The following is a 56,407-nucleotide window of genomic DNA, read 5'->3' as shown; positions in this document are numbered from 1 at the left end:
TCATTCCTTAATGATCATTCCTTAATGATCAAAAGCTCATGGGATTTTTTCACATATCCCTCATCGCCCCGCTCTAAGCGGTTTTTACCCATCCTCGTCTCCCCCTGCCCCATCGTGTATTGCCAAGCAAGTTCTACAATCTTAAAATCTTTGTAGGTTTCACGCACAAAAGCGCAATCATTGTAACTCAAAATAAAAGGTCCCGGACGCTCTTTAAGCATTTGGGCTAATGTGTTGTGGGCAAAGCCATTATGGTGGATGGGGAAGTTGCGCATGGGATAAATCCCCCTAAACATCTTAGAATCCCCCTCTAAGAAGTAGGGCGGGTCTAAATAGGCAAAGTCATCGGGGTAAGCCAACAACACCTGGGCAAAGTCCGCACATTGCACACTCAAAGTGGGGGCACTGAAGTTCTTTAACTTGGTTAGGGCGTTGTGGTAGCGTTTGGACTCTGTGTAAATCTTGCTCATCCAGCCTAAAAATCCGGGACCATAACTTAAGTTGAAGTTAAAATAATAATCCCTTGCTAAAGTGAGCGGGTCGAGCACGCACTCTTTTTTATAATGTGCCTTGAGTTCGACTTTAATGGTGTTGTAGGTTTCTTGGGTGGGTTTTAGGGCAAGCAGGGCGGTATAAAGGTGCTCTCTATCTGCCAAAAGTACTTGCCAAAAATTCACCAAAATATCAAAAATGTCAAACGCCAACACCTCTAAGCCTAATTCAGTGGCGCAAGCGATCTCCACACTCCCCCCACCCATGAAGGGGCTGATGACTCTTTTGACATTTGTTGGCATGTGCTCTAAGATCAAGCCCACCGCCAAAGACTTCCCCCCACCATAGCGCAAGGGGCTTTTGGTGTAGCGTTTGTAGCGTAATTTTTGAGATTTGAGATTTTCTAAGAAATGCGATTTTTTAAGTTGGTGCAAAGCGTGCCACCTAAGTGAATTGCCCCCCTCCAGCCCCCTTCTAAAAAGGCAAAAAGCAAAGGCAAGGGCTACATCATGCCGCCCATGCCTCCCATGCCGCCCATGCCTCCCATATCAGGCATGGCAGGAGAAGCAGGTTTGTCTTCTTTGACTTCGTGCACGGTGGCTTCGGTGGTTAAGAGCAAGCTAGAGACAGACACGGCGTTTTGCAAGGCAATGCGCGCCACTTTAAGGGGGTCAATGATCCCCGCTTTAAACATATCCACATACTCTCCATTGCTGGCATTAAAGCCAAAATGCGCCTCTTTGTGTTTTTCCACTTCATTGACCACCACGCCACGATCATAGCCCGCATTGGCCGCAATTTGGGCTAAGGGGGCTTTGATGGCACGCATGATGATTTCATAGCCCACTTTTTCATCGCCCTCTAGGTGTAAATGCACTTTTTGCGCCGCACGAATCAGGGCCGCACCCCCACCGATCACGATGCCCTCTTCTACGGCCGCTTTAGTGGCAGAGAGTGCGTCATCTACGCGATCTTTCTTCTCTTTCATTTCCACTTCAGAAGCCGCGCCGACTTTAATCACCGCCACGCCACCGCTGAGTTTTGCCAAGCGTTCTTGGAGTTTTTCTTTATCGTAGTCGCTGGTGGTGGATTCGATTTGGGTTTTGATTTGAGCGATGCGATCTTTGACATCGTGGGCTTTGCCCTTGCCATCTACAATCGTGGTGTTGTCTTTGTCGATCACAATGCGTGCTGCTACACCTAGATCGCTTGCATCGGCGTTTTCTAGGGTTTTGCCAAGTTCCTCAGAGATCACTTGCCCGCCGGTCAAAACTGCAATGTCTTTGAGCATTTCTTTGCGGCGATCGCCAAAGCCGGGGGCTTTCACAGCGGCGACATTGAGCACGCCCCTTAGTTTATTCACCACCAAAGTTGTGAGCGCTTCGCCCTCAATGTCCTCAGCGATGATCAAAAGGGGTTTGCCCTCTTTCATGGTGCGTTCAAGCAGAGGCAAAATGTCTTTCATGCTAGAGATTTTTTTATCCGTCAAAAGAATGTAGGCATTTTCTAGCTGGGTGGTCATTTTTTCGGCATTTGTAACAAAATAGGGGGAGAGATAGCCGCGGTCAAATTGCATGCCCTCAACCACATCTAATTCGTCTTCGATCCCTTTGGCTTCTTCTACGGTGATCACACCATCTTTGCCGACTTTTTCCATCGCATCGGCGATGAGCTTGCCGATTTTTTCATCGGAGTTGGCGGAGATGGTCGCCACTTGGGTGATTTCCTCCTTGCCACCCACTTTCTTGCTCGCTTTTTTAAGTTCAGCAATGATCGCCTCGCTGGCTTTGTCCATGCCCCTTTTGATTTCAATGGGATTAGCCCCTGCAGTGATGTTGCGTAAGCCCTCTTTGAAAATGCTGTAAGCGAGCACGGTGGCCGTGGTTGTGCCATCGCCAGCGGCATCGGCGGTTTTGCTCGCCACTTCTTTAACCAGTTGTGCGCCCATATTGGCTACAGGGCAAGCTAGTTCAATTTCCTTAGCCACGCTCACGCCATCTTTAGTGATGCTAGGCGCGCCATAGCTTTTTTGGATCAATACATTGCGCCCACGGGGCCCCATCGTGACTTTCACGGCATCGTGGAGTTGTTTCACGCCTTCAAAAAGTTTGTTGCGTGCAGTGTCTGCAAATTTAATTTCTTTGGTTGCCATTTCTTGTTTTCCTTTATCAAATTTTTAAATGCTTGGGTGTTCCACTCTTTTAGTGGTTGTGGCAGCAATTGCCCTCGTGTTTGTGATCGCCCTTGTGATCTTTATGGTCGTGTCCGTGGCAGCAAGAATCGACCACGCCCAGTACATCTTCTAACTCTAAGACCATGAACTCTTTCCCGCCTAAAACGATTTCAGTGCCTTTGTATTTGCCAAAAGCCACGACATCGCCCTCTTTGAGACACTTACAATCTTCGCTGATTTTGTGGCTCACGGCTTTCACCACGCCCATTTGGGGTTTTTCTTTAGCGTTGTCGGGGATGATGATCCCTGAAGCGGTTTTCTTTTCTTCCTCTAGTCTTTCAACTAGAACTCTTTCACCTAACGGTTTAAACATTGTGATCTCCTCAAGTTACGAAAATTAGCACTTAAAAAATTTAAGTGCCACGATTTTAGCTAAAAATTATGAGTAAGTCAAGGCTTAGGGCAATATTAAAATATTTAACTTAAGAAAATTGATAGTAAAAGGCTAAAGTTATCTACTATTAAGTTTGTAAAGTTTTGGGCTAAGTTGCCCTGTGCGCACCTTTAGGCAAAATCAAAGTTTCATATGCTAAATTTTTAAACATGATCACGCAGGAGTCTTTAGAACAACTCAAGCAAGTCGCCGACATCGTGGAAGTGGTGCAAGGCTATATTGCGCTTAAAAAAATCGGGAGCAACTACCAAGCGATTTGCCCCTTTCACGATGAAAAGACCCCTAGTTTTGTTGTCAACCCCCAGCGCAATTCTTTTAGATGTTATGGTTGCTCCAAATCGGGCAACGCTTTTACCTTTATCATGGAGTATGAAAAAGTAGACTTCCCCACAGCGGCGCAGAAATTAGCGGGTATATTCAATGTCCCCTTGCACTTCACCCACAGCAAAGAACCCGCGACAAATATGGACACCCTAGAACAAATCGCCCAGTGTTACCAAGCCCAGCTAACCAAAACTCCAAATGCCCTTGAGTATTTGCGCCAAAGGGGGGTTAGCCCCCAAAGCCTCAAGGATTTTTCTTTGGGCTTTTGTGCGCCCCCGAGCGTGATGGACTATATCCAAGCCCATAGGCTAGACACCAAAGCCCTTTTAGATTTGGGGGTTCTGGGACAAGACGATTCTAAAAAAGTCTTTGTGCGCTTTGCTAAGCGCCTTATGTTTGCCATCCATAACCCCAATGGTAAGGTTGTGGGCTTTGGGGGACGAGTGTTGCAAGAAAATGCACAGATGGCTAAATACATCAACTCCCCCCAAACCCCTCTTTTCAATAAATCTAAACTGCTCTATGGCTACTTCCAAGCCCGTCAAAATATTTTAAAAACCAGACAACTGATTTTGACCGAAGGCTATTTGGATGTGATCTTGCTACACCAAGCGGGCTTTAACACGGCGGTGGCCACTTTAGGCACAGCCCTAACCCCCGAGCATTTACCCATATTAAGTCGGGGCAACCCCTCCATCATCTTGCTTTATGATGGCGATAAGGCGGGGCGAGCGGCGGCGTTTAAGGCCAGCCAGCTTTTAGCCAAAGAGCTCAAAAGTGGGGGCGTGGTGCTTTTAACCCCTCCCCTTGACCCCGCAGATATGATTTTGCAAGGGCAGGCAGATGACCTAAAAGCTCTCTTAGCCCGCCCCATCCCCTTCATTGAGTTTGTCTTGCAGGGGATTGTCAAAGAGTTTAACCTAAACGACCCCTTGCAAAAGAAACAAGCCTTCGAGCAAATCCAAGCCTTTTTGCGCGATCTGCCCCCCATCGTGCAAGAAGACTACAAACCAATGGCGGCAAGTTTGTTGCAAACTTCTTTGCGCTTTTTTAACCCCCAAAAACCCAAACCACAACCCCTACAACCTTTAGCCCAACGCCCCATCAGCGACCCCCTAGAAGAGTTGTTGATTAAATACATGGCATTGTACCCCGAGTTGCTAGAGCGGGCAAAGGTCTACATCAAGCCCGAAGTCTTTAGACATTGCGCCCACGCCTTTGAGCTTTTATGCGCTTCTGAGCCCGAAGATGCGCAAATCGTTGCCATTAAATTAGACGAGAGATTGCCCATAGCAACCCCCCCCCACAAGGATTTTGACGCACAGCTTGTGCTCTTGACTAGACGCTACTTCGCCACACAATTAGAACAAACCAACTACCTTCACGCCGACCTAGAATTGAGTCAAAGGCTAGAAATGCTATCTTTGTGGCGGGCAAAGTTGCACCAATCCAATCAAGGAGAACTAGTCAAAGTATGAGAGCCTTAGCGTTATTTAGTGGGGGTTTGGATAGCTTGTTGTCCATGCACCTTGTCGCCTCACAAGGGATTGAAGTCCTTGCCCTGCATTTTAACATCGGGTTTGGGAGCAATAAGGACAAGAGAGAGTATTTGGAAAGAGCCAGCGCACAAGTGGGCGCAAAGTTGCTTTTATGCGACATTCAAGAGCAATTTTTTAACGATGTGTTGTTTAGCCCTAAATATGGCTATGGCAAGTATTTTAACCCCTGCATCGATTGCCACGCCAATATGTTTAGACAAGCTTTTTACAAACTTTTAGAACTTGAGGCGGATTTTGTCATTAGTGGAGAGGTGCTAGGCCAGCGCCCCAAGAGCCAAAGAAGGGAAGCGATGGATCAAGTCAAAAAGTTAGTGCGCGCCTTTGGACAAGAAAGTTGTTTTGATGGTTTGTTAGACCGCAGGGGCGATGACCCTAGCAAGCCCAAAACTTTAGATGAATTGTTGTTGCGTCCCATGAGTGCACGGCTTTTAGAGCCTAGCTTTGCAGAAAAGCAGGGGTGGGTGGATCGCTCTAAACTCTTAGGCGTGCAAGGGCGGGGGCGCACCGCCCAGCTAGGAAAGGTCAAAGAACTAGGCTTAGAACATTATGAAAACCCCGGTGGGGGGTGCTTGCTGACAGATTTGGGCGTGAGCCGCAAGCTCAAAGACTTGCAAGCGCACCGCCAAAGAACACAGCAAACAATGGTGGTGCAAGACAATGTGCTTGTCAAAGTGGGGCGCTACATGGTGGTCGGCAACACCCGTTTAATCGTGGCGCGCAATGAGTTAGAAAACGCCAAACTGGAATCCCCGCACCCATTGATGGATAAAATCACCTTACTAGATTGCAAAGGGCCTTTGGGGCTTGTGGAGAAATGCGCTAGTGCTGAAGAGAAAAAGTTGGCCGCCCAAATTGTGCTCAGTTATGCTAAAAGTGAGAGTGGTCGTTCTTATGGTGTGCAGGTGGGCGAAAAGGCCTTTAGCCTTAGCCCCCTTGAGAGAGAAAAGGCACAGGGCTATTTGTTTTTGACCTAATTTAAGGAGAGTAGATGCAAGACTTTATCGGCTTAGGGGTTGTGGGTAACTTTGCAAAGCATTTAGAGCAGGCGGGCGAAGCGCACAGTTTCATCAACATGAAACACATTGAAAAAGACGCACCCAAAGGACTTTTTCCTTTTTATTTGCCCAATGATCCAAGCTATTTGGGGCGTTATTGCATGGATAATGAAGTCATGGTCTTGCCCGATGATTTGAGTTTGCGGGCGCAGGCTGAGCCAGAGATCGCCCTAGAATGCGAAATCACCTACAACGACAAACACTTGGTAGAGAGCATCATACCCCGCTATTTCATGGCGTTTAACGATGGCTCGATCCGTAACTTTCCCGCCAAAAGACTATCCGCTAAGAAGAATTTTTCTAGGGCTTCTAAGGGCATGGGGGCGAAGTTGCCCATCGATCGCTTTGTCTATGGAGGGGTGTGTAACGACTATTCGATCGCCTCGTTTTTAACTAGAGAAGGGCAAACCCATGTTTATGGCGAGAATTCCAAACTCGTCAAATACGAATACTTTTACGACAAGCTTTTAAGCTGGATGGTGGAAATGCTAAACACCCAACAAGACACGGGGACTTTGGAGAACCTTCAAGAAATTTTAAGGACTTACAATTACCCCTCCAAATTTTTAATCGCCATCGGTGCCACGCCCTACATGCCCTTTGCCCAAGAGCATTTTCTACAACAGGACGACACCATCACCATCATCGCCTACAACCACCGCCGCTACAGTTTTGACAAGATTTTAGACATGGTGTCTTCTAACACTTTATTGCAAGCCTCTTTAGCCGACACCTCCATTATCCAACAAAAGGTACTTTTGGAAAGCATTGACTGAATTGACCTGTCTTTTTTGTGAATAAAATACACAAGCTAGAGTTTTTAAAAAATTATTAAGCAATTTGAGCTTAAAATTATTTCCAAATTTATTAATAAAGGGTAAACATGAAACAAAAACAGACCATCCTCGATCCGAACCACGAATTTAATCAACTCAAACAAGAATACATGCGCCGAGAGGTGGCTTACGCCACCTATTTGAGAGAAAGCAAAAAGCAACTCTACGGGTGCAAAGATGTTTTAGAGCGGCACGCCTTCTTTGTGAATCGTTGTAAGGCTTATAAACCCTTGAGCGACATTTACATGCGCTTGCGCTCTGTGTCTAAACAATGTAAAATCGGTATGCAATCCATCCGCGAATCTTTTGAAAAGTTTAGGCGCACCCACAACAACACTCTAACCTCTATCAAACGCTACGAAAGCAAATTACAACGCATCAAAGAAGGCAAGCTCCCCACAGACTGGGAGTAGTTTAAAGTAGGGTGATTTTGCGCCCGCCGGGCACACACCGCCCGACAATCTCCGCTTTGATCCCCTCGTCTTTCAGTTTCTCCACACACTCTAGCCCCTCTTTGGCCCCCAAAGCCACGAGTAAACCCCCAGAAGTCTGTGCATCATAGAAAAGAATATCGGGTAAATTTGTGTAACTTTGTACTTGCTCTTGCAAGGCTTTTTTATTCGCCACACTGCCCCCCGGATACACCCCCTCTTTGGCTAAGTCTAAAGCCCCTTTTAAAAGGGGGACTTGCTCCGAGTTGATCTCAAAAGAGATTTCAGGGCTTAGCATTTCTGCCAAATGCCCCACAAGTCCAAAACCCGTAATGTCCGTGCAAGCATGTACACTAAAATTTTGCAAAATTTGCATAGCTTTGAAATTTAAGCTTGCCATGCTCTCTAGGGCGTGGGGAGCTTCTTTTAAAACCTTGCGCTTTAGGGCGGTGGTGAGTATCCCACTGCCTATTGGTTTGGTGAGGATCAGCACATCGCCCGCGTCTGCCCCCTTGTTGCGCCACAAGGACTTTTCTATAAGCCCCGTAACGCTCAGGCCAAATTTTTGCTCCACATCGCTGAGACTATGTCCGCCTAAGAGCGCACAAGAGCATTCATTTAACTTGTCTAACGCCCCTTGCATGACCTCTTGCACGCTAGTGGCACTGACATGTTCTTGATCCCACGCTAGGATACTGAGCGCACTGATCGCGCGTGCCCCCTTAGCAAACACATCACTTAGGGCGTTGGCGGCGGCGATTTGCCCGTAAAGATAGGGGTCATCAACTACAGGAGGGATCACATCCACACTTTGCACAAGCACAGCCCCCCCCACCTCTATCGCTCCGCAATCATCCCCATCGCTAAAATCTAAGAGTACGCCTTTTAAGCGGGGTTGTTTGAGCTTGGCCGTGATTTGTTTGAGGTCATCCAGACCCACTTTAGCCGCTCAACCCGCACAGCGCACAAACTGCGTCAATTCTTCAGCCATGACCTTCCCTAGAAATGGTTTTAGCCTTTGTGCCCACCGCTGTAGAGCCACTAGGCAAGTCGCCCACAACCACGGCATTTGCGCCGATTTTGACATCATCGCCGATTGTGATCGCTCCCAAGACCTTAGCCCCAGCCCCCACGACCACCCGATCGCCTAGCGTGGGGTGGCGTTTGCCTTTAAGTTTGCCCGTACCGCCTAATGTAACGCCGTGATAAATCGTAACATCATCCCCAATTTGTGTGGTTTCTCCGATCACCACACCCATGCCATGGTCAATGAATAAGCCCCTGCCAATCTGTGCCCCCGGGTGAATCTCAATCCCGGTTAAAAAGCGGCTAAATTGCGAGAGCGCGCGGGCGAGAAAATAAAAGTGTTTTTTATACAGGGCGTGGGCAAGGCGGTGAAAGATCAGGGCATGCACACCCGGATAGAGCAACAACACCTCTAATTTATTGCGTGCAGCTGGGTCTTGCTCTAAAGCCCGCTCTAGGCTATAGGCAAGATCAATCATCATAAAGCCCGGTGGACATGTATTTTTCTCCGCCATCTGCCGCCAAAGCCACCACGGATTTACCCTGACCAAGTTTGCGCGCCACTTGCATGCCAGCAAAGATCGCCGCCCCTGAGGAAATCCCCACTAAAATCCCCTCTTTTTGCCCAAAGAGCCGTGCTGTGTGGATCGCATCCTTTTCATCGACCGCGATCACCTCATCCACCACACTTGCATCGTAATTGCCCGGGATAAAACCCACGCCAATTCCCTGGATTTTATGGGGGCTGTGCTGTCCTCCTCCTAAAATGGGCGATTGTGCCGGCTCTACAGCGATGATCTTTGCCTTATGTCCGTTCTCTTTAAACTTGCGCCCCACGCCCGCGATTGTCCCCCCTGTACCCACGCCCAAAACCACGGCATCCACCTCAGGCAAGTCCCATAAAATCTCTTCGGCGGTGGTGCTGTAGTGCTTGTTGGGGTTAGCCGGGTTCTCAAATTGCTGGGGGATGAAATGCCCGGGATTTGCGCCGATCTCCAAAGCTTTATCGATCGCTCCCTTTGTGCCTAAAGACCCCGGGGTCAACACCAACTCGGCTCCATACGCCTTAATGAGCGCACGCCGCTCAATGCTCATGGTGTCAGGCATAACGATGATGACTTTGTAGCCTTTAAGTAAGCCAATCAAGGCTAGGGCGATCCCCGTGTTGCCGCTTGTAGGCTCAACGATGGTCATGCCCTCTGTAAGCCAGCCGTTTTTCTCGGCTTGCTCGATCATGCCCCATGCTGCCCGATCTTTCACACTCCCCCCGGGGTTAAACTTCTCTAATTTGACATACAAATCCCCTGCCCCCTCTTCTAAAAGTTTGCTGGTCTTTAAAACAGGGGTGTTGCCGATCAAGTCTAAAGTGTTTTTGTAAATCATGATAGCCTTTCTTAAGCGTTGAAGGGAATGGTCCTCAAATATTCTAGCCCTTGGGGCGTTCTGTGGTCTAAAAACACGCTCTGTCTTGTGTCCATTGTGGCGATTTGGGCGAAATCCTCTGTATCTAAATGGAAGTCAAAGATTTGGGCGTTCTCTGTGATCCGCTCGATCTTAGCCGACTTAAACAAAGCCACAACGCCCTTTTGTGTGATCCAGCGCAAGATCACTTGGGCGGGGCTTTTGTGGTGTTTATGGGCGATCTTTTGCAACACGGGGTGGTTAAAAATGTCCTTTTGCCCCTCAGCAAAGGGCGACCACGCTTGGGGTTGCACTTTATGCTCTTGCATGAACTCTAAATCGTGCTGCCTTTGGAAAAAGGGGTGCATTTCAATTTGATTGACAACGGGGGGGATTTGATGGAAGGCGAGCATGTCGGCTAGGCGATCGGGGTAGAAGTTACTCACCCCGATTGTGCGGATTTTGCCCTCTTGATGCATGGCCTCTAGGGCGCGGTAAGTGCCGTAGTAGTCGTTGAAGGGCTGATGCACCAACACCAAATCTAAATAATCTAAGCCCATTTTTTGCAAGGATTTTTCCACAGATGCCCTAGCCCTCTGCTCACCGGCGTTGCTAAACCAAACCTTCGTGGTGATGAATAACTCTTCACGGGGGACACTGGTTTTATTGACCGCTCGCCCCACGCCCGCCTCATTGCCATACATTTGGGCGGTGTCGATCAAGCGGTAACCCTTAGCAATCGCCTCTAAAACGACTTTTTCACACTCTGTATCGGGGATTTGAAACACCCCCAAACCCAACAGGGGCATTTTCACTTGGTGATTCAAGGCAACAAATTCCATGACTTCTCCTTATCAAATGAGTCTCCACCTTAACACAAAAACGCTAACTCCGCTCTAAAAATAAATCTTTTTCGCTGATTTGTGCCCCCTCACTCAAAATCGCCGCCCGCTCTACTACAGAGAGTAATTCTCTAATATTGCCATGCCATGTGTAACTCAGCAGGCACTCTTTGGCTTGTGCGCTAAAGCTTTTTGTGCCCAAATCATAGGCGCACAACACTTCTTGCAACTTCCACTCGGCTAAGGGCAAAATCTCTTCCTTGCGTTCTTTTAGGGGGGGGATTTTAAGGGGGATGGTGTGTAGCCTAAAAAATAAATCCTCTCTAAATTCTTTGGCCTGGATTTTCTCTTGAATTTGCGTGTTTGTGGCAGAGATGAAGCGCACATCGATTTTAATGGGCTTGTGGCTGCCTAGGCGCACAATCTCTTTTTCTTGGATCGCCCTTAAGAGCTTGCTTTGTAACTTTAGGGGCATTTCGCTGATTTCATCTAAAAACACGCTCCCCTTGTGTGCACTCTCAAATAAGCCCGCTTTCGCACTCGTGGCATCTGTGAAAGCCCCCTTTTCATAGCCAAAGAGCTCGGATTCTAGTAAATGCTCGGGGATCGCTGCCATGTTGATCGCCACAAAGGGCGCGCCCTTGCGTTTGGAGTTCTCGTGGATAAAGTGGGCAAAAACCTCTTTGCCCACCCCGCTAGGGCCTTGTAAAAACACGCTCGCATCGGTGATGGCTGCTTTCAGGGCTTGCTTTTTGACCACCTCTAGAGCCTGCGAAGTGGCGATGAAAAATTCTTTTTTGCAAGCTTTATTCACGGGGTGGATTTTATGAAACTCTAGGACTTTCTTGCTGCGGTAAATGGACTCTAAAAGCAATTCGGGCTTGAAGGGCTTTTGGAAAAAGTCTTTCACTCCTAAGCGGATCGACTCGATGGCCTTATTCAGCGTGGCGTTGCCCGTGATCACAATCGCCTCAAAACGCCCCTCTAGTTTGCGTAAAAATTCTAGTCCGTCCATTTGGGGCATGTTGATGTCCGTGATGATGAGCTCAAAGCTTTCATCAATGGATTTGAGCGCATCTTTAGGGCTTTTAAAGGCGATGACTTCCAAGTCCTCGTGGTCGCTAAAAAAGAGCTCCAAACTCTTGCGCATGTTGATGTCGTCTTCCACAATGGCGATTTTCATTTTTCTCCCTTCTCATAAATTTCTAGCACCAACAGCCCCCCCTCTAAATGCACGCGCGCCGGGGTGTGTATGTCTAGGCTGGCTTGGTTTTGGTTTTGTAGTCGGCTGTTAAAACCGCTGGCTTGCACCCAAACACCACTTTTATACAGACAATCCACGACCGCATTTTGGTAGCTCTTGAGTAAAATGTCTAGCAAATAAGGCTTTTGGGGGGGGCTTAATTTGGGCTCACTCACGGGGATATCGCAAGTGTAGCTGGCGTTGTGGGGGTGTTTTTTGAGCGCATGGCTTAGCCCAAATGCCTCGTTTGTGGCGATGCCGTTGTGTGTTTGTATGCGGTAAGAGAGGATAAACTCTTCCCCCACACACAGCCTAGTCAAAACAAATAGACAGAAAAAAACTCTATTCCACTTCATTTTCTTTCGGGCAAGTGTTCGTATAAACCACACCATCGCCCTCCACGCTCACAAGTTTCACACCGCTGGCGTTGCGCCCCGTTTCTCTAATGCTGTCCATGGGCATGCGAATCATCTTACCGCTCTTGGTTAAAAGCATTAAATCTTGGCTCTCATCCACGCTCACAATGCCGACCAAGTCGCCTGTTTTTTGGGTGATTTTCATGGCAATCACACCCATACCGCCCCGCCCTTGCAAGCGGTAAGCCCCCGCCAAAGTTTGCTTGCCCATGCCCTTAGAGCTCACACTGAGTAATTTTTCTTGCTCGCTAGAGATCACGCCCCCCCCGATCACCTCATCGCCGGCTCTTAGGCGCATGCCAATGACCCCTCTAGCCACCCGTCCGATCTCCCTAACCCCCTCTACGCCAAAGCGGATACAAAACCCCTTAGAGCTTGCCATGAACAACTCTTGCGTGTTGGAGTTTAAAATTTGTGCCGTAACGAGCGCATCGTCCTCATCAAGCACAATCGCCCGCACCCCGCCCCTAACACGCCCAAAGGCGCTTAAATTTGTGCGTTTAATCAAGCCCTTTTTGGTGAAAAAGACGAGGGATTTATCGGGGCTAAAGTCGGCGGTAGAGAGAGTCGCTTTGATGCTCTCCCCGGGCTGTAGGTCTATAAGATTGACTAAAGCCTTGCCGATGGCACCGCGCCCCATTTCAGGGATGCGATAGACTTTAAGCCAATAAAGTTGCCCCATGTTTGTTACAAATAAAATCGTGTCGTGGGTGTTGGCGCTGAAGAAAAACTCAATGAAGTCGTCCTCATGCGTGTTGCCCGAGATTTTGCCCTTACCGCCTCTTTTTTGTTGCTCATAGACTTTTAAGGGCATGCGTTTGACATAGCCTCTGTGGCTCACTGTAACGACCATGTCCTCATGGGCGATCAAATCCTCAGCACTTAAGCCCTCGTAATCTTCTTCAATTTGGGTTTTTCGTGGGGTGCTAAATTTCTCTTTGACCTCTAAAAGTTCCTCTTTAATCAAGGCGTTTAATTTGTCGGCGTGTTCTAAAATGCCTTGCAAATAGGCGATTTGGGCTTGCAATTCTGTATGTTCTCGCTGGATTTTCTCTTGCTCCAGCCCTGTGAGTCGTTGCAAACGCATTTCTAAAATCGCTTTGCTCTGTTCCTCGCTAAGGTTGTGTGCTTTGGCCAACGCCTCTTTAGCCCCCAACGCATCGGTACTGCCTTTAATGAGGGCGATCACTGCCTCGCTGTTTTGTAAGGCAACTAATAAGCCTTCTAAAATATGCATCCTTGCCCTTGCCTTTTCTAGCTCAAAAATGGTGCGCCGAATGACAATGGTCTTTCTGTGGAGTAAAAAGAGTTTTAAGAGTTCTAAAAGCGTAAAAATACGGGGTTCTTTGTTGTAAATGGCGAGCATGATCATGCTAAAGGTGCTTTCCATGTTGCTTGACTTGTAAAGGTGGTTGAGCACAATTTGCGCCACTGCGTCCTTTTTAAGGTCGATCACCACCCTAACCCCCTCACGATCGGATTCATCCCGCACCTCGGCGATCCCCTCCACGATCTTATCCTTGGCCAATTCGCTGATTTGCTCCACCAATTTAGCCTTGTTGGTTTGGTAGGGGATTTCCTCGATAATGATACTTTCCCTACTACCCGTCTTTTCAAAGCGGGTTTTGGCGCGCACTTTAATGCGCCCCCTGCCCGTGCTGTAGGCCTCTAAGATTCCTTGCTTACCATAGATCACGCCCCCTGTGGGGAAGTCAGGACCTTGCACGGTGTCCAAAATCTCTAAGAGCTCGGCTTGGGGGTTTTCAAGCACACAGATCAACGCGTCTATGATTTCATCGGGGCGGTGGGGGGGGATGGAGGTTGCCATCCCTACAGCAATCCCACTAGAGCCATTGATCAAGAGATTAGGCAGTCTGCTAGGTAAAATGTCGGGCTCGCTTAGCGTGCTGTCGTAGTTGTCGCTAAAATCCACGGTCTGTTTTTCAATGTCTCTCAGCAATTCTTCGCTCGCACCTGCCATGCGCGCCTCTGTGTAACGCATGGCGGCGGCGTTGTCGCCATCGATCGAGCCAAAATTACCCTGCCCATCAACTAAGGGCAAACGCATCGAAAAGTCTTGCGCCATACGCACTAGAGCCTCATAAACCGCACTATCGCCATGCGGGTGGTATTTACCGATCACATCGCCCACAATGCGCGCGCTCTTTTTATAAGGCACTTTCGCCCCCAAGCCTAGCTCGTGCATGGCATAGAGTATGCGTCTGTGCACGGGTTTTAGCCCATCTCTGGCATCGGGCAAGGCACGCCCGACAATCACGCTCATCGAGTAGTCTAAATAACTCTCTTGTAAAGACTCCTCAATTTTGACATCCCTAATTTCCATTCACTCTCCTAAAAGACAAAATAACCCCCCCACACAAGGATAAAAAACACCAACGCCACAAACTGCGCCGCACTGCCCATATCTTTAGCCTTTTTGGCCAAGGGGTGTTTATGTGTGCCTGTAAAATCCACGGCATTTTCAATCGCGCTGTTGAGCAATTCCACGATTAGGCACAATGTCCCGGGCAAAATTAAAAGCACGAATTGTATAAACGAGTGTGCTAAAAAACACGCCCCAATAAAACCCCCTAAGGCTAAAAGCACCACCTGCCTAAAGGCAGGTTCATCCGCAAACGCCGCTTTTAGCCCCGCTTTTGAGTAAAGCCACGCTTGTAAAAGGCGTTTCATGGCAAAACTTTTAGGCTAAAGTGGGGCAAGTACGCCCAAATCTCTTTAAAGTTTCTCAAATCCGTCCAACGCTTGAAGGGGGCGTTTTTATTGACAAGTTCAAAGCCCACATGGTCGCTCTTGTTGTTGGCAAAATCTAAAAACTTTTGCGACAAGTCCTGTGCCTTTGCCACTTCATTTTGCAAGCCTGCCACCAAGAGTCCGACTAAAATCGTGCCTTTAAACGAGCGGGCAATGTCTTTTAGGGCTTTATCGTAAGCCTGCAGGTTAAAATGGGGGTTTTTAATGTCCCCGCTTTTTTGCAAAAGTGGGTAGAGCAAAGAGCGCATGTCTTTAGACGACACCTTAAAACCCACTTGCTCGATCAAGACCTCTAAATCTTTGGTGGGCGAGTCCTTGCCTAAGAGATTTTTGAGGCTCACGGGTTTGTTGCCCTCTTTAAAGCGGGCATTGAGCGAAAACTCATAGGCGGCTTTGGGGTTTTTGAGCTCACAAGCATTTTGCCCAATTAAGGTGTCCTTTAAACTCAAATCTAAAAGACAATGCGCGCTCGTGGGTTGCCACGCCTCTTTGGTGTAGATGGTGGGGACATCGAGCTTGAAGCGCAAAGCGTTTGCCTTAACCTCCTCTAGGGCGACTTTAATCTCCTCCGTTTGTTTGGCGATGCCCGCACTTTGGCAGACAATGTTTTTAAACCCATGGCATTTAAAGGGTTTGGCGTGGATATTTGTGGCGAGGCGGTTTAAACTCTGCTCTAGCTTGTGTTTGACATCAGCACTTAACTTCAAGCCCACACCCAAAAGCACCACACACAAAAGCCCACCCATACCTAAGACAATGAACATGAATTTTTTACGCATTAAAAGGCGATGTCCAATTCTATACTGCCGATGTTGTGGTTTTGGCGTTGGTCTTTAAAGGTCTTGCTTAAATCAATGGCACTAAAAGCAAAGCGCCACCCTTTGTAAAGAATCGCGACTCCCACTTGGGCATCGTAGAGAAAATAAGGCAACTGTGTGATGTTGTGAGTCTGTGGGTCGTTGCCTTGCACAAAAATGTCTAAAGGCTGAAACGAGCCCATCGCCCCCGCAAAGAGGTAGAAAGAAAAGCGGTTGCTGTAAGGCTCGCCCCCGGCAAAGTTGCTGTGGATTTGGTTAGGTCCAAAGTCGGCATCTAAATTATAGCCCACCCGCAAAGTTGTGCCTAGATTAAAGTTAGTCAAGGCGTTGCCTAAACTAAAGCTAGCGGCGGGCAGCATGTCTATGCTAAAAAAACGGCTTTTATAAAAGTCGAGTTTTTGTATCCAAGTGTAGTTCAGCTCAAAAATGAATTCGTTCTTAATTTGGCTATTCCAGCCTAGAAACTTGGGGTCATGCCCCCATGTGTGGATGAGATTTTGCGTCTGCGCAGCCAAAGATGCGGGGCCAACCATGCCAAAGGACACGCTCGTGTGTTCTAAAGAGTGGGCACTCCGTTGGAAAATCCCAAAGTTTAAACGCAACCACCCCCCATAAAGGTGCTCACCTTTAAGCGGCATGGGCAGTTTGCGGTTGGCTAGAGTGGGGGTGTACATGTCTTGGGTGAGGTAGATGTTAAAGCGGGTTTCTCGCTCTTTTTTGCCTTGCAAACTCACAAAGCGCGCCCAAGACATGGGCGATTTTTTCTTAAAGGCGTATTCTTTGCTCACCCAGCCGATTCGCGTACCCGCTGTGTAGTAGCGGTCAATGTAGGGGTTGATGTAGCCATCGTCTTCGGTGATCAACTGTACATACCCCTTGTGGTAGGGTGTGAGTGCCTTGAGCGAGCAAAAAAGGACACAAAAAAGGGGCAAACGCGGTCTCATTTGTCTAGTATAGCCAAAAAACCCCTAGCGGGGGCTTATAGGGTGATGTAGTCCATCTCCATCGGGCGTTGGTGTTGTAAAATAAAAGATTTGGACTTTTCCACACCCTCAGAAGTGCCGATCATCAAAAGTTTAGACTCGCTGGCGATGATTGCCTCCCCATCGGGCATGGGGATGTAGCGCCCATCTTTTTGGATGATGCCGATGATAAAGACTTTTGTGATCTCCCTAAAATGCGCCTCTTTGAGCTTGCGCTGCACCAGCCAACTCTCCTTAGGCACGATCACCTCCTCTAAATCCAGCAAGGTGTCTTTTTTGTAAATGAATTTTTCTAGGATGTTCTCCATGTCGGGGCGGATCGCCATCGCGCTCACCCTTTGCGCCATCAGTTTCGTGGGCGACACCACGCTGTCTGCCCCTAGTTTTTTCAATTTCTCCAAGCCCTCATCGGTGTGGGCGCTGGCGATCACATAGTAGGGCTTGCGCTTCAATTCCTTTTCAAAGAGCCGCACACTCACAATCAGCGCCACATTGACGGGCAAAATCTCTGAGAAAGTTACAACCCCCCTTGCACTGCTTAAATGGGTTTTTAACATGGCTAAATTCGTGTGTGGGTCGCCCACAATGTAGTGGGGGTATTTGTGTTTGATCGCCTCTTCTTCAAAGCCCTCTTTGTTGTCCACCACGACAAAGGGGATTTGTGCACTCCTAAATTGTTTGCTGAGTTCAATCGTGTACTCGTTATGGTAGCAAATGACATAGTGGTTTCTGAGCCTTGCGATTTTGTAAATCATTTTTTTCTCCCGAATGAGCCTAGATAAAACGCCCTTATTGATGACGCTGATTAAGACGGCAACGCTAAAGGTTACAACCCCCGTACCGCAAAACATGATGATGGAAGTGAAAAAGACGCTGATCGTGCCAAAGTGGCTTTCATTCAGTGCCCCAAAACCTGTAGAAGTGAAGGTGTAGGTGGTTTGGAAAAAGGCTTGGATGAGGGTGTAATCCTCTAGGGCTAAATAGCCCAAAGTCCCCACCAACACGAAACATTGGATCAAAACTAGAGGGAGTCTAAAAACCTCAAATTGTTCGTAAATCTCGGCGTTTAAATTGTAATCTGCCTTGACTTTCTTTTTTTTAACAGAAGAGAGAAATCCCTTAACTTTTTGCAACATTAAAGGACACCCTAATCCGCCTATTTGCTCTTACGCATGGTCCTTAAAGTGGAAGTGGCGACTTTGATTTTTTGTTTTGTCCCATCCTCTAGGGTGATGCGGATGGTGTGTAGGTTGGGTAACAAACGCCTTTTGTTCTTGTTGTTGGCGTGACTCACACGGTTACCCACCATCGGTCCCTTGTGGCTCAACACACATCTTCTAGCCATGAATGCTCCTTTTGCAAAATAAAGGGAGCATTATACCCAAGTTGCGCTTAAATTAGTGCGTAGGCTGCTTGGCAGATTTGTCATCGCCCTCCATGATCCCCTGTGGTTTGGGGGTGCTCGCGCTCATTACGGGCAAATCGGGGTAAATGATGGTGGGCTTTTTACCGGTTAAAGCGTTGAAGAAGGTGGCGATTTTTTGCGCCTCTTCATCGTTGATGGTGATGCCCAATTGGATCGCCCCCATTTCTTTGATCGCGTCTTTGATGTCCCAATATTGCCCATTGTGGAAGTAGGGCATGGTTTCTAGGACATTGCGCAAAGTGGGGACTTTGACCATGCCGTTTTTATCCCCCTTGAAGTCGCCCACATTGGCAAATTTATAGGGAGCGGCCACTTGGAAAGGTTGCATCATCCCGCCCAAATTAATGCCATTGTGGCATCCCGCACAGCCCTTATCTAAGAACACCTTTAAGCCCTCTTGCTCTTGACGGCTCATCGCCTTAGTGTTGCCCCTTAAAAAGTCGTCGTAGCGGCTCGGTGTTACTAGGGTCGCCTCGAACATGGCGATCGTGTCGGTGATGAGGTTGAGATCGATTTTAATGTTGTTGCCATAGGCGCGTTTAAAGGCTTTGACATAGCCGGGCATGGAATTGATCTTGGCCTCCACGATTTTAGGATCGGCGTTCATCTCTACGGGGTTGCTAATAGGGCCTTTGGCCTGCTCGTCTAGGTGCGCCACCCGCCCATCCCAAAACTGCACAGTGTTGAACACAGAGTTATACACCGTGGGGGAGTTTAAAAAGTGAGGGTTGGGCTTCCAGCCCTCGCCCACAGCCCTAGACACCAAATCCACGCCCGCTAGCCCCAAATTATGGCAGGTGTTGCAAGAGATCAAGTAAGAAGTGGAGATTCTGGGGTCTAAGTAGAGCTTTTTGCCCAGCTCAATTTGCCCCTTTGTCATCACTGCCCCCTTATACGCCAAACCCAATTCTCTCACCCTTTGCTCCAAATATTTGTCTAAGTCCTTGCCTGTGGGCATGGGGACTAAATGCGCCTCTAGGGCTTTTTTAATGAGCCCTGTGCTGTCCGTTTTCTTCTGTGCACACAAAGGTACGCTTAGAGCAAGAAACGCACATAAAGAAGTTTGTAAAATTTTTGGCATAAAAATCCTTTGGTTTGTATTTTTGCAAAGCAAGTTAGTATTTTAACACAAAACCCCGCCTCATTAACAAAAAATGTTAAAATACCCGCTATGAAAAAGCTTTTTTTGCTAGAGGATGATTTTTTGTTGCATAAAGTCCTGGCGGAGTTTTTGGAAAATGCAGGCTTTGCACTCACAGGGGCGTATAACCAAGCCCAAGCTTTAAAAATTTTAAGCCAGCAAAGTTTTGATCTCTTGCTTTTAGACATCCAGCTTCCCGAGGGCGATAGCTTTGGGGTGCTAGAAACTTTAAGGGACTTAAACATCAGTACTCCTGCAATTTTCATCAGTGTGCGTAGCGACATCCACGCTTTGCGCAAGGCCTTTGCTGTAGGGGCGAGCGACTACCTTAAAAAGCCTTTTGATCTAGAAGAGTTGCGCTTGCGTATGGAGCGCTTGCTTACGCCCCCCAGGCTACAGATTAGCCCTGAGTGCTTTTATGAAAATGGGGTGTTGCACACCGACAAGCCCCACTTCTTAAGCCCCAAAGAAAAACGCCTTTTAGAATTTTTCATCCGCCATAAAAACCAAGTTTTGGGCAGCGAGCAAATCATCGCCAATGTGTGGGACTATGAGGGTGTGGATGGCTCAACTCTGCGCAGCCACATTAAAAACCTACGCAAACTCTTAGGCAAAGAGCAACTACAAAATATTAAAGGGTTAGGCTATTGTTTAAAAATTCCATGAAACTCAACACTTATGAAAAGCAGTCCTTGCGCCGTTTTGTGGGGCTGTATTTGGGCTCGTCTTTTGTGCTCATTGTTTTCATCGCCCTGTTGTTTTTGCACAACGCCAAAAGCATTTTTCTAGAAACGACCGAGTCTAGGCTACAAAGTGCCAGCAACCAGCTCACCCAAGACATCATACAAGCCCACATGCACCACTTGGACGAGCCTTTCAAGACTCTAGCGCACAAATACAGCCATTTGCACTTTGCGCTCTTAGATGCGGCTAAACATGTGCTTTACAACCACGACTTTGGCAATGCCACAAGTTTGGCTTTCTTTGGCAAGGATGGTCCCTTTCCCGTGTTTTTAGATCAAGAAAACGCCTTTTACTTGGTCGATAACAAGACCTTTGGGCATTTGGGCGTGGATTTGGTGATCTTAGAAGAAGAACACCCCACGCATTTATTCACCGCTTTATACCGCCGCGTGTCTGTGGTGTTTTTGGGGGTGTTTGCCTGTGTGGGGGTGCTCTCTTTCTTTTTGGCCCGTTTGTTTTTACAGCCCATAGCTAGTGAACGCAGCCGCATCAACACCTTCAGCCAAAACATCGCCCACGAACTCAACACCCCCATCGCCGCGTTACTCATCGCTGCCAAAGCCCTGCATAAACAAACAAACGACCCCAAAGTGTTGGGGATTTTAGCCAGCGCTAAACGCATCTCCCACCTTTACGAACGCCTGGCGTATCTCTACTTTCAAGAATTGCGCCAAGAAGAGCCTAGATTGCTAGATTTGCAAAGCCTCATCGCGCAGCAGATCGCCGCGTTGGAGCAAATGGCGCATTTTTACCATGTGCGCTTAACAAGCCAGCTAGAATCCAAGACCTTTAAGGCCTGTGAAGAAGACATCGTAACCTTAGTGAGCAATCTCTTGATGAACGCCCTCAAATACAACCAGCCCGGGGGCTTTGTTGAGGTGCTTTTAAACGATTGCTTGCAGGTGAGTAACAGTGGGGCAGCCATTCCTGAGTCTAAAATCAAATCCCTCACCGAGCGCTACAGCCGCCTAGACTATGAGAAAAAAGGCTATGGAATCGGCTTGGACTTGGTGCGGCAAATTTGCGCGCGCTACAGCCTTAAGCTTGAGATTGAAAGCCAGCCCACCAGCGACCCCCACCAATTTTGCAATGTCTTTAAAGTGTATTTTAATTCCTAGAGAGCAAAGCCGCTAAAGTTTGGCGCGCCCTTGCATTGCCCATTTTTTGCGCCCGTCTAAAACACTCCATCGCCTTGTCTAAATCTTGCACCCCTCCGTACTCGCCCTGGTAGTAAATCACACCCATGTTATACATCGCATCCGAACTGCCTAAATTCGCTGCTTTGTCAAAGTATTCTAGGGCTTGCTGTATGTCCTTTTGGACACCCTCGCCCTTGCTATACATCACGCCCAAGTTGTAGCAATCCTTGACAGAGCCTAGCCGTGCCGCCTCGCAAAAACACTCAAAAGCCTTTTGGGGGTCTTTAGGCACGCCCTTACCCACATGGTAGAGCGCGCCCAAGTGGTGCATTGCGGCCGCGTTGCCCAAAGCCCCCGCTTGCTCGTAATGGCCAATAGCTCTAGAGATGCTCCTTTCCACCCCACGGGCGTATTCATACATCATTCCCAAACTATAATGCGCCTTGTCATCGCCTAGTTTAGCCGCTTCTTGGAAGTTTTCAAAGGCTTGAGTGTAGTCCTTTTTCACCCCAAGCCCCCTGCTGTAGATCACGCCCAAGTTGTAGTAAGCCTTGGCGTAGCCTAAGTTTGCGGATTTTAAGAAGTATTCTAGGGCTTTCTTTGTGTCCTTTTGCATGCCATCCCCACTAGCATAGACCACGCCCAAGTTATAGAGCGTCTGTGCCTTTTGTGTGGCTGTTTGATCTTCCATCGCGTTTAAATTGCCGACCGCCTTAGCATCGCCCAAATCGGCGGCTTGTTGGTAGTAGGCAAGGGCTTTAAACTTGTTCTGTTCCACCCCCTTACCCGTACGATAGAGCGTGGCTAAACTGCAAAGCGCCTCAGAATCGCCCATGCTGCCCGCTTCTTGATAGAGCTTGATCGCCTCTTTCATGTTCTTATCCACCCCATCCCCGCTTTCATACATGGCGGCTAAGGTGTAAGTCGCCTTAACAAAGCCTAACTTCGCCGCCTCTTTTAAAAACTCTTTGGATTTTGCGCTGTCTTTGGCGATCCCCTCCCCACTTTCACACATGATGGCTAAATTATAAAACGCCTTGGCATCACCCAACTTCGCCGCCTCTTTGAAATAGTCTAGGGCTTTGGTGCTGTTTTTTACCATCCCCTGCCCCTCGTAATACATGGTGCCTAAACTCACCAACGCCTTGACACTGCCAAGCTTAGCCGCCTTTTCATAACACTCTATGGATTTTTGATAATCCACCCCCACGCCCCTTCTGCCTGTACGGAACATCAAGGCAATGTGGTTAAGAGCGTGGGTGTCCTCTAAATCCGCTCCCTTTTGGAAGTAGTGGAGGGCTTTTTGGGAGTCTTTTTTCACCCCTCGCCCTAGGTCATACATCACGCCCAAATTCACAAACCCTTGGCTATCGCCCAAATCGGCGGCTTTTTGGAAGTAGTGCAGGGCTTTATCCTCATTGGTTTCTACACCCTTGCCTCCCGCATAGATCACACCCAAGCCCACCAATGCCCGTGTGCTGCCTAAATTGGCGGCGTAGGTGAAATTCTCCAAAGCCGTGGGGTAGTCTTGCTCTTTGTAGGCCTTGTTGGCCTTGTTTAAATACTCTTGATACTCCCGATACTCTTGATAGCTCTCTTCTTTTTCTTGGGTTTGGCAGTCTAACTCTTCTCCTAGGGTTTCTTCTTCGTTGCGGTCGTCTTCAAACGCCTTTGCCATGTCATTCCTTTTGTGGCTTGATTTGCTCTAAAAGCTGGCTAATGGCTTTCAATGCTACTTGTTGCAAGGCTTGGATTTGGGATAATTCGTCTTCGCTGGCCTGCTCCCTTTGGATGATGCGCCCATGCTTGCTCTTTGTGCCCTCACTCAAAGTGTAATCCAGCACAATCTCGGCCTTGTTGTCTAAAAGTGCAAAAGTCAAGACATTGAGTTGCAGTGTCGTTGTGGTCTGGGCATAGGGAGTGAGTGAAATCGCCACACAGTGCTTAGGGGCCTGCAATAAGAGCATGTTTTTAAACATTTTGGTGGGCAAGTCGGCAAATTTCTGCCCCTTGCTGTAGGTGATTTGCCCCCCAGCCGTGCGCCGTACAATGGACTTGGTGTTGTATAAATCTGCGCTCAAGACCTCCAACAAGCCCACGCTGAAGCTGTCTTTGCAACTTTGTTGCTCGATCACCCCCACGCTCAAATCGTAGTCTTTCACAGCGGGCAGGATTTGCTTGAGGTTGAGGTTCAAGCACCCCGTAAAGAATAGGGGCAGTGTGAAGAGTCCAAATTTTGCCTTCATTTTCTGTCCCCAAAGATGGTTTTATAAGGGTTTGCGTCAAATTTATCTATCAAACTAGAGCCCTTTTGTACGAAGTTGTCGATGTGGCGCAAACTCAGCTGCATTTGCATGATCAAAGGGGCGAGCATGGTCTTAAAATCGTATTGTTTGTCTTTGACTTTTGCATCAATGTCTTGGATGAGCCGGTCGGTGTGTTTGACCAAAACATCCCCATTATCCACAAGGGTGTCGCCCTTTTTTAAAATGGCACTGGCGTTTTGCAGCGCGGTGTCTAGGGCTAGGCGGGTGTTGTCTAGCCCTTGTGTGGCTTTTTGGATGGAGGCGATGATTTTGCTGATGTTTTCAATGTTTTGGGGGTTTAGGATTTTATCAATAGCACGGATGATGTAGAGCACTTCGCTAGAAATGTGCCCTGCATTGCCCGCGAGTTGCTCTAAAAAGCTTTGCTGGTAGTTTAGGGGGCGTTCGCTGTCGTTTTCGGTGTAAAACTCTTTGGAGTCGCTTTGGATCAAGCTTAAATATTTCATCCCCACCAAGCCTTGCGATTCGACTTTGACCGAAGAGTTTCTACGCACAGGCACCCGTCCTAAAATGCGCAAAGTGATCTTCACCACCCCTAAGTGTACTTTGTCAAAGCCCACTTGGCGTACAGAACCCACTTGTATGCCCTTATAGTTGACGGGGGTGTTTGTGTTGATCCCGCCCAAGTCCTTATCGGTGTAGACCACATAGCTCAAGTAGTTTTTATCCTCTAAATTGACATGGCCTAGCCATAAAATGAAAAACACCATACACACCACGAAAGCCAAGAAAAGTCCGCCGATAAGTGTGTAATTCACATGTCTTTCCAAAATTTCTCTCCTCTTGTAGAATTAAATAAATTGCCCTCCTCAAGGGGGTGTGTGTGCGCACGCACCACAAAATCTTGCAAAGTGCCGTCAAAGTCGATCAAGCCGTCTTTAAGCATGATGAAGCGATCCACTGTGTTTTTCACCGAGTCTAAGTCGTGGGTGATCATCACCACGGTGAGTTTCAAAGCTTCTTTGAGCGCGTGGATGAGTTCATCGAATTTGTCCGCAGAGTAGGGGTCTAGCCCACTAGTGGGCTCGTCTAAGAATAAAATGTCCGGGTTGGTTGCCATCGCCCGAGCTAGCCCCACGCGTTTTTTCATCCCACCGCTGAGCTCATAAGGGTAGAGGTAGTAGGTGTTCTTGTCTAGCCCGACCCGCTCTAGCCACATTTTAGCAATCTCGATGATGTTGTGTTGGGGGTAATAGCTGTACTCTTCAAGCATCGCCCCCACATTTTCTAGCACCGTGAGCGAGCTGTAAAGCGCGCCAAATTGGAAGAGCACCCCAATTCGTTGAAAAATTTTATTGCGCTCCCCTTCTTTCAGTTTCCAAATGTCTGTACCAAAGAGTTTGATCGTGCCTTTGACGGGGCGGTTTAATAAAATCATGCTCCTTAAAAGTGTGCTTTTACCGCTCCCGCTCCCCCCCAAGATCGCCATCACCTCCCCCTTATCCACACTAAAACTCACTCCCTTGTGGATCATGCGTTCCCCATAGGCGGTGTAAATGTTTTCCACTGAAATTAAAGGGTTAGACATTGAGCTTCCCAAAGATCACTGAAAAAACAGCATCCAGGAAAATGATCCAAAAAAGTGCGTTCACCACGCTGATTGTGGTGAGCTTGCCCACCGACTCGGTGTCGCCCTTCACCTCAAACCCGCGCATACACCCCACTAAAGCGATCGCAAAGCCCCAAAAAGGGGCTTTCACCAGCCCCACAAAGAAGTGAGACACCCCGACATTTTCGTGCAAGCGGGCAACATAGTGTGCAAAACCCACACCCAATTGATACCTGATGGCAATCATCGCCCCCAAAAGGGCGAAGACATCGGCCAAAAAAACCATCAAGGGCATGGCGATCATCAAGGCTAGCACTCGGGGCAGCACCAAGAAGGCAAAGGGGTTAAGCCCCATGGTCTTCATTGCATCCAACTCTTCGGTGATCTTCATCACCCCAATTTGGGCGGTAAAACTGGATGCACTGCGCCCCGCCACCACCAACGCCAAAATGAAGGGGCCCATCTCTCTTAGGGCTAATTTCGCCGTCATCTCAATGCTCATCATGGGAAAGCCCATTCCTTGCAATTGCATTGCTCCTTGCAGGGCAATCGCAAAGCCCACCACAAAGACCGTTAAAATGCTGACCGGCAAAACCTTAAACCCGCTCTCGTTGATGTGGTAGATGAGCGGAGTCCAGCAGATAGACTTAGGGCGGATAAAGGCCAGCCCCACAAAATAAATCACCATGCCGCAGAAATTAAAGGTGTTGAGCAAGGTGTTGTAAAATGAGGACACGCCCCGTCCTAGCCGCTCTAAGGGGTTTTTAAACACCCGCGACACATGCTCTTCTTGCAAAATGCTCGGATTTGCCCTAACCCAGCTCTCCACGACCTCTAGCACTTGGGCATTGTAGGCATTCGGGTTTAAAAACCGGGGTTTGCGCCGCCCCAATAAATCGTAGAGCAACATCAAAAAGACAAAGTCTAAACTCCCCACCTCTTTAAAGTCGATGGCTTCAATGGGGGGTGCGTCTTTTAAAATTTTCTTTAAGTTGGATAGGGCGTGTGCCGAAGTTTTGAAATCCCAATCGCCATGCAAGACCAAAGTTTGGGCCTGGATATAGGCTGTACTTTGGTTTAGCAAAACTCCTCCTTGTGCGCCAAAAACCCGAGCATTTCAACCACCATTTTATGTTATGATAGGCGATTATACACTATTCGGGGTAAATATCAATTCGTATGCGTTTTTTGGGGTTGTTGGTGTACTTTGGCGTTGTTTGGCTGACCCCTTCCTTACAAGCACAAACGGACTCTAAAAAATTTTTAAAATCCTTGCAAAAAGAAGCGCGGCTGTACGAGCGCCTACAAAACAAGCAAAAACAGCGCATGGCAAAAGACGGTGGGTTTTTTGGCATGGGCTTTGGCATGATTGGCATTAAAAAAGACAGCAAACAGGGCAAGAGCCAGACTTTCCCCATTGTTTTGAGCTTTAAGGGGGGGTATCAAAGCTACTTTTCAAGTTTCATCGGGCTTAAGGTATTTGCGGCTTTGGACTTAGCCACTTCTGTAGCTAATTGGGATTTTAATAAACCCCCTAGCAACTCTTTTTTCGGCGTGGCCTCGGCGGGCTTAGAAATCCCCATTGAGTTTAGCCTCACCCCCTCTTACCAGCACTTCTTGGGCTTTTATGCGGGCGTGGGTGGAGGGGCGGTGATCTATATGGATAACGACCAATTCCAAATGCGCAACAAACAAGAGATCAAAACCTTTGGGGTCATTATCCAAGCGGGCGCAGCCCTGACTCTTTTTTCCAAACACCGCATTGAAGTGGGTTTTAAGATTTTGCCAACAAATAAAACCCTTTTAGCCTCCAAACGCTTTGAAACCTCCCAAATGTTCAATGTGGTGTATCTATACAAGTTTTAAGGCGGAGGGTGTTATAATAAAAATAAGTCCCATTTTGGAGATATTTTGAAAAAACTAGTCTTGCTGTGCTGCAGCGTGACCTTGGTGCAAGCCATCCCCACCAAGCGCCTACAAAAAGTGCAGACCACGCAGATTCTGCCCTATGAAGAAGCTCCCCTAAGCTGGCAAAGCCCGGGGGTGAAGAACTATCTAGGCAGCCGCACGGTGATCTCACACAAACAGCTCACACAGCAGGCCAACCAAAGCATTGAAGAAGCCCTGCAAAATGTCCCTGGGGTACATATCCGCAACTTCACCGGCACGGGGGCGATGCCTAGCTTTTCGATTCGGGGTTTTGGAGGGGGCAGCCCGGGGCATAGCAACACGGGATTGGTCTTGGTCAATGGCATCCCTATTTATGTTGCCCCCTATGCGCTCATCGGCATTTCTATTTTTCCTGTAACTTTCCAATCCGTGGATCGAATCAGCGTTACCAAGGGGGGCGAGAGCGTGCGCTATGGGCCTAACGCCTTTGGGGGGGTGATCAACATCATCACCAAGCCCATCCCCACCAAATGGAGCAACCAAATCGCTGAACGGACCACCTTTTGGGGGCGTTCTAATGGGGGCTTCATCACTTCCAGCAGCGGACCGGCAAACAAGAGTCTTGGCAATAACTTTTTATACAACACCTACCTCAAAACGGGGGGCATGTTCAATAAATATGTGGGGATTCAAGCGCAGGCAAACTACATCACGGGGCAGGGTTTCCGCTACAACAGCCCCACGACCATCCAAAACTACATGTTTGATGGGATCTACCAAATCAACGAGAGCAATAAACTCACCGCTTACTATCAATACTATAAGTTTTTCTTAACCGACCCGGGCTCTCTAGCCCCTAGTGCTTACGATTCGAATCGCTTCCAAAACAACCGCCCCCACAACACCAAGAGCGGGGCGGCAAACCGCTGGGGCGTGGTTTACACCAACTTCTTTGGCGACCCTGCTAAAATAGGCGGGGATTTCACCCTCACCTACTACGGGCACGCCATGAGCCGTGATTTCCAATTCGACTCCAACTATCTTAATGTCAACACCAACCCCTCTAGGGGGCTTGTTTACACCAACGACAACTACCCCGGCTTTTTCATTGTCAACCACGCCCGCCACTTTTTCCTCAACGCCATTGAGCCTAATGTCAATTTACACATCGCCACCAAGCATTTAACCCAACACCTAAACTTCGGTCTGCGCTTCATGACCAATGACATTGTGATGGCACCCATGCAATCCACTTGCAAGACTTTAATCAGTGGCAAATGCCAAATGCCTCAAGCCACACCCCTTTTAAAGTCTAGCCAAGACATGGACAACAACTACACCGCCTTGTATTTGAGCGATAAATTGGAATTTTTCAAGGGCAAGTTTGTGCTTAACCCCGGCTTGCGTTACACCTTTTTAAATTATGACCGCAAAGTGCCCCTTAAGCCCGATTACACAAGCATGCAAACCCTAAAAACCCACCTAAGCGAGTGGAGTCCGGCGCTTAACATTGGCTACAAACCCCTAGAGGGCTTGTTGTTTTATGGCAACTACCGCAGAAGTTTTATCCCCCCACAAAACCGCATGATTGCGCTGTATTCGAGCAATTACAACCAACTTTTTGACGAAATGGAGTTTGGTGGCCGTTACAGCTATAAAGATAAACTCAGTTTCAACGCCAATTACTTTTTGATCTTTGCCAAAAATTACTATTCGGGTGGCTACAGCCCAGGACCGGTGGATGCTAGAAGTCAGGGTGTGGAGCTAGAAGCTTACTACTCCCCCATAAGGGGGCTAAACTTGCATGTGGCCTACACCTACATTAATGCGGTGGTCACCAACAATGCTCTAGATGAAACCAAATGGTTTGAGGGCATCGTCAATCACCCCTTTAACATCAAGGGCAAGCAACTCCCCTATGTGAGCCCGCACCAATTCATTTTAGGGGCAACCTACACCTACAAATACACCACCATCGGGCTTTCTAGCTACTTTTATAGCCGCGCTTTTTCGTCTATGCTCAATCAAGCCCGCTCCCAAACGGCATGTTTCCCCCTAAGCGGGGCCAAAACGGGGGGGGTGAGCTATGGCTGTAACAGCGTGGGGCTCTTGCCTTGGTATTGGGTGTGGAACATCCAAATCAGCCAAGTGTTTTGGAAAAGTGGGCGACACAGGATTGTGGGCAGCTTGCAAATGAATAATATTTTTGACATGAAATATTACTTTAGGGGCATTGGCACGAGCCCCACGGGCGGAGAGAGCGCACCGGGACGCTCGGTAACCGCCTATTTGAGCTACGAATTTTAAAGCGCAAGATTGGCACAAAATCAGCTATAATAAACAGAAACTTTAAAGGTTTTTGCGTGGCAAATGTGTTTGAAAAAATTGTGGCTGGAGAAATCCCTTGTCAAAAAGTCCTAGAAAACTCCCAGTTCTTAGCCTTCCACGACATCAACCCCAAAGCCCCTGTACATGTGCTGGTGATCCCCAAAGTGTGCGTGAAGGATTTTAACGCCGCTAGTCCTGAGCTCTTAGCCCAAATGAGCGGCTTTATCTTAGAAGTCGTGGAGAAACTAGGGATCAAAGAGAGCGGTTATCGGCTCATCACCAATGTCGGCAGCGATGGGGGGCAGGAAGTCCCCCATTTGCATTTTCACATCCTAGGGGGCGCAAAGCTTGCATGGCCAAAGCTCTTTTAGACAAAACCCCGGACAGGTTTTTAAACAGCGTTTTTGCTCCCCTGCTTCCTGAAGCGAGCAAGCAAGAGCAGCTAGAATATGTCCGCCAGAGCGTGGTACTCAAAGATGGGGTGCGCTACTTTGATTGGACAGCTTCGGGGTTGGCTTCAACTCTCGTAGAAAAACGCGTGGCTAAACTCTTGCCCTTTTACGCCAACGCCCACTCAGGCGTGTCCAAACACGCCCGCTTAATGGACTTGGTCTATTTGCGCTGCAAGGAAAATATCCGCAAATTTTTGGGACTAAGCGAGGATTTTTTAGTACTCAGTGCGGGCTTTGGGGCGAGCTATGCCATTAAACGCTTGCAAGAGATTTTAGGCATTTACTTGCCCCCCAAGAGCCGCCAGAGGCTAGGCGAGTTGCAGGGGCTAAACTTGCCTAAAGTCATTGTCGGTCCTTACGAACACCACTCTAATGAAGTGAGTTGGCGCGAGGGGCTGTGCGAGGTGGTGCGGGTGGGTCTGGATCAAATGGGTTTGTTTTGCCTAGAGGGCTTTGCCAAACTCTTGGAAGAACACCCCAAAGAGCGCCCCCTAATTGTGTCCGTGGGGGCAGCATCCAATGTAACGGGCTTGATTGTGCCCTACGAGCAAATTGCCAAACTTTGCAAAAAACACAATGCCCTTTTAATCTTTGATTTAGCTGCCTTTGCCCCGCACGGCAACTTGAGTCCCGTCCCGCTAGACGCATGCTTTGTGGCGGCACATAAATTCTTGGGCGGGGTGGGCAGCTGTGGGCTGTTGGTACTTGAAAAATCGCTCATAGACACCTCTTTACCCCCCAGCTTCAGTGGCGGAGGCGTGGTGTCCTATGTGAGTCGCAGCACCCACGAGTACATCACAGACCCGCATATGCGCGAAGAGGTCGGCACTTATGCGCTCATCCCCCTTTTGAGGGCGGCTTTGGCGTTGCAATTACGCAATGAATTGGGCACAAGTTACATCAGCCGCCGCGAGAGCATGCTCACTAAAGTCTTTCTGCAAGGTTTGCAAGACATTCCCGCCTTAAACATTTACGGGTCTTTGCAGGCCAAGAGGGTGGGCAGTGTGGCGTTTAACGCGAGTGGGGTTTCTTGCTACGATTTAGCCCCCCTGCTTAGTTACAGCTATGGCATTGAAACACGGGCGGGTTGCTCGTGTGCGGGGCCCTATGGGCACGATTTATTAGGCCTACAAGACAGCCGTTTTTGCACGCTTAAGGCCAAGGGGCAGACCCCGGGGTGGCTGCGCGTGAGTTTGCACTACACCCATAGCCTTGAAGACATAGACCATCTCTTAGACAGACTCCAAAAGGCGGTTAAAACTTTGCGTGGAGGTTGAAGATGGACAAACAACCCGAGAAAACTTGGATTGAATTAGACGAATTTGTCGCTGTGTCTAAACTGCCTAAGGAGCGGGTGTTGGCACTCATACAAGACAAGAGCATAGACAGCAAGCATGACACTGAAAGAATTTGGGTGGACCTACACAGCGCGGCACAAATCCTAGCCAAAAGGGGGAGCAGCAAAAGCCTTGTGGCGGCTAAAGCGGGCTACCCCACCCTGCTAGAAAACACCCCCACCGACCCCGCCTATGTGGAAAAGACCATCAACACCATTTTAAATTTGCACGACAAGGTCGTGGGGGCTAAGGATGAGACCATCGCCGCCTACAAGAATGAAAACACTCTACTCAAAGAAGCTTTGATCTCCATGCAAGAAATTTATGATGAGGACAAAAAGACCATCGCCTTGTTGCAAGAGGAATTAGACCGTGTGCGTGAAGAGGTGGAGTTCATGAAACGCAAATACCGCCTCATGTGGGGCAAAGTTACCGACATGGGGGGGTTAAAGTGATTAGCCTTTCTTTGCCAGCTTGATGGGCAATCTGCTTGAAATGCTGCGGCAATCTTGAGATTGCATGACGATCTCTTGAATCTCTTTTTTCTTTAAGACAGATAGGATGTGGTCTGCCTCTGTTGTTTGGAGAAAACTGACGCTGTCTGTGCTTTGGCTGATGTAGCTGATGTGGTTATCGAATAAGGGCGTAACTTCATCGCCCCAATCTGTTTTGATCTTTTGGATGAGATTTGGAGCTAGTTTTGTGTTGTCCCTGATGCACACAAAGTTTTTAGCCCAAACATAAACCCCCATGCGCAAGATTCCATAAGGCTCGTCAAAACTTTGGATTCTTTGATTGTAACGACTGCCCTTGCCTAGTACATGTTCTATACTAAAAAGGTATTTGTAAATGTGGGGGGCTTTTTCTTTGAGCACCTCTTTTGGCATGGGTTTTTTGGTGTGGGGTTCATAGGGGCAAATGGCGTAGGAATTGTTAAAGACAACCCCGCTATCTGTCAGCATAGGGGCGGTGATGAAGGGCTTGATGTATTTTAACTCCAAGTGGATTTCCAAGCTTTGATCGGGGCGTAACCGATTGCCTTCTTTTTGGTAGGGGTGAAAAATCCCCAAAGAGGTGTTTTGGTTATCTATGGCCACAAACTCGAGCCTCATTGGGCACTCAACACTCACGCCTTTTCTAAATTTATATTCACATTTGCCAAAATGACTTTGTAATTCTTGGGCTTTTTCTAAACTCTCTGCAATGAGAAAGTTATTGTTGGTGTCTGTATTCAACTGTAGGGCGGCTTTCGTGGTTTCTTTAAAATGTTTTTTTACCATCTCCCAAGTGTCGTTGTGGCTTGCTTTGGTTTTTAAATCTTTGTTTTTTGCAAAGTCTATAAAAGGGATGGCTTGGCTGTTTTCTACCCGGTTGATTTTAAAGGCACAAAAATCGAGTCCGACCCCCTCAAATATTTCACCTCCATTGCTAAAATCTAAGATCTCATTAAAGTACAATCTCTCATCTGTGTTGATGACAAGATTTCTAAAGCCTTGGTAAGACTTGTTGAACAGAATAGATTTAGGCATTAAAAAACAGAAATTGCCCCCACGGGCTAGCCAACGCTCGCAACATTTATGGGCAATCAAAGCGCAAATGTTTAAATTGTTGCCCCCCACATTGCGATCCGAAGAAAAAAGCCCCTCCATGCGCATGTTTTGCTTGATGTTCTTGCGATAAGCCTCGGGCAACACAGACCACTGCACCCAAGGGGGATTGCCTATAATATAGTCAAATTTATCATAGCTTGCCACCTTAAAATAATTGGCAAAAATCCTAAGCCAAATGGAATTTAAACCTTTCTCTTCAAATTTGATGAGCGTGTCCATATTGCTAGCCATTTCTCTTTCTAAGTTTTTTTCTTGGCTAAAGTCTAAATATTTAGCAAAGATTTTCAGGGCTTTTTTCTTGTCTTTTTGGACAATGTACCTTTCAATCTCTGCTAGTATTTCTAAGAAGTCGTCCCGATTCACTAGGTTTTTTGGCATCATAATGCGGATTTTATCGGTGTTAAAAGCCTCTTGTAACCCCGTTGTGTAAAGCGCATAGTCAAAACATTCTGTGCTGTCGATCGTGATTATTTTTGGGGTGTATAAACTATCTGCCAAATAAATGGGCAACTCGTATTGCGTTGTGGTGTCAAAACTACAAGTTTTTAACCCCTGTATCAGCAAATTGGCTTTTGCCATGAGAACAGCAATGGGGTTAATGTCCACCCCCACCACGCCTTTTGCAAATTCCTTAAAATCTAGTTTTTTACCATCTTTGTTTTTGTAATTGTAAAATACAGATAAAAAAGCCCCACTGCCGCAATTGGGGTCTATAAAAGTCCTGTCTTTAAGTGCGTCTGTTTCCTGACTTGTGGCGAGTAAAAATGTCCGCTCGGCGAGCCAACAAGGTGTGTAGTACTCTCCAAAGCTGTGGCGCACACTTTTGGGGATAAAACTGAGGTAAAGTTCCTTAAATAAATCCATCATCGCTGAAGTTTTGGCAATGCAGATGTTGGCATATCCACACATTTTAAAGATGATGGCTTGGAGTGCGGTTTTGATCCCATCGTTAAAATCCTCTTTAGCATACCAAGAGAAAAAATCATTGTCTATCACATTCATCACGCCAATTTGCCTAAAAAACACCCCTTTTTCAATGTCGCGAAAAAATGATCTTAACTCGGATAAATCACCGGTTTTGTAAAGATTGTCTAGATTTCTTTTTAGCGTAACTTCTGGCCTATCGTTGATGATTCTCATCAATAGGAGCTTAATGAGGATGCTAAGTGTGGTGTGTAGGGCAAACAGAGCTTTATACTCAGTTTTTGCATGGATCTCCACGCCAAAAATTTTAGAGAAAGCCATGCGTCTGTTGTCGATGTCTTGGTGTTTGCCACAATCGCCCCCCTCGGCTAGCCTAAACAGCTTTTCCCATTCAGTGAAAATCAATTTCGTTCTGCCTTGCATGCCCTTTTGCAAGGTGTTAAAAAGGTGTTTGGCAAGGGCTAAAACTTCCGGATTGTCCATGAGGTTGTCGTCTTTATCGATGAGCCCAAAGTCTTTTTTGAGGTTTTGAGGGCTAATGGCGCAAACCCCACCCATAAAGATGGTTTTTATCAGGTTATCAAAATTGATTGCCGTGAGTCTGCCACTGTTTTTTTCATCGTGAGTGATCACATCTTGCACATCTTTTGTGTAGGCATGGATAGTGCATCCATCGAACAAAAACCCGTGCATGGCAAAGCCACTAAAACGGCTATCCTTAAGGTAATTTTTAATTTGTTCTTGGGATTTTTTAAGTTCTATGGGTTTGCCTAGCAACCCATATTTTTTATATTCAATGATCGTATTGCCGTATTGGCAATCTGTCCTCCCGCTTTCATTTGCCATCTCGTGCTTAAAAACCTCAAATCCGTCCTTGGGGATAAAATCAAGTTTTCTTAATAGAGAGTTTATGTGATTTTCAAATACATTTCTAAGATTATCCTCTTTGCGCTTACAATCCTCATTGTTGAGGGGCGAATCATCGCTACAAAACTTTTGCTTAAAGGCAAGATATTTAGATTCTTGTTCCTCATTGAGATCGTTAAAATCATGCATACACACTCCTTGATAGAATCACTGGGGAAATCAGGCCATAGAAAATCAGATCAAGGCATTTTTTTAAATAACTGTTCTAGCTGGGTATTCAAGTCGGCGATTTCTTGGATTTTGTTTAAGTGGAGTTTAAAAAGGTCGATGGGGGCGATCTCTTTATTATGGAAACTCTCTTTAATTGCAGCCCTCGTTTGGGCACTGAAGCGTTCGTTTAGGGTGATTTTATAGCGTTTGCCCCCAATGCTCACTTCAATCAGCTCAACAGAGTTCATCTTTCCTCAAAAGCTTTGATCATTGTATCGTAAATGTCTTGTATCCGCTTATCTTTGGCGGCAATCTCTTCATAAAGGTTAGCAATTTGGCGATCCCTCTCTTCATTTTGAGTTGCAAGTGTGGCGCTTTTAAGCTGAAGACTCTTGTTCTCTTCTTCTAAGAGTGTGAGCCTTAGCAATAACTCTTCCACTTTCTCCTGCAGTTTGTCTAAAATCTCAGCCCCCATGCGTGTCCTTTAAACAAAATTAAGCATCCATTATAGCAAAGTTTAAATGTCTTGCGGGTCAATGTCTATCTTAAACACACCCTTAGCGTGTTCTTGAATGTGGCGTAACACTTCGTGTAATTCTTTGGTAGAAGTGGCGCATAACAAGATTTGCAAACGCTCTTGCCCGGCAATCCTAGCAATGCGTGCCTGCCCCGCGCCCAAAATCTCTACGCCCCTATGTTGCTCTAAGAGCGGCTTTAACATGTCTAGCCCCGCCTGCATGTGTGTTGCAGCACTTGCTAGGTCCTTTGCCCTAAACTCAATGTGCGCCAAACGCCTTAGGGGGGGAAAGCAGGGGGTACGCATTTGCAGCTCTTCTTTTAAGAAGTCTTCAAAATCGGCGGTGTATCGTTGTAAAAAGGAAGCGTTTAGGCTTTGGATCAGCACCCGCCCTTTTTCTTTGCGCCCACTGCGCCCCGCAATTTGGTGCATTAGGGCGACCCCTTCTTCATAGCTTCTATAACTCCCATTGTTGAGCACCTCATCCAAGCCCAAAATCACCGCCAAGTTCACTCTGTGGTAGTCATGCCCCTTAGCGAGCATTTGTGTGCCGATCAAAATGTCTATCTTGTGGGCGTTGAAGTCGTCTAAAATGCCCTGTATTTGCTTGTTCGTGTGGGTGTGGTCCTTGTCTAAAATCCTTATGCGGGCTTGGGGCAGTGATTCTTCGAGCTCGCTTTTTAACTGCTGTGTGCCGATTCGTTTGCCCGCTAGGCTGTCTTGTTGGCATGTGGGGCAAACCTTAGGGATAGGCTCTTGGTGTTGGCAATAGTGGCAGCGCATGCGTTTGTCTTTTAAATGGAGGCTCATGTTCACGCTGCAAAAAGGGCAGCGCACCCCGCCCCCGCAACTTAAACAAAGGAGCTTTTTAAACGAAGCCCTTGTGGGTAAGAAAACGATGCTCTGCTCTTTGGCGCGCAGGCTTTGGGCTAAATGCTCTAATAAAAGCGGCGTAACGGCGGTTTTGCTCTCTTCAAAGATCATCTCTTGTGGGCTTGCAAAGTAACGCCCCCTAAGCCGCACAAGACTTTGATTCTCTTTGGCGCGGTAGTAGCTGCGTAAGTGGGGGGTCGCCGAGCCTAAAATGACTTGAATGGGCAGTTTGCTCGCTAGATACAGGGCGCAATCTCTGGCGTTGTAATAGGGCGCAAGGCTGGCTTTATAGGCTTGGTCGTGTTCTTCATCTACGAGCACAAGCCCCAAATTGGGCATGGGTAAAAACAAGGCACTTCGTGTGCCAACGATGATTTTAATTTGTCCGCTCGCAATGTGCGCTAGGGTTTGCTTTTTTTGTGCGGGGGTTAACTTGCTGTGCCACAGCCCCACTTGTGCGCCAAAGATTTGCAACAATAGACGCTGTGTCTGGGAGGTGAGCCCGATTTCAGGCACGAGCACCACCACGCTTTTAGATTCTTGCAATTTCTCTAAGATTAAATGGCTGTAAATGTGCGTTTTACCGCTGCCCGTGTCCCCAAAGAGCAGTGCGCTTTTTAGGGATTTTAGCGCATTTAGGGCTTGCTCTTGCGCAGGACTTAAAGGGCTTAAGCTTGGGGCTTTGTGGGGGGGCTTTGTGGGGAGGGTAAACTTGCTAAAGGGCGTGAAAAGCGTGGCAGCTAGTGAGGGCGTGGAGCAGTAATAAGTGGCGATAAATTCTAACAACAGCATTTGGGGCGCGCTGAGATAAAAGTTTGTGGGGTTTGCATCCTTACACGCAAAACTAGGCTTAGCGCATCCGTTGAGCACCACGCCCCTGCAAGCGCGCCCATTTAAGGGGACTTGTACCAAATCGCCCACCTGCAAGGGGTGTTGGCTTTGGTAGGTCAGGGGTTTTAGCTTGTGCCTTAGCACAGCCACGCTGTAGTGCTTCAACATAAAAATCCTTCTAATTTTTAGCTATGATAAGCCCTGATTTTAGCAAAAGCGAGCAAAATGGACTTTATCCTACAAGCCCCCTACAAACCAAGCCTAGAGCAAGAAAAGGCGGTTGATCGGCTTTTACAAGGCGTTAAACAAGGGGTGGCTTACCAAACCTTATTAGGCGTTACAGGCAGCGGCAAGACCTTTAGCATGGCGCAACTCATTGCCAAATTGCAAATGCCGACTTTGGTCATGTCGCATAACAAAACCCTTTGCGCCCAGCTTTACAGCGAATTTAAGGGCTTTTTCCCCAAAAACCATGTGGAGTATTTTATCTCCTACTTTGACTACTACCAGCCCGAGTCCTATATTCCTAGACGGGATTTATTCATTGAAAAGGACAGCGCGATCAATGAAGATTTAGAGCGCTTGCGTCTCAGTGCCATCACTTCACTTTTAGGTTACGATGATGTCATTGTGGTGGCGAGCGTTTCGGCAAACTATGGCTTTGGCGACCCCATGGAGTATTTGAGCATGCTAACCAAATTAGAAGTGGGACAGAGCGTGCCTTACACGCAGTTTTTGCACAAGCTTGTAGAAATGGGCTATGAGCGGCAAGAAATTTTAGAGCGGGGCAAGTTTAGGGTGGTGGGCGAGAGTGTGGATATTTTCCCCGCCTACAACGACACGAATTTTATCCGTGTGGAGTTCTTTGGCGATGAGATCGAGCGCATTTATAGTTTTGACGCTTTAGAGAATAAACCGCTTAAAGCCCTAGAGAGCTACATACTCTACGCCGCAAACGCTTTCATTGTGAGTCAAAGCCGCCTAAAGAGTGCCCTAAATAGCATTGAAGCCGAGTTGGCCCAAAGGCTTAAATTCTTTAAAGAAAACAACAAGCCCCTAGAGTATGAACGGCTCAAAACCCGCACAGAATTTGACCTAGAGATGATGGCAGCCACGGGTATATGTAAGGGGATTGAAAACTACTCAAGGCATTTCACCGACAAAAAGGCGGGCGACACCCCCTACACCCTGCTAGACTACTTCGCCCAAAAGAAACGCCCTTTTTTAGTCATCGTGGACGAGTCGCATGTGAGTTTGCCGCAGTTTAAGGGCATGTATGCCGGCGATTACAGCCGCAAGCAGGTTTTGGTGGATTACGGCTTTAGATTGCCCTCCGCCCTAGACAACCGCCCTCTAAAATACGAGGAGTTCATCGCCAAGCCTCCCTATTTTCTCTTTGTGTCCGCCACGCCAAACCCCCTAGAACTAGAGCTCTCGCAAGGGCACATTGCCGAGCAAATCATCCGCCCCACAGGGCTATTAGACCCCGAGTATGAAGTGCGCCCCACCCAAAATCAAGTGCAAGATTTATACAACACGATTAAAGAAGTCGTGGCGCGCAAAGAGCGGGTGTTGGTAACGACCCTGACTAAAAAAATGGCTGAAGAGCTGTGTAAGCACTATTTGGAGGGCGGGCTTAAGGTGCAATACCTACACAGCGAAATAGATGCAATCGAGCGCAACCACCTGATCCGCTCATTCAGGCTGGGCGCATTTGACATTTTGATCGGCATTAACCTATTAAGAGAGGGGCTAGATTTGCCCGAAGTGTCTTTAGTGGCGATTTTAGACGCGGACAAAGAGGGGTTTTTAAGAAGCGCAACCGCTTTGATCCAAACCATGGGGCGGGTGGCACGGCACATCCACGGGCGGGTGATTTTCTACGCCGATAAAATCACGGCGGGCATGCAAGAGGCGATGACAACCACGGACAAGAGGCGCGCCAAACAAATTGCCTTCAACCAAGCCCACAACATCACGCCCAAAAGCACGCAGCGTCCCCTAGAGGACGAGCTTAAAGACTACACCCCCCCAAAACCCAAATCCACAGATAAAATGCCTAAAAAAGAAAAAGAGCAACTGATTAAAAAATTGCGTATCCAAATGCAAGAGAGGGCCCGGGTGCTAGACTTTGAGGCAGCAGCAAAGTTGCGGGATGAAATCGCTAAACTTAGAGGGCTGTGATGGATTGGCACAGCTTTGCGCCCTGTATGCAAGAGTGGCTGTATGGCAAGGGGGGCTACTACCGCCACGCACACATTGGCGCGAAGGGGGATTTTTACACTTCTGTGAGCGCAAGTGGCTTTTTAGGGGGGACTCTGGCTTTTTATCTCTTGCGCCTGCTTGAAAAAGGGGAGTTAGAACTGCCCTTAAGTGTGGTGGAAATCGGGGCAGGCTTTGGGCGGCTCATGGCGGATTTGGCATGCTTTTTAAAAGATTTAAGTGTGGGGGTGGTGGATGGCGTGCGTTTTGTGTGCGTGGAGCCACTGAACGAACTAGCCATGTTGCAAAAGGAGAGTCTGGCCAAAGAGGGCATACAAGTAGAACATATAGAGAGCGTAGCGGGCTTAAGGGGGCTTCACAACGCCTTTTTGTATTGCAACGAACTTTGGGACAGCTTTGCGTGTGAGTTGGTGCAAGGAGGTCAGATTTTAAGCGTGCAAGATTTTAAACCCGTGTGGCGGGCTTTGGAGGATAGCGAGTTGAAACGCCTTGAGGGCTTTTACCCCTTGGGGGGCTGTGTGCCCTTTGCTTGGGCAGATTTTGTGGCGCATTTATGCCAAAGTTTAGAGGGGGCCAAGTGGCACTTTGTGAATCTAGATTACGGGCAATATGGGTTTGAACCCATTAGCCTTCGGGGCTACAAGGCGCATCAAGTCTTGGGGTTTGAGGACATTTTAAGCGATTTGAGGGGGTTGTATCGGCAAATTGACTTGACCTATGATGTGGATTTTGCGCTTTTAGAGGGCTTGTTTAAAGCGCAAGGTGTGCGCTCTGTATTCTATGGCACACAATGCGCCACGCTTTTAGACATGGGCTTTGCCACATTATTAGAGCTGTTTGCTGAAAGTGTGCCCTATGCCACCTACCAAAAGGAGGCCTTCAAAGCCCACGCCTTGATCAGCCCTGAGGGTTTGGGCGAACGCTTTAAAGGGCTCATTGTGGCAAGCCCTTAGCGGTGTTTGTGGTGTTGGATTTGAGGGTGCGCTCAAGTTCAGCCCATTTTGTGGAGGCGTTAAACCCCTAAGCCTTGAGTAAAGAAAATCCATTGCTGAGGTATGCTTATGAGGCTTGAACACAAACCCCCAAGCTGTCCACTTTAAAGGCTTGTGGGGGATAGGGGCGCAAAGTTTAGGGCTTTTTAAATAAAATCAATTCGTAAGAAGTCTTGCTGATTTGCTTGGTTTCGGGTTTGCTTGGGGCGTTTTGTTGCATGTGGGCTTGCAGTTGCTCGTTGAGGCGGTCTAACTCATCTAGGCGTTCTTTCAGGCGTAAAATGATATCCACCCCGGCTAAATTCACGCCCATGTCCCTCGTGAGGCGCAAGATGGTTTTGATTTTGTCTAAATCCCTTTGCGAGTACAGGCGCATCTTGCCCCCCGTGCGCTTGGGCTCAACCAGCCCTTCTTTCTCGTATTGACGCAAGGTTTGGGGGTGTATGCCTAGGATTTTTGCCACCACGCTGATCAAATAAAGGGGTGCATCGTAATCCACCATCACGCCCCCCTTAAGGCAACTGCTCTTGCAAGGTCTGCTTGAAGGGCGCGCTGAGGGTGTCGGTGTGGGGTAAAATGACATTTGCCATGAGATATAAATCCCCCACGCTCCCTGTTTTGCGGTTTTTCACCCCGAGCTCTTTGAGGCGGAACTTTTGGGCGTTTTTGGTGTTGGGTGGGATTTTTAAGGCGACTTCCTTATACAAGGTATCCACCTGCACCCGTCCACCAAAAAGGGCGGTTTTTAAGGGCAAATCAAAGTTTTTATACAAGTCATCGCCCTTTTGTGTGTAAAGTGCATCTTCAAGCACTCTTACCTTTAAGAGCACATCGCCCACCATCCCCCCCTGCCTGCGCCCCCGCCCCTTGGCTCTCAACACTTCACCATCGCGCACACCGGCGGGGATTTTAATTTCAAAGCTGTCGTGGCTGAGTTGCACCCGCCTTTTAGCCCCCAACACCGCTTCCTGCAAGGTGATTTGCAACTCCACCTGTAAATCTAGCTCGGGCGCAAAGCCAAAGCCGTTAAACCCGCCCATGCTCCCCATGTTGGCATAAGCCCCCCGCCCATGCCAAAGTCGGCTTTAAAGCCCCCCGTCCAAAGATAGAGGCTAAAATGTCGTCCAAACTTCCACGCCCCTGCGCCCTAGCAAAGTCGCTAAAATTCTGTCCGCCAAACATATTGTCCCCGAATTGATCGTATTGCGCCCGTTTTTGGGGGTCGTTTAGAATTTCGTAGGCGGCGTTGATTTCTTTAAACTTCTCTTCGGCTTCCTTGCCCTTGTTGAGGTCGGGGTGGTATTTACGGGCAAGCCTTCGGTAAGATTTTTTGATCTCTTCTTGGCTCGCCCCTTCGGCCACTTCTAAAGTGCTGTATAAACTTTTACTCATAAACTCTCCATTGAAAAATAAAGCCCATTATAGCATAAAACTTTAGTCTTTGTCTATCAATCTTGCTTATAGTGATTTAAAAATTCTGCATAGGCATTTTGGCGCAACCGGCACGCCGGGCACGCCCCACAGCCATAGCCATAGGCATGCCGCACCCCCCTAATGCCTTCATAACAGGTGTGGGTGTGTTCTAGGATCAACTCTAATCCGTCTAAATCCTGTGCTAGGGCAAATTCTTGTGCCTTAGACATGGCCATGAAGGGGGCTAAAAACGCAATGCCTTCTTTTATGCCAAACGCCCCTAAATTTAAAGAGGTTTGCAGGCTGTCTAAAAATTCTTTACGGCAGTCAAAGTATCCGCTGTAATCTTGTTGCGACACCCCTACAAGCACAAAATTGGCCCCCAAATTAAAGGCGTAGGCGTGGGCGAGGGTGAAAAATAGGGCATTCCTGTCGGGCACAAAGGAGGCAGGTAAATTGGGGTTTTTGGGGTGGGGGGCGTTAGACTTTTGCGGATTGTTGGCAAAGAGGGCGGAGAGGGTGATTTCTTGTAAAAAACTTAAATCTAGGACTTTTAAGGGCAGGTTTAAGAGTTGGGCGATTTTTTGGGCTTGCTCGAGCTCTATGGCGTGCTTTTGGGCGTAGTTAAAGCCAAGCAGATGCACTTGTTGAAAGGCTTTTTGCGCCCACAGGGCTAGCGTGGTGCTATCCTGCCCCCCACTAAAGCAGAGCACACAAGAGGCGTTGTAGGTTTTCTCTAAAATCATCGGGCGTTCTTTTGCTAAAATAGCACCTATTATAGCAAAAGGCTTTAGGTGTTCTGGGATACAAACTACAAATTCAACTTACCCCGCCCTATTTTACACCTCATAGAAATCCTAGAGGCGCAAGGGTTTGAGGCGGTGGTGGTGGGGGGCTGTGTGCGTGATTGCCTTTTAGGGCGCACCCCCAAAGATTGCGACCTAGCCACAAACGCCACGCCCAAAGAGCTGGCCCCCCTCCTTAAAGCGCATAAAATCCCCACCATCCCCCTAGGCCTAGCCTTTGGCACTTTAGGCGCGCTCTTTGGCAGTAAGGTCTTTGAAATCACCACCTACCGTCAAGAGAGCGCTTACACAGACCACCGCCACCCCCAAGTGGACTTCAACGCCACGCTAGAAACCGACCTAGCAAGGCGCGATTTCACCATCAATGCCCTAGCCTACCACCCCACCAAGGGGCTTTTAGACTTGCACGGGGGATTGCAAGATTTGAGGGCAAAGTGCTTAAAGTTTGTGGGCGTGGCTGAGGGTAGGGTGCGCGAGGACGCTTTGCGGATTTTGCGGGCTTTGCGTTTTGCAAGCGTGCTGGATTTCACGCTAGAGCCTAAGAGTGCACAGGCGGTGCGCACACACGCCCCCCTGCTCACACACATTAGCAAAGAGCGCATTTTTGCTGAGCTGTGTAAAATTTTAATGGGCGCAAATGCGGGAGCAGTGTGTACCACTTATGTTAAAGTGCTTGAGTGCGCCTTAAATGCTCCCTTAAAACCTGCCACTCTCGCCCTTTTGAGCCAAACCCCCTTGAATTTAACCACCCGTTTTTTAGCCCTGTTTTTTAGCTGCAACGACCCCCTAGCCACCCTAGCACAGCTAAAACCCCCTAAAAAGCTCTTTAAGAGTATAGAAAAACTGCTGCCCTACACCCACCAAACCCCCCCCACTTCTAAGGTGTGGCTCAAAATGCAAATGCAGACCTTGAGCCTGAGCCAAGTTAGGGCGTGGCTAGGCTGGCTTAAAGCCTATGAACCCTCTGAATGGGTGGTGCTGAGGGCGCATTTTAAGAGCATCGGGGCGCAAAGGGAGGTGTACACTCTTGGCTTTTTAGCGGTCAATGGGCGCAGTTTAAAGGGTGTGGGTCTAAAAAAGGCGCAAATCGGGGCGGGCTTGCAGGCGTGTTTAAGCGAAGTCGTGCAAGAGAGGCTAGAAAATCGCCCGAGTGTTTTACTCAACTTTGCGAGGCTGTGGGCGAAAAACTTAAGAGAAAATGCGTTAAAATAAAGCTTATGGAAAAATTGATTTTTGAGAGATTGTTGTTTTTAGCCCCCCTAGCCGGTTACACGGATTTGCCCTTCAGGAGTGTGGTGAAACGCTTTGGTGTGGATGTAACGGTGAGCGAAATGGTGAGCAGCCACGCTTTGGTGCACGCTTTTGCTAAGACCGCCAAAATGCTAGAAAAGTCGCCCGAGGAGCAGCCCTTTAGCGTGCAAATCGCCGGCTCTAAAAGCGAAGTGGTGGAGCAGGCTGTGGAGAAGATCAACGCCCTTGATGGCATTGACATCATAGACTTTAATTGCGGTTGCCCCGCCCCGAAAGTGGCAAACCATGGCAACGGCAGCGGGCTTTTAAAGGATTTAAACCACTTGGTGAAACTCTTGCGCCTCATTAAAGAAAAGAGCAACAAGCCTTATAGCAGTGTGAAGGTGAGGCTAGGTTTTGAGAGCAAAATCCCCCTTGAAATCGCCCACGCCCTAAACGACGCACCGGTGGATTTTGTGGTGGTGCACGCGAGGACGAGAGCGGATCGCTACAAAAAAGAGCGTATAGACTATGAGAGCGTGCGTTTAATGCGCCAAGTGTTAAACAAGCCCTTGATCGCCAATGGCGAGATAGACAGCCCCAAAAAGGCAAAAGAGGTGCTCGCCTACACGGGGGCAAATGGGGTGATGATTGGGCGTTCAAGCCTGACACAGCCGTGGATTTTTTGGCAGATTAAAAACAACACAGAGGACCTACCCGCCGTGCTAAAAAAGGATCTGGTTTTGGAGCATTTTGACAAAATGGTCGCCTTTTATGGGGAGCGGGGAGTGGTGATGTTTCGTAAAAACCTACACGCCTACGCCAAGGGGCATGCCAATGCCAGCACCTTTAAAATGGCGGTCAATAACATGAAAGAACCCAAAGAGGCGCGGGCGCGTATTGAAGAGTTTTTTAGTGCCCCCACACCCCTAAACCCCTGCCCCAAATTGTAACCCTAAACAACAAGAGCATTTAATGTTGAAGAAATTCCTTTTAGTGGGGTTAGTTATGCACCCCTTGTGGGCGGTGAAAAACCACATCTTCACGGGCGCGCGCTTTGGCATGGCGCAAAACTTCAAAAGCACCTTTGCCAACCAGCTGAGCATGAGTAACCCCAGCACTTTGCCGGGCGATAATGGCGTCTACGCTTGCCCCGACAATCTATGTAAAAACAATGAAATTGTGGGCTTTTATAAGCCAAGCAGCAATAAGAGCGCGAATTTTGCCTTCACCTACACTTTGGGCGATGAGCTGTTTTTTGATAAATTCGGCATTAGTGGGATACGGGTTTATGGGGACATTGAATACGCCAATGCCAACTTAGGTGAGCGTTACAAGGTGCAAAACAAGGGAGGGCTAAACTACAACCCCGCCAACATCAAAGCCATTGACCCCAACACCGGGCAGGTGATCCCCATTGCCAACACCAACCCCAACACCGGGCAAGTAACCTACAGCACCCCACAAGGTTACAGCTCCCCTTGTGCAGCCCTTACAAGCGCAAATCCCCTAGGGCTGTGCCCCACCCCACCCCCAAGAGGTTTTGCTCTCAAGCCCTGCACTATGGTAACTCTGGGCTTAAATGTGGACTTCTTTTAAACTGCGCCCATTGACATTTGGCTAAGAAAGCACCACCCTAAAATGATTTTCTTTAAAATGGGGGTCTTTGTGGGCGGGGGTGTGGAGTATGCCATGCTGTGGAGCGACAACTTCAACAACGAAGCCCTAAGCGCTCTTGGGGGCAACTCCCTTAGCAAGGGGCACATTGACAAGACCCGCTTTTTTGCAGCAGGCAATGGCTTTTATGTGAATGTGGGTTACCAACTCTACCTAGGCAGGCACAACCGCTTTAATCTAGGCTGGAAATTGCCCTACTACTCCATCAGCGCGCACAATTGGTATAACTACGGCAACACCAACCCGGGCACCCAGCAAACCATCAAACAATCCCTCACCATCACCCACCAAAGCCAATTTTATGTGAGTTATGCGTATTTGTTTTAGGGGGTCTGCTGTTTTGGTTTAAATTTTATAATGAAAAAATAGCTAAAATCACACCTATTATTGTTGTTATTCAAAAATATTTTTCCTTGACTTTTTATTACAAATGTAATATAGTCAACACTTATTTTTGTTTGAAGGACAACTATGGAATCTGGACTCTCTGTTAAGGTAATCGGCGAATATGTCGACATTGCGATCTTTGTAACTTTGGGGGTGATGAGCTTTGTGGCGATGTGGTTCACCATTGAGCGCATCATTTTTTACAGCAAGCTTGATTTTAGCTTATATGATGACCCGGACAAGCTTGATTTGGATTTGAGCAAGAATCTGACAACCCTTTACATCGTCTACTCAAACGCGCCCTATGTCGGGCTTTTGGGCACGGTTTTGGGTGTGATGGTCACTTTCTATGACATGAGCACCAGCTCTACAGGGTTAGACGCAAAAGCCATCACCTTGGGCTTGTCCTTAGCCCTCAAGGCAACGGCTTTTGGGCTCGTTGTGGCGATCCCCACACTCGTGGTTTACAACGCCATGTTGCGTAAAAGCGATGTGTTGTCTGAAAAATTCCGCTTAATGCGTAAAAAGAGTGTCTGATGCGCTCTAAACTAAGGAGGGGCGATGGACTAAACATCGTCCCCTTTATTGATGTGATGTTGGTGTTGTTGGCGTTGGTTTTGAGCGTGTCTACTTTCATCGCTGAAGGCAAGATTAAGGTCAATTTACCCAGCGCGAGCAGTGCCCAAAAAGCCTCTCCAGAGGAAAAGAAAGTCACGATTGTTGTGGATAAAAACGATGGGATTTTTATAGACGACAAACCCAAGAGTGTAGAGGAGTTGCGTGCGTTCATCCAGACACTAGACCCCAAAACTTTAGTGGATTTGCGCAGCGATAAAGATTCGAAGTTTGGCACTTTCATAGAAATCATTGATATTCTTAAAGACCTAAACCATGAAAACTTCTCCATCTCCACAGAAAAAAAGTAGGTCGTCCACCCGTGTGAGCTTTGTCATCACAAGCGTTTTATACGCATTGGGGTTTTTGGTGGCTTTTCATTACTTCAAAGAGCTCCCCAAAAGTTTGGCACAAGCGGGCAATCAAAGCATCACCATGAGCCTAGCCAGCATCGACACCCATGCTGCCCACCTAGAGCACACACAGCAAGCCCCCACTCCACCCAAACAAGAACCCAAACAAGAACCCAAACCAAAACCCCACCCCCAACACAAACCTAAACCTAAACCTAAACCAAAGCCCAAACCCACCCCCAAACCCAAACCGAGCCAAAGCCTGAACCCAAACCCGAGCCAAAACCCAAAGAAGAGCCTAAACCCACTCCTAAAAAAGAAGAGCCAAAACCCGAGCCTAAAAAGCAGGAGCAGCCTAAAGCCAAAGACAAAGAGCTAAACGAGAAACAAGAGCCCAAGAAGACCCAAGAGTCTAACCAAACTTCTCAAGGGGCAAAGACCAGCTCAATGGCGTACAATCAGGGCGTGAGCGATGCCTTCTTGATGAAAATCCAAATGGCGATCTCTTCTAAGAACCGCTATCCCCGTATGGCGATGATTCGAGGGATTGAAGGCGAAGTGTTGGTGGAGTTTGTGCTCAACACCAATGGCAGCACCACAGACATCAAAATCTCTCAAAGCTCAGGCTCAAACATTTTAGACCACGCCGCCTTGCAAGCCGTCAAAGAAGCCTCGAGTCTCTTCCCCACGCCCAAACAAATCGTGCGCATAAGAATCCCCATTGCTTATACACTGAAGGATGAGTGAAGCCGAGGCTTCACTAGCCAACACCCTACATTTGAAGGATTTTATAAGGGTCAGTGGAGTTGGCAAAGATTTGTTTATTTGCGGCTTTAAATTCTTGCCTTTCTAAGAGATTTATGTAATTTAGCATGGTTTGTTATGAACCTTGTCTCATTGGGGTTCATGTGGTGTGTTTGGAGGGCTAGAGCCTCACCTTTGGTTGCCTTGTTTTGGGTTTATTGTGTGCGCTTGGCGTGCTGCAACAAATCTAGGGGCTTGTTGGGGTTATTGCCAAAGGCTTTGGTGGTTTGGAGGCTTGGCTTGTGGTTTGGCTTGTTTTTAATTTTTGTGGGTATTGGATACACATAAAAGCGTATTATTTGGCATAGAACCCCCTTTTGCTTGACAAAATAAAAAGTTTATAGTAGAATTGCGCCCGTGTTTTAAGCACCTAGCGAAGCAGACTAGAAGCTTAAACACCGAACAAGTTGCCTTTCTGGCTGTTGGAGAAAGCTACTTTTATCTATCGCTGTTGTTGCTGTTTTGTTGCTCTCCGCTCTTTCCTCCTAGGATTTGGAAACACTCGCAGGATACTAGCCTCAAGTGGTTAATCTAAGGTTAATCGCTTTTGAGTCTCTGGCAATCACGCAAGGCTAAAAGTGCCAAGCGTGCGAAATAAAAAACAAAAGATTGCGCTCGAAAGGGCTTTTGGGTTCGGGGTTTAAAAACACTTTCATCCCCACTTCCACATCCACGATGTGCCATGTAACAATGGTACGAAACTGCACCCCAAAAGTCCCCATCGCCCGAAAATATGCAGGCTTGAAGGAAAAATCTTTAAACGAGTTCCAGGTGTTCTCGATCAAATCCGACACCTTTTGGTTAATCACCCACGAGTTCGCCCCAAGTTGCAAACCAAAAAAGATCGTCCACGAGTTGATGGGGTTGTGGCTGTAAGACACCATCAGCTCTCCGCCCACACCATAGGTGAATAAATTCGCCTGTTTAGAAGTTTGCCCAAGCAGGATATTGCCGTAGTCTAGGAAAATGTAGTAGCGGCTGTAAAGCCACGAGTTTTTGGGGTTGATCTCATAGCCCCAAGTGATGGAAGCCCCTTGTAGGAGCTTGTTCGCATTGAGGGGCTTGAGATAAACCATACCGATTTCATAGGCAGAAGACATGTAGCTTAGGTTTTTGGCTTTTAGGGGGGCGATTGCCATAAAGAAGGCACAGGCTAAGGCACGCTTTCGATGGACACTAAAATGTTTGAAAACCCGAAATGGCATGCCACATACTAGCATTTTAAAGCCAAAAAACGGGCATGTTTGGCAAATATAAGCGTTGTATAAGTTGTTTAAGATTAAAATCTACACTTATTTATGTGGGTGATCCACGCTCATTAATTTTTAAGATAGAAGGATGGCCATGTTAGAAGGTGAAGCTAGGGGAGTACTTAGCAAATCCGCTAAAAAAGCATTGCGTAAAGGGGGGGTTTTGATGGCGAATTTATACGCCAAAGGCATGGAGAATGTCCACGCCACTTTTAAGACAAACGATTTTATCCGCTTTGTCAAGCACAAACCCCATTTAGACTTCATGGTGAAAGTCGGGCAAGAGAGCTACAATGTCGTGGTGCAGGCCTACCAAAAAGACCCCATAACAAACACTTTGATCCATGTGGATTTGCTCGTTTTGCAAAAGGGCTTAAAGTCTAAATTTTTAATCCCTGTGAAAACCACTGGCACGCCTGTGGGCTTGAAGAACAAGGGCATTTTGATGCTCTCTAAAGCCCGTGTGCGCGTGGAGTGTGTGCCTGAGGATTTGCCCGCCCACTTTGAGCTAGATGTGTCCGCTTTAGATGTGGGGGATGCGATTTTGGTGCGGGATTTGCAAGTCCCCGCCCATGTCAATGTGCTTGAAAATCCAAACAACGCCATTGTCGGGGTCATTAAGGCAAAATAATGCTCGTGGTGGGGCTAGGCAATCCCACACCGACTTGTGCCCACACCCGCCACAATGTGGGCTTTGACATTTTAGACCTTGTGGCACAAAGCCTGCATTTGATCTTCAAGCACTCTAAACTCTATAACGCCGACTACGCTAAAGCCAAAAATGCCTACTTGCTCAAGCCCACGACTTATATGAACCACTCAGGGCAAGCCGTACAAGCCTTTTTGTCCAAACATGCCATAGATCCTATTTTGGTCGTGCACGATGATTTAGACCTGCCTTTGGGGGCGTTGCGTTTCAAGGCTAAGGGGAGCAGTGGTGGGCACAACGGACTCAAATCCATCATGGCGCACTGCCCCCACCCCTTTTATAAGATGAAAATCGGGATCGGGCGGAGCAATGGTGAAACCATTGCCCATGTTTTAGGTCATTTTACCCCCCAAGAGCAGCCCCTGAAAAATGAAATCCTAGAACACGCTAAAGAAGCCTTGCTTTTTTACCTTGAAACGGGCGACTTCCACGCCCTGCAAAACCAATTCACCCGCAGAGCCTAGTCTATGCGCTTGTGGGTGTTTGTCGGCTCTTACTACCTCAAGTATTTTTTGATCATTGTATGCGCCCTTGAGTTTTTCTTTATCGGCATTGACAGCCTGCAATACGCTGAGAAGTTCCCCACCGCTGCTAACCTGCTCTTGCTCTTTTTTGTCTACGATGGGCTGTACGCGCTCAACTACACCCTGCCATTGTCCTTGCTCTTAGCCTTAGTTCTCTTTTACACCGCCTTTATCCACTCTAACCAATACACCGCCTTGCTCTCCATCGGCTACTCCATTAAGCAAATCTTAAAGCCCATGCTCGCCATCAACGCCCTGTTTATCGCTATTTTTGTGGGGCTTAGCGCCACGCCTTTTGTTTACATGCAAGAGAAAGCCGAAGCGATTATTTATAAAGACAATGCGGGCAATATCTCGGAGAATCTCTTGGTCAAATACAACAACGACTATGTCTACTTTGGCAAAATCAACCCCCTGCTGCGGAGCGCAAGCAATGTCAAAATTTTCACGCTTCAAGACAAGCAACTCAAAACCTTCGCCCAAGCCCCCAGCGCAAACTTCGAAGGTAAATTTTGGGTTTTACATGGGGTGAGTTTTTTGACCTTACCCACCCCCTTTTTGCTAGGTCCCAAGGGGCTTAAGGTGCAGAAACTGCCCGTGTTAAAAACTCTTAAGGGCTTTCGCCCCAAAGTTTTGGACACAATTTATCAAAACAAGCCCGCCGTGTCCATCACGGATGCGCTGCGCTCCTTGCATGTGCTCTACCACCAAAAGGCAGACACCAAGAAAATCCGGGGCTTTTTGTATGTGTCTATTTTGCTGCCCTTTTTTGTGCCCCTCACGGCGATCCTCATCGCCTACCACACGCCCAAACTCGCCCGCTACGAGAACCTAGCTTTGCTTAGCCTCAAGTTCATTTTGCTCTCTTTGGTGCTGTGGGGGCTGTTTTTTGCCATGGGGAAATTCAGCATTTCTGGGGTTTTCTTGCCCGAAGTGGGGGTTTTAGGGCCCTTTTTAACCCTAGCAGCAATCGCCCTACGCCACTACAAACGCTTAGACTCTAAGCTTTAAAGCCCTGCACGAAGTCTTTTAGCTTGGCGTGCATTTGGGGGGGGGTGTGTAGATGTTGCTCTATGAGCTTCACCACTGCCGAGCCACAAACGACCCCATTGGCCCCCATTTGGTGGGCTTCTTTGGCGTGTGCGGGCTTAGAAATGCCAAAGCCTAACATACAAGGCACTTCTTTAAAACCTTTGAGCGCGGCGATCACACCCTTAGCGTCTGTGCCTAGACTTGTGCTTGCCCCCGTAACACCCGAACGCGCCAGCACATAGACATAGGCTTGTGTCAAGCCTGCGATTTGCTCTAAGTCCTTTTGGCTGGTGTGGGGGGCGGCGATGAAAATGGGGGCGATGTTGTGCTTTTTTGCGCTTGACACAAAGGAGGTGCTCTCAACCAAGGGCAAATCCGCCACAAGTACGCTAGCCACCCCACAATCCGCACAAGTCTCATAAAACTTGTCGATGCCATAGCGGTGGATTAAATTGGCGTACAGCAACAGTCCGATGGGTGTTTGGGGGCTGTAGGCGTGGATTTGTTGCAACAAGTCAAAGTTTTTTTGCATACACGCTCCTGCCTTTAAAGCCCGTAAGTGGCCATCTTGAATCGCCACGCCATCGGCCATAGGATCGCTAAAGGCAAAGCCCAGCTCTAAAGCGTCCGCTCCTGCATCTATGAGTGTTTTAACGATGTTTAAACTCTCGGTGTGCGTGGGGTCGTTTAGCACCACAAAGGGCATGAAAACCCCATTTTTTTTAAAGGTGTTTGCGTAGTCCATGGGGGTTAGATCGGCAAGAGGCGTAAATTTATAATATTTTAGGTTAAAATAAGGGCATGCATTGGTTGTTTTTGGTGTTTTTAGTATTGCTTAGTGGGTGTAAAGAGCACTTTGACACGACTTACATGCCCGACTTCATAGATGAAAAGCGCACTCAAGCGACCAGAAAGGGCGAAATCATTAAAGACTTGCGCCCTGTTGTGAGCGTGTTTATCACGCATTTAAACGATGTGGACCCCGTAACCTACCACCAAAGAGAATTTTTCTTTGTGGAGTTGTTTGCCCAAGATCGAAGCATTTATGAAAACGGGGGCATTAGCTACACACTCTATGGTGTCGACAACAAAGAGTACACGCCCATGTGGGTGCGCCCCATTGACAAGGATGAGTTTGACAAAATCCTACACACCACAAACAGATACACCAAAGCCTATTTAGTCGCCTTTGAAAAGCTAGGTTATTTAGCAGAGCAAGATGCCAAAATCACAATGCAGATCGATGGATTAGGCGAAATGCACTTTAATTTTGCCACCCAAGTGCCCATCCCTAAGTTTTAAAAACGATTTTTTGCTATAATAAGGCCACTTCCCCCACAACACCACTTAAGAGCAAATACAAGGACTGGCATGGAGAAAATATTAGACATAGTAGAGCTGATTGCCTATGAAAAGGGCCTAGGCGTAGACACAATTAAAGATGTCGTCAAAAACAGCATTTTAAGGGTCGCTAAAGAGTGTTTGGATGCACAGGCGAACTTTGTCATTGACGACTCGAACAAGGATTTGACGCTCTTGCATGTGGTGCAGGTGTGTGCCGATGACGACCCTAGGCTAGAAACCGACCCTAAGAACACACTTGCCCTAAGCCAAGCGCACAAGAGCGACCCGACCCTAAAACCCGATGATCTGCTGCACTATGAGATCAGCCTAAAGGACATGAAACGGGGGGCGGTCAATGCGCTGTTTAAAGACCTAGAGTACAACATACAAAAGAGCCTAGAAGACCAGTATTTTCAAAAATACAAGGCGATGTTAAACACCATTGTGAGCGGAGTCGTGCTAGATGTAGATAGCGGGCAGAACACCTACATAGAGATCGATGGCTTGCAAGCGATTTTAGCCCTAAAAAACCGCATTAAGGGGGAGAGTTTTAAAGTGGGCGATAGCGTGCGGGCGGTGTTAAAACATGTGCATTTTAGCAAACAGGGCTTGATTTTAGAACTTTCACGCACCACGCCCAAATTCCTAGAAGCCTTGTTGCGCCTAGAAGTGCCTGAAATCGCCGATGAAGAGATTGAGATCATGGGGATTGCCCGCATCCCCGGGGATCGGGCAAAGCTCGCCCTGCGTTCGCACAACAACCAAATCGACCCGATCGGGGCGACCGTGGGGGTGAAGGGGGTTAGGATCAACGCCATCAGCAAGGAACTTTGTAACGAGAGCATCGATTGCGTGCATTACAACGACATTCCCGAGATGTACATCGCAAACGCCCTCTCCCCCGCCCAAATCATTAAAATCAAAATCAGCGAAAACGAAGAGGGCAAGAAAAATGCCCAAGTTACTCTATATGGCGATCAAAAGAGCAAAGCGATCGGGCGCAATGGGGTGAATGTCCGCCTCGCGTGTATGCTCACGGGCTTTGACATAGACTTTGAAGTGCTAGAACCCAAAGAGAACACCCCAAGAGTGCCTGAAAAAGTGGGCTTGAGTATGCTCGAATCGCTCTTTAGTAAAAAACCCGCCCCAGAAGCCCCCAACAACTAAAGCCAAATCGAAGTGAATAAAAACCCAAAGCCCACAGAAAAGGCAATGGCTAAGGTCCCGGGGATTAAAAAGGGGTGGTTGAAAACATACTTGCCAATTTGGGTACTCCCCGTGTCGTCCATTTGGACCGCCCCAAGTAAGGTTGGGTAAGTGGGCAACACAAAGAGGGCTGAGGTGGCGGCAAACGAGGCGATGATGGTCGCCACGCCATGCGGGTGGGCGGGGGTGAGCCCCATGGCTAAAATCACGCTAGGGATGAGGGCTTTTGTGGTGGCTGCTTGTGAGTATAAGAGCATGCTCGTGAAAAACAGCCCCACCGCGAGCAAAAAAGGGTAATGTGTGATCCAAGTGGCGGCGTGGATTTTGATCGGCTCAATGTAGGCCTTGACAAAAGTGTCGCCCAACCACGCCACGCCCAGCACGCACACGCAAGCACTCAAGCCCGCTTTAAAGGTGCTTGTCTGCACTAAGTCATTGCATTTGACTTTGCAAAAGAGGGCGATGCACACCGCAATGGTTAGCATGAACGCCATGATCGCGCCGTTGCGGGGCAAATGCACGGGCGCGATCCAGCCTACATTTTTAGAAATCGCCGTGGCGTAAAGCACCACCGCCACAATCCCCGCCACAAAAATCCACACCGACAAACGCGCCCCCTTGGGCAACTCCCTTTGCTTGGCAGTCTGCAGCGCCACCGCCCCTTCTAGGTGGCTTGGCAAAAACGCGCTCACAATGAACGCCGTGAGCGCACAGCCTAGAAAGCTTGAGGGGATGATGAGGCCCAGCAAGAGCGGGTAGGACACGCCCAAAGGCTCCACAAAGGCGCTCATCGTGATCACGGCGGCAGACACAGGGCTAGCGGTGATGCCCACTTGACTTGCCACCACCGCTAGAGATAAGGGACGGCAGGGGCGGATTTTCTGCCCTTTGGCCACTTCCACAATCACGGGCAACACTGAAAAGGCGGTGTGTCCCGTGCCGGCTAAAAGCGTGAGGCTGTAAGTTACAAAGGGGGCTAAATAGTTGATGTGCTTAGGATGAGCCCGTAAAATCTTTTCCGCCACCAAGACCAAGTAATCCAAGCCCCCCGCCATTTGCATGCACGAAATCGCCCCGATCACGGACATGATGATTAAAATCACATCCCAAGGGATCGCCCCCGCGTCCATGCCAAGCCCTAAGGTCAACACCACCACGCCAAGACCGCCGGCAAAGCCAATCCCCATCCCCCCTAAGCGCACACCCAAAAACAAAGCCGCCAGCAATACAAAAAATTGCAAAACAAAAAGACCCATAAAAACTCCTTGAAAATATAAATTCTAGCGTTTATTAGCTAGGCTTTGCTAAAGTGGCCTAAAAAGGGACAAATTTGCACACCTTGAATGGACAAGATTCACAGACACTGGCGGCCAGCTTGAAACGCCCTCCAAATGCTCTAGAACACGCCCTGGTCGCCACCCTTTGGAGTGAGCATTGCAGCTACCGCTCCAGCAAAGAGCTTTTAGAAACCTTTGGGGCGGATTTAAAGAACAGTGGGGGTGTGGTGGATTTAGGGGAGGGGTTAGGCGCGGCGTTTAAAATCGAGTCGCACAACCACCCCAGCTTTTCAAACCCCTATGCGGGCGCAGCCACAGGGCTAGGTGGCGTGCAGCGCGACCTTTTAGGCGTGGGTGCAAGGCCCTTAGCCTGCTTTGCCCTGTTGCGCTCTTGCCAAACCACAGCCCACCACCAAGAAGCCCTGGAGGGCTTTAACGACTACGCCAAACATACCCACACGCAAAATTTGGGCTGTGAGAGCGGCTTTAGTGGGGGCTTCAGGCACAATGTTTTGGTGAACGCCTTTTGCGTGGGGCTTGTGCCGCTAGCCCAACAAGTGGGTGCAAGCGCGAGAGCGGGGGGGGTGTTTGTACTGCTCGGGCGGCCAGCTGAGGGCGTGGGCGTGGATGGAGCGTGCATGAGCAGCAAAGAACTCGACAAAGCATCGATGGCAAGTGTCCCCACAGGCGCGCCACACCTGCAAGCCAAGCTCATAGACGCTTGTTTAGAAATTTATGCGGATATAGGCGTGCTAGGAGCGCAGGATTTGGGGGCGGGGGGCTTGGTGTGGCGTGTGTGGAAATGGCGGTGCGTGGGGGTGTTGGAGCTATTTTAGAGCTTGACAAAGCCCCAAGCGTGCAGGATTTAAACCCCCTTGAGATTTTGCTCAACGAAACCCAAGAGCGCATCTTTTATGCCTTGAGCCGCAAAAGCTAGGGCAAGTCTTGCAAGTGGCAAAAAAATATGGGCTGAGCGCGCAGGCTGTGGGGGTCGCCACCAAAGAGCCCCTTTTTAAAGTCCTTTATCGGCAACAAGAGCGCGCCCACTTGCCCCTGCCCCTAAAACCCCCAAATACCCCCTAACCCCCAAGCAAGACCCCCACCTAAGCCCTCAGCCAGTGGGGCTAAACGCTTTGCCCCCAGCACAAATTTGGTTGCCCCAAATTAAAAAACATTTATGCATTGCCCTCACCAGCTCCACGCCCCTAGCCCTGCAAGAGCCTAGAAAAGATAGCAAAAATCTATGTTTGCAAGCCACCAAAGAGTTGCAAGACATGGGCGCAAAGGTGCTGGGCTTTAGCGATTCGATCAATTTAGGGGCAATGGATGGGCATGGGGCATGGGTACTGCAACAAATGTGCTTGGGGCTCAAAGAAGCACGCCAAGAGCTGGGCGTGCCCTTCATCAGCGGCAATGTGTCGCTCAACAACGCCACCGCAAACACCCCCTCTATCCCCCCCACCTTAGCCATTGTGGCTGTGGGGGTTTTGTGATTTTATTTGTTATGCCAAGACACTAGCTCGCGCTCAAGCCCTCTTGACATTGTAAATAGGCTTGCACGCATGGCGCGGTGTT

The 56,407-nt window shown here is 48.3% G+C and carries 58 protein-coding genes and 3 pseudogenes (1 of these 61 cut by a window edge); 29 read left to right on the top strand and 32 right to left on the bottom strand.

Annotation, left to right across the window (positions count from 1 at the left end; translation table 11 throughout):
• Positions 1-14: 14 nt before the first annotated feature.
• The 3 genes from K6J72_RS07070 to groES form a co-directional block, all read right to left on the bottom strand.
• Complete coding sequence (locus K6J72_RS07070; protein WP_221279387.1) at positions 15-926, bottom strand: DNA adenine methylase; 912 nt, start codon at positions 924-926, stop codon at positions 15-17.
• A 68-nt stretch (positions 927-994) separates the two neighbouring features.
• Positions 995-2,644 (bottom strand): chaperonin GroEL, encoded by a 1,650-nt coding sequence (gene groL / locus K6J72_RS07065; protein WP_221279386.1) that lies wholly within the window; start codon positions 2,642-2,644, stop codon positions 995-997.
• Between the two features lie 49 nt (positions 2,645-2,693).
• Positions 2,694-3,038, bottom strand: coding sequence for a co-chaperone GroES (groES, locus tag K6J72_RS07060; RefSeq protein ID WP_221279385.1), 345 nt, complete (start codon positions 3,036-3,038; stop codon positions 2,694-2,696).
• A gap of 230 nt (positions 3,039-3,268) precedes the next feature.
• On the opposite strand from groES, the gene dnaG reads away from it, so the two are divergent.
• The 4 genes from dnaG to K6J72_RS07040 all read left to right on the top strand — a co-directional run bounded on the left by dnaG (position 3,269) and on the right by K6J72_RS07040 (position 7,306).
• Positions 3,269-4,921: a DNA primase gene (dnaG, locus tag K6J72_RS07055; RefSeq protein WP_221279384.1), complete on the top strand. Its 1,653-nt coding sequence runs from the start codon at positions 3,269-3,271 to the stop codon at positions 4,919-4,921.
• Positions 4,918-5,976, top strand: coding sequence for a 7-cyano-7-deazaguanine synthase (locus K6J72_RS07050; protein ID WP_221279383.1), 1,059 nt, complete (start codon positions 4,918-4,920; stop codon positions 5,974-5,976). The genes dnaG and K6J72_RS07050 overlap by 4 nt, the downstream gene beginning before the upstream one ends.
• Before the next feature lie 14 nt (positions 5,977-5,990).
• Positions 5,991-6,833 carry a DUF5718 family protein gene (locus K6J72_RS07045; RefSeq protein ID WP_221279382.1) on the top strand — a complete coding sequence of 281 codons (843 nt, stop codon included), beginning with the start codon at positions 5,991-5,993 and terminating at the stop codon, positions 6,831-6,833.
• A gap of 107 nt (positions 6,834-6,940) precedes the next feature.
• Positions 6,941-7,306 (top strand): serine protease, encoded by a 366-nt coding sequence (locus tag K6J72_RS07040; RefSeq protein ID WP_221279381.1) that lies wholly within the window; start codon positions 6,941-6,943, stop codon positions 7,304-7,306.
• A gap of 1 nt (position 7,307) precedes the next feature.
• Here K6J72_RS07040 and selD read toward each other — a convergent pair whose 3' ends face one another.
• The 13 genes from selD to K6J72_RS06975 are packed head-to-tail and all read right to left on the bottom strand — an operon-like array spanning position 7,308 to position 19,332.
• Entirely contained in the window at positions 7,308-8,264 is a 957-nt protein-coding gene (selD, locus tag K6J72_RS07035) for a selenide, water dikinase SelD (RefSeq protein WP_221279380.1), read from the bottom strand.
• Between the two features lie 43 nt (positions 8,265-8,307).
• The gene (epsC, locus tag K6J72_RS07030) at positions 8,308-8,829 is read right to left on the bottom strand and encodes a serine O-acetyltransferase EpsC (protein ID WP_221279379.1); all 522 of its coding nucleotides are present in this window, start codon (positions 8,827-8,829) and stop codon (positions 8,308-8,310) included.
• Entirely contained in the window at positions 8,822-9,733 is a 912-nt protein-coding gene (gene cysK / locus K6J72_RS07025; RefSeq protein WP_221279378.1) for a cysteine synthase A, read from the bottom strand. The genes epsC and cysK overlap by 8 nt, the downstream gene beginning before the upstream one ends.
• Positions 9,734-9,744: 11 nt before the next feature.
• On the bottom strand, positions 9,745-10,593 hold the full coding sequence (locus K6J72_RS07020; RefSeq protein ID WP_221279377.1) for an aldo/keto reductase: 849 nt from the start codon (positions 10,591-10,593) through the stop codon (positions 9,745-9,747).
• Between the two features lie 43 nt (positions 10,594-10,636).
• Entirely contained in the window at positions 10,637-11,776 is a 1,140-nt protein-coding gene (locus K6J72_RS07015; protein ID WP_221279376.1) for a sigma-54-dependent transcriptional regulator, read from the bottom strand.
• A complete protein-coding gene (locus K6J72_RS07010; RefSeq protein ID WP_221279375.1) occupies positions 11,773-12,141 on the bottom strand; it encodes a hypothetical protein in 369 nt (122 codons plus the stop codon). Before K6J72_RS07010 ends, K6J72_RS07015 begins: the two co-directional genes overlap by 4 nt.
• Before the next feature lie 37 nt (positions 12,142-12,178).
• Positions 12,179-14,596 (bottom strand): DNA gyrase subunit A, encoded by a 2,418-nt coding sequence (gyrA, locus tag K6J72_RS07005; protein ID WP_221279374.1) that lies wholly within the window; start codon positions 14,594-14,596, stop codon positions 12,179-12,181.
• Between the two features lie 8 nt (positions 14,597-14,604).
• Positions 14,605-14,943: a diacylglycerol kinase gene (locus K6J72_RS07000; RefSeq protein WP_221279373.1), complete on the bottom strand. Its 339-nt coding sequence runs from the start codon at positions 14,941-14,943 to the stop codon at positions 14,605-14,607.
• The gene (locus K6J72_RS06995; protein ID WP_221279372.1) at positions 14,940-15,803 is read right to left on the bottom strand and encodes a hypothetical protein; all 864 of its coding nucleotides are present in this window, start codon (positions 15,801-15,803) and stop codon (positions 14,940-14,942) included. The genes K6J72_RS07000 and K6J72_RS06995 overlap by 4 nt, the downstream gene beginning before the upstream one ends.
• Positions 15,803-16,786, bottom strand: coding sequence for a lipid A deacylase LpxR family protein (locus K6J72_RS06990; RefSeq protein WP_221279371.1), 984 nt, complete (start codon positions 16,784-16,786; stop codon positions 15,803-15,805). Before K6J72_RS06990 ends, K6J72_RS06995 begins: the two co-directional genes overlap by 1 nt.
• 35 nt (positions 16,787-16,821) lie before the next feature.
• The gene (locus tag K6J72_RS06985; protein WP_260320564.1) at positions 16,822-17,961 is read right to left on the bottom strand and encodes a potassium channel family protein; all 1,140 of its coding nucleotides are present in this window, start codon (positions 17,959-17,961) and stop codon (positions 16,822-16,824) included.
• 20 nt (positions 17,962-17,981) lie between these two features.
• Complete coding sequence (gene rpmB, locus K6J72_RS06980) at positions 17,982-18,170, bottom strand: 50S ribosomal protein L28 (protein WP_221279370.1); 189 nt, start codon at positions 18,168-18,170, stop codon at positions 17,982-17,984.
• Positions 18,171-18,222: 52 nt separating this feature from the next.
• Positions 18,223-19,332: a cytochrome-c peroxidase gene (locus K6J72_RS06975; protein WP_221279369.1), complete on the bottom strand. Its 1,110-nt coding sequence runs from the start codon at positions 19,330-19,332 to the stop codon at positions 18,223-18,225.
• Positions 19,333-19,455: 123 nt separating this feature from the next.
• Between K6J72_RS06975 and crdR the strand changes: the two genes are divergently transcribed.
• The gene (gene crdR / locus K6J72_RS06970; RefSeq protein WP_279346959.1) at positions 19,456-20,058 is read left to right on the top strand and encodes a copper response regulator transcription factor CrdR; all 603 of its coding nucleotides are present in this window, start codon (positions 19,456-19,458) and stop codon (positions 20,056-20,058) included.
• A complete protein-coding gene (locus tag K6J72_RS06965) occupies positions 20,040-21,254 on the top strand; it encodes a sensor histidine kinase (protein ID WP_221279367.1) in 1,215 nt (404 codons plus the stop codon). The genes crdR and K6J72_RS06965 overlap by 19 nt, the downstream gene beginning before the upstream one ends.
• Here K6J72_RS06965 and K6J72_RS06960 read toward each other — a convergent pair.
• The 5 genes from K6J72_RS06960 to K6J72_RS06940 are packed head-to-tail and all read right to left on the bottom strand — an operon-like array spanning position 21,244 to position 26,235.
• On the bottom strand, positions 21,244-22,953 hold the full coding sequence (locus K6J72_RS06960) for an SEL1-like repeat protein (protein ID WP_221279366.1): 1,710 nt from the start codon (positions 22,951-22,953) through the stop codon (positions 21,244-21,246). The genes K6J72_RS06965 and K6J72_RS06960 overlap by 11 nt on opposite strands.
• Before the next feature lies 1 nt (position 22,954).
• Entirely contained in the window at positions 22,955-23,521 is a 567-nt protein-coding gene (locus tag K6J72_RS06955; RefSeq protein WP_221279365.1) for an ABC-type transport auxiliary lipoprotein family protein, read from the bottom strand.
• Positions 23,518-24,372: an MlaD family protein gene (locus K6J72_RS06950; protein ID WP_221279364.1), complete on the bottom strand. Its 855-nt coding sequence runs from the start codon at positions 24,370-24,372 to the stop codon at positions 23,518-23,520. Before K6J72_RS06950 ends, K6J72_RS06955 begins: the two co-directional genes overlap by 4 nt.
• Positions 24,357-25,130 carry an ABC transporter ATP-binding protein gene (locus tag K6J72_RS06945; protein ID WP_221279363.1) on the bottom strand — a complete coding sequence of 258 codons (774 nt, stop codon included), beginning with the start codon at positions 25,128-25,130 and terminating at the stop codon, positions 24,357-24,359. The genes K6J72_RS06950 and K6J72_RS06945 overlap by 16 nt, the downstream gene beginning before the upstream one ends.
• Positions 25,123-26,235: an MlaE family lipid ABC transporter permease subunit gene (locus tag K6J72_RS06940; protein WP_221279362.1), complete on the bottom strand. Its 1,113-nt coding sequence runs from the start codon at positions 26,233-26,235 to the stop codon at positions 25,123-25,125. Before K6J72_RS06940 ends, K6J72_RS06945 begins: the two co-directional genes overlap by 8 nt.
• Before the next feature lie 95 nt (positions 26,236-26,330).
• Here K6J72_RS06940 and K6J72_RS06935 point away from each other — a divergent pair, with 95 nt between their 5' ends.
• Genes K6J72_RS06935 through K6J72_RS06915 form a run of 5 tightly spaced genes read left to right on the top strand, consistent with a single transcriptional unit; the run spans position 26,331 to position 31,613 of the window.
• Complete coding sequence (locus K6J72_RS06935; protein ID WP_221279361.1) at positions 26,331-27,017, top strand: outer membrane beta-barrel protein; 687 nt, start codon at positions 26,331-26,333, stop codon at positions 27,015-27,017.
• 42 nt (positions 27,018-27,059) lie between these two features.
• Positions 27,060-29,348 carry a TonB-dependent receptor family protein gene (locus tag K6J72_RS06930; RefSeq protein WP_430886753.1) on the top strand — a complete coding sequence of 763 codons (2,289 nt, stop codon included), beginning with the start codon at positions 27,060-27,062 and terminating at the stop codon, positions 29,346-29,348.
• Positions 29,349-29,404: 56 nt separating this feature from the next.
• Entirely contained in the window at positions 29,405-29,740 is a 336-nt protein-coding gene (locus K6J72_RS06925) for a histidine triad nucleotide-binding protein (RefSeq protein ID WP_221279359.1), read from the top strand.
• Positions 29,722-31,098, top strand: a complete 1,377-nt coding sequence (locus K6J72_RS06920) for an aminotransferase class V-fold PLP-dependent enzyme (RefSeq protein ID WP_221279358.1) — start codon at positions 29,722-29,724, stop codon at positions 31,096-31,098. Before K6J72_RS06925 ends, K6J72_RS06920 begins: the two co-directional genes overlap by 19 nt.
• A gap of 2 nt (positions 31,099-31,100) precedes the next feature.
• Positions 31,101-31,613 (top strand): DUF3972 domain-containing protein, encoded by a 513-nt coding sequence (locus K6J72_RS06915; protein WP_221279357.1) that lies wholly within the window; start codon positions 31,101-31,103, stop codon positions 31,611-31,613.
• Here the strand turns inward: K6J72_RS06915 and K6J72_RS06910 are convergent, their stop codons facing one another.
• From K6J72_RS06910 to priA, 4 genes are read right to left on the bottom strand one after another with little or no spacing between them, the layout of a single operon-like run.
• Complete coding sequence (locus tag K6J72_RS06910; RefSeq protein ID WP_221279356.1) at positions 31,614-34,748, bottom strand: Eco57I restriction-modification methylase domain-containing protein; 3,135 nt, start codon at positions 34,746-34,748, stop codon at positions 31,614-31,616.
• Between the two features lie 50 nt (positions 34,749-34,798).
• A complete protein-coding gene (locus K6J72_RS06905) occupies positions 34,799-35,017 on the bottom strand; it encodes a hypothetical protein (RefSeq protein WP_221279355.1) in 219 nt (72 codons plus the stop codon).
• On the bottom strand, positions 35,014-35,244 hold the full coding sequence (locus tag K6J72_RS06900; RefSeq protein ID WP_221279354.1) for a cell division protein ZapB: 231 nt from the start codon (positions 35,242-35,244) through the stop codon (positions 35,014-35,016). The genes K6J72_RS06905 and K6J72_RS06900 overlap by 4 nt, the downstream gene beginning before the upstream one ends.
• A gap of 42 nt (positions 35,245-35,286) precedes the next feature.
• Positions 35,287-37,158, bottom strand: a complete 1,872-nt coding sequence (gene priA / locus K6J72_RS06895) for a replication restart helicase PriA (protein ID WP_221279353.1) — start codon at positions 37,156-37,158, stop codon at positions 35,287-35,289.
• A 57-nt stretch (positions 37,159-37,215) separates the two neighbouring features.
• On the opposite strand from priA, the gene uvrB reads away from it, so the two are divergent.
• Positions 37,216-39,174 carry an excinuclease ABC subunit UvrB gene (gene uvrB, locus K6J72_RS06890; RefSeq protein WP_221279352.1) on the top strand — a complete coding sequence of 653 codons (1,959 nt, stop codon included), beginning with the start codon at positions 37,216-37,218 and terminating at the stop codon, positions 39,172-39,174.
• Positions 39,174-40,166: an SAM-dependent methyltransferase gene (locus K6J72_RS06885; protein WP_221279351.1), complete on the top strand. Its 993-nt coding sequence runs from the start codon at positions 39,174-39,176 to the stop codon at positions 40,164-40,166. The genes uvrB and K6J72_RS06885 overlap by 1 nt, the downstream gene beginning before the upstream one ends.
• A gap of 175 nt (positions 40,167-40,341) precedes the next feature.
• Here the strand turns inward: K6J72_RS06885 and K6J72_RS06880 are convergent, their stop codons facing one another.
• The 3 genes and pseudogenes from K6J72_RS06880 to queC form a co-directional block, all read right to left on the bottom strand.
• Positions 40,342-40,707, bottom strand: a complete 366-nt coding sequence (locus K6J72_RS06880) for a heat shock protein transcriptional repressor HspR (RefSeq protein WP_221279350.1) — start codon at positions 40,705-40,707, stop codon at positions 40,342-40,344.
• A gap of 10 nt (positions 40,708-40,717) precedes the next feature.
• Positions 40,718-41,597, bottom strand: a pseudogene (locus K6J72_RS08495) (DnaJ C-terminal domain-containing protein).
• Between the two features lie 56 nt (positions 41,598-41,653).
• On the bottom strand, positions 41,654-42,364 hold the full coding sequence (gene queC, locus K6J72_RS06865) for a 7-cyano-7-deazaguanine synthase QueC (protein WP_221279347.1): 711 nt from the start codon (positions 42,362-42,364) through the stop codon (positions 41,654-41,656).
• 48 nt (positions 42,365-42,412) lie between these two features.
• Between queC and K6J72_RS06860 the strand changes: the two genes are divergently transcribed.
• The 7 genes and pseudogenes from K6J72_RS06860 to K6J72_RS06835 all read left to right on the top strand — a co-directional run bounded on the left by K6J72_RS06860 (position 42,413) and on the right by K6J72_RS06835 (position 47,433).
• On the top strand, positions 42,413-43,636 hold the full coding sequence (locus K6J72_RS06860; protein ID WP_221279346.1) for a CCA tRNA nucleotidyltransferase: 1,224 nt from the start codon (positions 42,413-42,415) through the stop codon (positions 43,634-43,636).
• 5 nt (positions 43,637-43,641) lie between these two features.
• Positions 43,642-44,630, top strand: a pseudogene (locus K6J72_RS06855) (tRNA dihydrouridine synthase).
• A gap of 32 nt (positions 44,631-44,662) precedes the next feature.
• Positions 44,663-45,253 carry a hypothetical protein gene (locus K6J72_RS08490; RefSeq protein WP_260320563.1) on the top strand — a complete coding sequence of 197 codons (591 nt, stop codon included), beginning with the start codon at positions 44,663-44,665 and terminating at the stop codon, positions 45,251-45,253.
• A 42-nt stretch (positions 45,254-45,295) separates the two neighbouring features.
• Positions 45,296-45,658 carry an outer membrane beta-barrel protein gene (locus tag K6J72_RS08485; RefSeq protein WP_260320562.1) on the top strand — a complete coding sequence of 121 codons (363 nt, stop codon included), beginning with the start codon at positions 45,296-45,298 and terminating at the stop codon, positions 45,656-45,658.
• Between the two features lie 144 nt (positions 45,659-45,802).
• Entirely contained in the window at positions 45,803-46,255 is a 453-nt protein-coding gene (gene exbB / locus K6J72_RS06845) for a TonB-system energizer ExbB (RefSeq protein WP_221279344.1), read from the top strand.
• Positions 46,255-46,644, top strand: a complete 390-nt coding sequence (gene exbD / locus K6J72_RS06840; RefSeq protein ID WP_221279343.1) for a TonB system transport protein ExbD — start codon at positions 46,255-46,257, stop codon at positions 46,642-46,644. Before exbB ends, exbD begins: the two co-directional genes overlap by 1 nt.
• Positions 46,610-47,433: pseudogene (locus K6J72_RS06835) on the top strand (energy transducer TonB). Before exbD ends, K6J72_RS06835 begins: the two are co-directional and overlap by 35 nt.
• Before the next feature lie 629 nt (positions 47,434-48,062).
• Here K6J72_RS06835 and K6J72_RS06830 read toward each other — a convergent pair.
• Positions 48,063-48,629 carry an outer membrane protein gene (locus K6J72_RS06830; protein ID WP_260320707.1) on the bottom strand — a complete coding sequence of 189 codons (567 nt, stop codon included), beginning with the start codon at positions 48,627-48,629 and terminating at the stop codon, positions 48,063-48,065.
• 205 nt (positions 48,630-48,834) lie between these two features.
• Between K6J72_RS06830 and K6J72_RS06825 the strand changes: the two genes are divergently transcribed.
• Genes K6J72_RS06825 through K6J72_RS06815 form a run of 3 tightly spaced genes read left to right on the top strand, consistent with a single transcriptional unit; the run spans position 48,835 to position 50,984 of the window.
• Positions 48,835-49,371: a 50S ribosomal protein L25/general stress protein Ctc gene (locus K6J72_RS06825; protein ID WP_221279341.1), complete on the top strand. Its 537-nt coding sequence runs from the start codon at positions 48,835-48,837 to the stop codon at positions 49,369-49,371.
• A complete protein-coding gene (gene pth / locus K6J72_RS06820) occupies positions 49,368-49,913 on the top strand; it encodes an aminoacyl-tRNA hydrolase (protein WP_221281199.1) in 546 nt (181 codons plus the stop codon). Before K6J72_RS06825 ends, pth begins: the two co-directional genes overlap by 4 nt.
• A gap of 3 nt (positions 49,914-49,916) precedes the next feature.
• Entirely contained in the window at positions 49,917-50,984 is a 1,068-nt protein-coding gene (locus K6J72_RS06815) for an LptF/LptG family permease (RefSeq protein ID WP_221279340.1), read from the top strand.
• On the opposite strand, the gene trpA is transcribed toward K6J72_RS06815, so the two are convergent.
• The gene (gene trpA, locus K6J72_RS06810; protein WP_221279339.1) at positions 50,974-51,750 is read right to left on the bottom strand and encodes a tryptophan synthase subunit alpha; all 777 of its coding nucleotides are present in this window, start codon (positions 51,748-51,750) and stop codon (positions 50,974-50,976) included. The two genes, K6J72_RS06815 and trpA, sit on opposite strands and share 11 nt — an antisense overlap.
• Positions 51,751-51,806: 56 nt before the next feature.
• Here trpA and K6J72_RS06805 point away from each other — a divergent pair, with 56 nt between their 5' ends.
• The gene (locus tag K6J72_RS06805; RefSeq protein WP_221279338.1) at positions 51,807-52,307 is read left to right on the top strand and encodes a hypothetical protein; all 501 of its coding nucleotides are present in this window, start codon (positions 51,807-51,809) and stop codon (positions 52,305-52,307) included.
• A 69-nt stretch (positions 52,308-52,376) separates the two neighbouring features.
• On the top strand, positions 52,377-53,516 hold the full coding sequence (gene nusA, locus K6J72_RS06800) for a transcription termination factor NusA (protein ID WP_221279337.1): 1,140 nt from the start codon (positions 52,377-52,379) through the stop codon (positions 53,514-53,516).
• On the opposite strand, the gene K6J72_RS06795 is transcribed toward nusA, so the two are convergent.
• Complete coding sequence (locus K6J72_RS06795; protein WP_221279336.1) at positions 53,513-54,811, bottom strand: anaerobic C4-dicarboxylate transporter; 1,299 nt, start codon at positions 54,809-54,811, stop codon at positions 53,513-53,515. The two genes, nusA and K6J72_RS06795, sit on opposite strands and share 4 nt — an antisense overlap.
• A gap of 74 nt (positions 54,812-54,885) precedes the next feature.
• On the opposite strand from K6J72_RS06795, the gene K6J72_RS06790 reads away from it, so the two are divergent.
• Genes K6J72_RS06790 through K6J72_RS06780 form a run of 4 tightly spaced genes read left to right on the top strand, consistent with a single transcriptional unit; the run spans position 54,886 to position 56,325 of the window.
• Positions 54,886-55,668: an AIR synthase related protein gene (locus K6J72_RS06790; RefSeq protein ID WP_221281198.1), complete on the top strand. Its 783-nt coding sequence runs from the start codon at positions 54,886-54,888 to the stop codon at positions 55,666-55,668.
• Positions 55,641-55,769, top strand: a complete 129-nt coding sequence (locus K6J72_RS06785; protein WP_221279335.1) for a hypothetical protein — start codon at positions 55,641-55,643, stop codon at positions 55,767-55,769. Before K6J72_RS06790 ends, K6J72_RS06785 begins: the two co-directional genes overlap by 28 nt.
• Positions 55,770-55,783: 14 nt before the next feature.
• Positions 55,784-55,915 carry a hypothetical protein gene (locus K6J72_RS08480; RefSeq protein WP_260320561.1) on the top strand — a complete coding sequence of 44 codons (132 nt, stop codon included), beginning with the start codon at positions 55,784-55,786 and terminating at the stop codon, positions 55,913-55,915.
• Positions 55,916-55,965: 50 nt separating this feature from the next.
• Positions 55,966-56,325 (top strand): AIR synthase related protein, encoded by a 360-nt coding sequence (locus tag K6J72_RS06780; RefSeq protein WP_221279334.1) that lies wholly within the window; start codon positions 55,966-55,968, stop codon positions 56,323-56,325.
• A gap of 22 nt (positions 56,326-56,347) precedes the next feature.
• On the opposite strand, the gene K6J72_RS06775 is transcribed toward K6J72_RS06780, so the two are convergent.
• A protein-coding gene (locus tag K6J72_RS06775; protein WP_221279333.1) for a hypothetical protein crosses the window boundary here: on the bottom strand, positions 56,348-56,407 show its end. It continues 237 nt past the right edge of the window; 60 of the gene's 297 nt are visible here — the last part of the coding sequence; its start codon lies beyond the right edge, outside the window — the gene reads right to left on this strand; the stop codon is at positions 56,348-56,350.

Origin of the sequence: Helicobacter sp. NHP19-003 (genome assembly GCF_019703305.1) — a bacterium.
GTDB classification, from domain to species: Bacteria; Campylobacterota; Campylobacteria; order Campylobacterales; family Helicobacteraceae; genus Helicobacter; species Helicobacter gastrocanis.
This window is presented reverse-complemented; position numbering and strand designations above follow the sequence as displayed.

Coding starts and splice junctions, on each gene's coding strand:
- groL (WP_221279386.1), bottom strand. CDS start 2,644: ATGGCAACCAAAGAAATTAAATTTGCAGACACTGCACGCAACAAACTT.
- groES (WP_221279385.1), bottom strand. CDS start 3,038: ATGTTTAAACCGTTAGGTGAAAGAGTTCTAGTTGAAAGACTAGAGGAA.
- dnaG (WP_221279384.1), top strand. CDS start 3,269: ATGATCACGCAGGAGTCTTTAGAACAACTCAAGCAAGTCGCCGACATC.
- K6J72_RS07050 (WP_221279383.1), top strand. CDS start 4,918: ATGAGAGCCTTAGCGTTATTTAGTGGGGGTTTGGATAGCTTGTTGTCC.
- K6J72_RS07045 (WP_221279382.1), top strand. CDS start 5,991: ATGCAAGACTTTATCGGCTTAGGGGTTGTGGGTAACTTTGCAAAGCAT.
- K6J72_RS07040 (WP_221279381.1), top strand. CDS start 6,941: ATGAAACAAAAACAGACCATCCTCGATCCGAACCACGAATTTAATCAA.
- epsC (WP_221279379.1), bottom strand. CDS start 8,829: ATGATTGATCTTGCCTATAGCCTAGAGCGGGCTTTAGAGCAAGACCCA.
- cysK (WP_221279378.1), bottom strand. CDS start 9,733: ATGATTTACAAAAACACTTTAGACTTGATCGGCAACACCCCTGTTTTA.
- K6J72_RS07020 (WP_221279377.1), bottom strand. CDS start 10,593: ATGGAATTTGTTGCCTTGAATCACCAAGTGAAAATGCCCCTGTTGGGT.
- K6J72_RS07015 (WP_221279376.1), bottom strand. CDS start 11,776: ATGAAAATCGCCATTGTGGAAGACGACATCAACATGCGCAAGAGTTTG.
- gyrA (WP_221279374.1), bottom strand. CDS start 14,596: ATGGAAATTAGGGATGTCAAAATTGAGGAGTCTTTACAAGAGAGTTAT.
- K6J72_RS07000 (WP_221279373.1), bottom strand. CDS start 14,943: ATGAAACGCCTTTTACAAGCGTGGCTTTACTCAAAAGCGGGGCTAAAA.
- K6J72_RS06995 (WP_221279372.1), bottom strand. CDS start 15,803: ATGCGTAAAAAATTCATGTTCATTGTCTTAGGTATGGGTGGGCTTTTG.
- K6J72_RS06990 (WP_221279371.1), bottom strand. CDS start 16,786: ATGAGACCGCGTTTGCCCCTTTTTTGTGTCCTTTTTTGCTCGCTCAAG.
- K6J72_RS06985 (WP_260320564.1), bottom strand. CDS start 17,961: ATGTTGCAAAAAGTTAAGGGATTTCTCTCTTCTGTTAAAAAAAAGAAA.
- rpmB (WP_221279370.1), bottom strand. CDS start 18,170: ATGGCTAGAAGATGTGTGTTGAGCCACAAGGGACCGATGGTGGGTAAC.
- K6J72_RS06975 (WP_221279369.1), bottom strand. CDS start 19,332: ATGCCAAAAATTTTACAAACTTCTTTATGTGCGTTTCTTGCTCTAAGC.
- K6J72_RS06960 (WP_221279366.1), bottom strand. CDS start 22,953: ATGGCAAAGGCGTTTGAAGACGACCGCAACGAAGAAGAAACCCTAGGA.
- K6J72_RS06955 (WP_221279365.1), bottom strand. CDS start 23,521: ATGAAGGCAAAATTTGGACTCTTCACACTGCCCCTATTCTTTACGGGG.
- K6J72_RS06945 (WP_221279363.1), bottom strand. CDS start 25,130: ATGTCTAACCCTTTAATTTCAGTGGAAAACATTTACACCGCCTATGGG.
- K6J72_RS06935 (WP_221279361.1), top strand. CDS start 26,331: ATGCGTTTTTTGGGGTTGTTGGTGTACTTTGGCGTTGTTTGGCTGACC.
- K6J72_RS06920 (WP_221279358.1), top strand. CDS start 29,722: ATGGCCAAAGCTCTTTTAGACAAAACCCCGGACAGGTTTTTAAACAGC.
- K6J72_RS06915 (WP_221279357.1), top strand. CDS start 31,101: ATGGACAAACAACCCGAGAAAACTTGGATTGAATTAGACGAATTTGTC.
- K6J72_RS06910 (WP_221279356.1), bottom strand. CDS start 34,748: ATGCATGATTTTAACGATCTCAATGAGGAACAAGAATCTAAATATCTT.
- K6J72_RS06905 (WP_221279355.1), bottom strand. CDS start 35,017: ATGAACTCTGTTGAGCTGATTGAAGTGAGCATTGGGGGCAAACGCTAT.
- K6J72_RS06900 (WP_221279354.1), bottom strand. CDS start 35,244: ATGGGGGCTGAGATTTTAGACAAACTGCAGGAGAAAGTGGAAGAGTTA.
- priA (WP_221279353.1), bottom strand. CDS start 37,158: ATGTTGAAGCACTACAGCGTGGCTGTGCTAAGGCACAAGCTAAAACCC.
- uvrB (WP_221279352.1), top strand. CDS start 37,216: ATGGACTTTATCCTACAAGCCCCCTACAAACCAAGCCTAGAGCAAGAA.
- K6J72_RS06885 (WP_221279351.1), top strand. CDS start 39,174: ATGGATTGGCACAGCTTTGCGCCCTGTATGCAAGAGTGGCTGTATGGC.
- K6J72_RS06880 (WP_221279350.1), bottom strand. CDS start 40,707: ATGGTGGATTACGATGCACCCCTTTATTTGATCAGCGTGGTGGCAAAA.
- queC (WP_221279347.1), bottom strand. CDS start 42,364: ATGATTTTAGAGAAAACCTACAACGCCTCTTGTGTGCTCTGCTTTAGT.
- K6J72_RS08490 (WP_260320563.1), top strand. CDS start 44,663: ATGCACCCCTTGTGGGCGGTGAAAAACCACATCTTCACGGGCGCGCGC.
- K6J72_RS08485 (WP_260320562.1), top strand. CDS start 45,296: ATGATTTTCTTTAAAATGGGGGTCTTTGTGGGCGGGGGTGTGGAGTAT.
- exbB (WP_221279344.1), top strand. CDS start 45,803: ATGGAATCTGGACTCTCTGTTAAGGTAATCGGCGAATATGTCGACATT.
- exbD (WP_221279343.1), top strand. CDS start 46,255: ATGCGCTCTAAACTAAGGAGGGGCGATGGACTAAACATCGTCCCCTTT.
- K6J72_RS06830 (WP_260320707.1), bottom strand. CDS start 48,629: ATGGCAATCGCCCCCCTAAAAGCCAAAAACCTAAGCTACATGTCTTCT.
- K6J72_RS06825 (WP_221279341.1), top strand. CDS start 48,835: ATGTTAGAAGGTGAAGCTAGGGGAGTACTTAGCAAATCCGCTAAAAAA.
- K6J72_RS06815 (WP_221279340.1), top strand. CDS start 49,917: ATGCGCTTGTGGGTGTTTGTCGGCTCTTACTACCTCAAGTATTTTTTG.
- trpA (WP_221279339.1), bottom strand. CDS start 51,750: ATGGACTACGCAAACACCTTTAAAAAAAATGGGGTTTTCATGCCCTTT.
- K6J72_RS06805 (WP_221279338.1), top strand. CDS start 51,807: ATGCATTGGTTGTTTTTGGTGTTTTTAGTATTGCTTAGTGGGTGTAAA.
- nusA (WP_221279337.1), top strand. CDS start 52,377: ATGGAGAAAATATTAGACATAGTAGAGCTGATTGCCTATGAAAAGGGC.
- K6J72_RS06795 (WP_221279336.1), bottom strand. CDS start 54,811: ATGGGTCTTTTTGTTTTGCAATTTTTTGTATTGCTGGCGGCTTTGTTT.